This is a genomic window from Bradyrhizobium diversitatis, assembly GCF_016031635.1.
Taxonomy (GTDB): domain Bacteria; phylum Pseudomonadota; class Alphaproteobacteria; order Rhizobiales; family Xanthobacteraceae; genus Bradyrhizobium; species Bradyrhizobium diversitatis.
On sequence record NZ_JACEGD010000019.1, the window covers coordinates 170452 to 226907 of the forward strand.

General features: G+C 65.4%; 49 protein-coding genes, 1 tRNA gene and 3 pseudogenes (2 of these 53 only partly in view). 22 read left to right on the forward strand and 31 right to left on the reverse strand.

Annotated features, from left to right (window positions below):
• Nucleotides 1-1263, forward strand: the 3' portion of a protein-coding gene (gene pncB / locus H1B27_RS21700; protein WP_028178239.1) for a nicotinate phosphoribosyltransferase. It extends 42 nt beyond the left edge of the window; only the last 1263 of its 1305 coding nucleotides appear in the window; the start codon falls outside the window, past its left edge; the stop codon is at nt 1261-1263.
• A gap of 238 nt (nt 1264-1501) precedes the next feature.
• Nucleotides 1502-2806 (forward strand): GGDEF domain-containing protein, encoded by a 1305-nt coding sequence (locus H1B27_RS21705; RefSeq protein ID WP_197967459.1) that lies wholly within the window; start codon nt 1502-1504, stop codon nt 2804-2806.
• A gap of 15 nt (nt 2807-2821) precedes the next feature.
• Here H1B27_RS21705 and H1B27_RS21710 read toward each other — a convergent pair whose 3' ends face one another.
• Nucleotides 2822-3442 carry a TetR/AcrR family transcriptional regulator gene (locus H1B27_RS21710; protein WP_197967527.1) on the reverse strand — a complete coding sequence of 207 codons (621 nt, stop codon included), beginning with the start codon at nt 3440-3442 and terminating at the stop codon, nt 2822-2824.
• A gap of 380 nt (nt 3443-3822) precedes the next feature.
• Between H1B27_RS21710 and H1B27_RS21715 the strand changes: the two genes are divergently transcribed.
• On the forward strand, nt 3823-3963 hold the full coding sequence (locus tag H1B27_RS21715) for a hypothetical protein (protein ID WP_156504924.1): 141 nt from the start codon (nt 3823-3825) through the stop codon (nt 3961-3963).
• A 157-nt stretch (nt 3964-4120) separates the two neighbouring features.
• Nucleotides 4121-7348, forward strand: a complete 3228-nt coding sequence (locus H1B27_RS21720; protein WP_197967460.1) for an acyl-[ACP]--phospholipid O-acyltransferase — start codon at nt 4121-4123, stop codon at nt 7346-7348.
• Nucleotides 7349-7375: 27 nt separating this feature from the next.
• On the opposite strand, the gene tcuB is transcribed toward H1B27_RS21720, so the two are convergent.
• Nucleotides 7376-8476 carry a tricarballylate utilization 4Fe-4S protein TcuB gene (gene tcuB, locus H1B27_RS21725; RefSeq protein ID WP_197967461.1) on the reverse strand — a complete coding sequence of 367 codons (1101 nt, stop codon included), beginning with the start codon at nt 8474-8476 and terminating at the stop codon, nt 7376-7378.
• Entirely contained in the window at nt 8463-9854 is a 1392-nt protein-coding gene (gene tcuA / locus H1B27_RS21730; protein WP_197967462.1) for an FAD-dependent tricarballylate dehydrogenase TcuA, read from the reverse strand. Before tcuA ends, tcuB begins: the two co-directional genes overlap by 14 nt.
• A gap of 151 nt (nt 9855-10005) precedes the next feature.
• Here tcuA and H1B27_RS21735 point away from each other — a divergent pair, with 151 nt between their 5' ends.
• Nucleotides 10006-10689 (forward strand): GntR family transcriptional regulator, encoded by a 684-nt coding sequence (locus H1B27_RS21735; RefSeq protein WP_197967463.1) that lies wholly within the window; start codon nt 10006-10008, stop codon nt 10687-10689.
• Nucleotides 10690-10697: 8 nt separating this feature from the next.
• On the opposite strand, the gene H1B27_RS21740 is transcribed toward H1B27_RS21735, so the two are convergent.
• From H1B27_RS21740 to mobB, 10 genes and pseudogenes are all read right to left on the reverse strand, one after another.
• On the reverse strand, nt 10698-11783 hold the full coding sequence (locus tag H1B27_RS21740) for a HupE/UreJ family protein (protein WP_197967464.1): 1086 nt from the start codon (nt 11781-11783) through the stop codon (nt 10698-10700).
• A gap of 18 nt (nt 11784-11801) precedes the next feature.
• On the reverse strand, nt 11802-12275 hold the full coding sequence (gene ybaK / locus H1B27_RS21745) for a Cys-tRNA(Pro) deacylase (RefSeq protein WP_061878745.1): 474 nt from the start codon (nt 12273-12275) through the stop codon (nt 11802-11804).
• Between the two features lie 251 nt (nt 12276-12526).
• Nucleotides 12527-15295: a formate dehydrogenase subunit alpha gene (fdhF, locus tag H1B27_RS21750; RefSeq protein WP_197967465.1), complete on the reverse strand. Its 2769-nt coding sequence runs from the start codon at nt 15293-15295 to the stop codon at nt 12527-12529.
• Entirely contained in the window at nt 15292-16995 is a 1704-nt protein-coding gene (locus H1B27_RS21755; protein ID WP_197967466.1) for an NADH-ubiquinone oxidoreductase-F iron-sulfur binding region domain-containing protein, read from the reverse strand. Before H1B27_RS21755 ends, fdhF begins: the two co-directional genes overlap by 4 nt.
• A 309-nt stretch (nt 16996-17304) precedes the next feature.
• Nucleotides 17305-18946 (reverse strand): annotated as a pseudogene (locus H1B27_RS21760) (OFA family MFS transporter).
• Between the two features lie 340 nt (nt 18947-19286).
• Nucleotides 19287-21300, reverse strand: a pseudogene (locus H1B27_RS21765) (sensor histidine kinase).
• Complete coding sequence (locus H1B27_RS21770; RefSeq protein WP_197967467.1) at nt 21293-22726, reverse strand: sigma-54-dependent transcriptional regulator; 1434 nt, start codon at nt 22724-22726, stop codon at nt 21293-21295. Before H1B27_RS21770 ends, H1B27_RS21765 begins: the two are co-directional and overlap by 8 nt.
• A 142-nt stretch (nt 22727-22868) precedes the next feature.
• Nucleotides 22869-23102 carry a sulfurtransferase TusA family protein gene (locus H1B27_RS21775; protein ID WP_061024365.1) on the reverse strand — a complete coding sequence of 78 codons (234 nt, stop codon included), beginning with the start codon at nt 23100-23102 and terminating at the stop codon, nt 22869-22871.
• Between the two features lie 46 nt (nt 23103-23148).
• Entirely contained in the window at nt 23149-24405 is a 1257-nt protein-coding gene (locus H1B27_RS21780; protein WP_197967468.1) for a molybdopterin molybdotransferase MoeA, read from the reverse strand.
• 9 nt (nt 24406-24414) lie between these two features.
• Nucleotides 24415-24942: a molybdopterin-guanine dinucleotide biosynthesis protein B gene (gene mobB, locus H1B27_RS21785; RefSeq protein WP_061878737.1), complete on the reverse strand. Its 528-nt coding sequence runs from the start codon at nt 24940-24942 to the stop codon at nt 24415-24417.
• A 209-nt stretch (nt 24943-25151) separates the two neighbouring features.
• Here mobB and H1B27_RS21790 point away from each other — a divergent pair, with 209 nt between their 5' ends.
• Complete coding sequence (locus H1B27_RS21790) at nt 25152-26042, forward strand: formate dehydrogenase accessory sulfurtransferase FdhD (RefSeq protein ID WP_061878736.1); 891 nt, start codon at nt 25152-25154, stop codon at nt 26040-26042.
• 1 nt (nt 26043) lies between these two features.
• On the forward strand, nt 26044-26679 hold the full coding sequence (gene mobA, locus H1B27_RS21795; RefSeq protein WP_197967528.1) for a molybdenum cofactor guanylyltransferase MobA: 636 nt from the start codon (nt 26044-26046) through the stop codon (nt 26677-26679).
• 10 nt (nt 26680-26689) lie between these two features.
• Here mobA and H1B27_RS21800 read toward each other — a convergent pair whose 3' ends face one another.
• From H1B27_RS21800 to H1B27_RS21815, 4 genes are all read right to left on the reverse strand, one after another.
• Nucleotides 26690-26989: a hypothetical protein gene (locus H1B27_RS21800; protein ID WP_131873677.1), complete on the reverse strand. Its 300-nt coding sequence runs from the start codon at nt 26987-26989 to the stop codon at nt 26690-26692.
• A gap of 184 nt (nt 26990-27173) precedes the next feature.
• Nucleotides 27174-29123 (reverse strand): molybdopterin biosynthesis protein, encoded by a 1950-nt coding sequence (locus H1B27_RS21805; RefSeq protein ID WP_197967469.1) that lies wholly within the window; start codon nt 29121-29123, stop codon nt 27174-27176.
• Nucleotides 29124-29135: 12 nt separating this feature from the next.
• Complete coding sequence (locus H1B27_RS21810; protein WP_197967470.1) at nt 29136-30242, reverse strand: molybdopterin-binding protein; 1107 nt, start codon at nt 30240-30242, stop codon at nt 29136-29138.
• A gap of 54 nt (nt 30243-30296) precedes the next feature.
• Complete coding sequence (locus H1B27_RS21815; RefSeq protein ID WP_061878734.1) at nt 30297-31124, reverse strand: ABC transporter substrate-binding protein; 828 nt, start codon at nt 31122-31124, stop codon at nt 30297-30299.
• Between the two features lie 30 nt (nt 31125-31154).
• Between H1B27_RS21815 and H1B27_RS21820 the strand changes: the two genes are divergently transcribed.
• The 3 genes from H1B27_RS21820 to H1B27_RS21830 all read left to right on the forward strand — a co-directional run bounded on the left by H1B27_RS21820 (nt 31155) and on the right by H1B27_RS21830 (nt 33618).
• Nucleotides 31155-31391 (forward strand): hypothetical protein, encoded by a 237-nt coding sequence (locus tag H1B27_RS21820; protein WP_197967471.1) that lies wholly within the window; start codon nt 31155-31157, stop codon nt 31389-31391.
• An 18-nt stretch (nt 31392-31409) separates the two neighbouring features.
• A complete protein-coding gene (locus tag H1B27_RS21825) occupies nt 31410-32303 on the forward strand; it encodes a substrate-binding domain-containing protein (RefSeq protein ID WP_197967472.1) in 894 nt (297 codons plus the stop codon).
• 100 nt (nt 32304-32403) lie between these two features.
• Entirely contained in the window at nt 32404-33618 is a 1215-nt protein-coding gene (locus tag H1B27_RS21830) for an ABC transporter substrate-binding protein (RefSeq protein WP_197967473.1), read from the forward strand.
• A 107-nt stretch (nt 33619-33725) separates the two neighbouring features.
• Here H1B27_RS21830 and H1B27_RS21835 read toward each other — a convergent pair whose 3' ends face one another.
• Nucleotides 33726-34700 carry a TAXI family TRAP transporter solute-binding subunit gene (locus H1B27_RS21835; RefSeq protein WP_197967474.1) on the reverse strand — a complete coding sequence of 325 codons (975 nt, stop codon included), beginning with the start codon at nt 34698-34700 and terminating at the stop codon, nt 33726-33728.
• A gap of 106 nt (nt 34701-34806) precedes the next feature.
• On the opposite strand from H1B27_RS21835, the gene H1B27_RS21840 reads away from it, so the two are divergent.
• Nucleotides 34807-35781, forward strand: coding sequence for a Bug family tripartite tricarboxylate transporter substrate binding protein (locus H1B27_RS21840; RefSeq protein ID WP_197967475.1), 975 nt, complete (start codon nt 34807-34809; stop codon nt 35779-35781).
• A 328-nt stretch (nt 35782-36109) separates the two neighbouring features.
• Nucleotides 36110-36185: transfer RNA gene (locus H1B27_RS21845), tRNA-Ile, on the forward strand.
• Nucleotides 36186-36398: 213 nt separating this feature from the next.
• On the opposite strand, the gene tenA is transcribed toward H1B27_RS21845, so the two are convergent.
• Complete coding sequence (tenA, locus tag H1B27_RS21850) at nt 36399-37073, reverse strand: thiaminase II (RefSeq protein ID WP_197967476.1); 675 nt, start codon at nt 37071-37073, stop codon at nt 36399-36401.
• 994 nt (nt 37074-38067) lie between these two features.
• Between tenA and H1B27_RS21855 the strand changes: the two genes are divergently transcribed.
• Nucleotides 38068-38418 carry a hypothetical protein gene (locus tag H1B27_RS21855; protein ID WP_197967477.1) on the forward strand — a complete coding sequence of 117 codons (351 nt, stop codon included), beginning with the start codon at nt 38068-38070 and terminating at the stop codon, nt 38416-38418.
• Between the two features lie 502 nt (nt 38419-38920).
• On the opposite strand, the gene H1B27_RS21860 is transcribed toward H1B27_RS21855, so the two are convergent.
• Nucleotides 38921-39397 carry a DUF3833 family protein gene (locus tag H1B27_RS21860; protein WP_197967478.1) on the reverse strand — a complete coding sequence of 159 codons (477 nt, stop codon included), beginning with the start codon at nt 39395-39397 and terminating at the stop codon, nt 38921-38923.
• Between the two features lie 248 nt (nt 39398-39645).
• On the opposite strand from H1B27_RS21860, the gene H1B27_RS21865 reads away from it, so the two are divergent.
• Complete coding sequence (locus tag H1B27_RS21865; RefSeq protein ID WP_061879348.1) at nt 39646-39915, forward strand: hypothetical protein; 270 nt, start codon at nt 39646-39648, stop codon at nt 39913-39915.
• On the opposite strand, the gene H1B27_RS21870 is transcribed toward H1B27_RS21865, so the two are convergent.
• The 3 genes from H1B27_RS21870 to H1B27_RS21880 all read right to left on the reverse strand — a co-directional run bounded on the left by H1B27_RS21870 (nt 39854) and on the right by H1B27_RS21880 (nt 42234).
• Complete coding sequence (locus H1B27_RS21870) at nt 39854-40177, reverse strand: hypothetical protein (protein WP_246515595.1); 324 nt, start codon at nt 40175-40177, stop codon at nt 39854-39856. The genes H1B27_RS21865 and H1B27_RS21870 overlap by 62 nt on opposite strands.
• A 56-nt stretch (nt 40178-40233) precedes the next feature.
• Nucleotides 40234-41175 carry a non-homologous end joining protein Ku gene (ku, locus tag H1B27_RS21875; protein ID WP_197967479.1) on the reverse strand — a complete coding sequence of 314 codons (942 nt, stop codon included), beginning with the start codon at nt 41173-41175 and terminating at the stop codon, nt 40234-40236.
• A gap of 120 nt (nt 41176-41295) precedes the next feature.
• Nucleotides 41296-42234 carry a LysR family transcriptional regulator gene (locus H1B27_RS21880; protein ID WP_197967480.1) on the reverse strand — a complete coding sequence of 313 codons (939 nt, stop codon included), beginning with the start codon at nt 42232-42234 and terminating at the stop codon, nt 41296-41298.
• A gap of 84 nt (nt 42235-42318) precedes the next feature.
• Between H1B27_RS21880 and H1B27_RS21885 the strand changes: the two genes are divergently transcribed.
• Nucleotides 42319-43305, forward strand: a complete 987-nt coding sequence (locus H1B27_RS21885) for an MBL fold metallo-hydrolase (RefSeq protein WP_197967481.1) — start codon at nt 42319-42321, stop codon at nt 43303-43305.
• A 69-nt stretch (nt 43306-43374) separates the two neighbouring features.
• On the opposite strand, the gene H1B27_RS21890 is transcribed toward H1B27_RS21885, so the two are convergent.
• The 3 genes from H1B27_RS21890 to H1B27_RS21900 all read right to left on the reverse strand — a co-directional run bounded on the left by H1B27_RS21890 (nt 43375) and on the right by H1B27_RS21900 (nt 44883).
• A complete protein-coding gene (locus H1B27_RS21890) occupies nt 43375-44172 on the reverse strand; it encodes an adenylate/guanylate cyclase domain-containing protein (RefSeq protein ID WP_197967482.1) in 798 nt (265 codons plus the stop codon).
• 272 nt (nt 44173-44444) lie between these two features.
• Entirely contained in the window at nt 44445-44657 is a 213-nt protein-coding gene (locus H1B27_RS21895; RefSeq protein ID WP_197967483.1) for a hypothetical protein, read from the reverse strand.
• Between the two features lies 1 nt (nt 44658).
• Nucleotides 44659-44883 (reverse strand): hypothetical protein, encoded by a 225-nt coding sequence (locus H1B27_RS21900; protein WP_061879354.1) that lies wholly within the window; start codon nt 44881-44883, stop codon nt 44659-44661.
• A gap of 518 nt (nt 44884-45401) precedes the next feature.
• Between H1B27_RS21900 and H1B27_RS21905 the strand changes: the two genes are divergently transcribed.
• Both H1B27_RS21905 and H1B27_RS21910 read left to right on the forward strand, forming a co-directional pair.
• Nucleotides 45402-45770, forward strand: a complete 369-nt coding sequence (locus H1B27_RS21905; protein WP_197967484.1) for a rhodanese-like domain-containing protein — start codon at nt 45402-45404, stop codon at nt 45768-45770.
• A 201-nt stretch (nt 45771-45971) separates the two neighbouring features.
• Nucleotides 45972-46151, forward strand: a complete 180-nt coding sequence (locus H1B27_RS21910) for a hypothetical protein (protein ID WP_197967485.1) — start codon at nt 45972-45974, stop codon at nt 46149-46151.
• Nucleotides 46152-46618: 467 nt separating this feature from the next.
• Here the strand turns inward: H1B27_RS21910 and H1B27_RS21915 are convergent, their stop codons facing one another.
• The 3 genes from H1B27_RS21915 to H1B27_RS21925 all read right to left on the reverse strand — a co-directional run bounded on the left by H1B27_RS21915 (nt 46619) and on the right by H1B27_RS21925 (nt 50688).
• Nucleotides 46619-47809 carry an adenylate/guanylate cyclase domain-containing protein gene (locus H1B27_RS21915; protein ID WP_197967486.1) on the reverse strand — a complete coding sequence of 397 codons (1191 nt, stop codon included), beginning with the start codon at nt 47807-47809 and terminating at the stop codon, nt 46619-46621.
• Nucleotides 47810-47926: 117 nt separating this feature from the next.
• Nucleotides 47927-48511, reverse strand: coding sequence for a HutD/Ves family protein (locus tag H1B27_RS21920; RefSeq protein ID WP_197967487.1), 585 nt, complete (start codon nt 48509-48511; stop codon nt 47927-47929).
• Between the two features lie 80 nt (nt 48512-48591).
• Nucleotides 48592-50688 (reverse strand): adenylate/guanylate cyclase domain-containing protein, encoded by a 2097-nt coding sequence (locus H1B27_RS21925; RefSeq protein WP_197967488.1) that lies wholly within the window; start codon nt 50686-50688, stop codon nt 48592-48594.
• 305 nt (nt 50689-50993) lie between these two features.
• On the opposite strand from H1B27_RS21925, the gene H1B27_RS21930 reads away from it, so the two are divergent.
• From H1B27_RS21930 to H1B27_RS21945, 4 genes are read left to right on the forward strand one after another with little or no spacing between them, the layout of a single operon-like run.
• The gene (locus H1B27_RS21930) at nt 50994-51299 is read left to right on the forward strand and encodes a BufA1 family periplasmic bufferin-type metallophore (protein WP_061879360.1); all 306 of its coding nucleotides are present in this window, start codon (nt 50994-50996) and stop codon (nt 51297-51299) included.
• A 43-nt stretch (nt 51300-51342) separates the two neighbouring features.
• Entirely contained in the window at nt 51343-52260 is a 918-nt protein-coding gene (gene bufB / locus H1B27_RS21935) for an MNIO family bufferin maturase (RefSeq protein ID WP_197967489.1), read from the forward strand.
• Nucleotides 52250-53029 (forward strand): HvfC/BufC N-terminal domain-containing protein, encoded by a 780-nt coding sequence (locus tag H1B27_RS21940; protein ID WP_197967490.1) that lies wholly within the window; start codon nt 52250-52252, stop codon nt 53027-53029. The genes bufB and H1B27_RS21940 overlap by 11 nt, the downstream gene beginning before the upstream one ends.
• Nucleotides 53029-53538 carry a DoxX family protein gene (locus H1B27_RS21945; protein WP_197967529.1) on the forward strand — a complete coding sequence of 170 codons (510 nt, stop codon included), beginning with the start codon at nt 53029-53031 and terminating at the stop codon, nt 53536-53538. The genes H1B27_RS21940 and H1B27_RS21945 overlap by 1 nt, the downstream gene beginning before the upstream one ends.
• Nucleotides 53539-53722: 184 nt before the next feature.
• Here H1B27_RS21945 and H1B27_RS21950 read toward each other — a convergent pair.
• Nucleotides 53723-54085, reverse strand: a pseudogene (locus H1B27_RS21950) (SDR family NAD(P)-dependent oxidoreductase); the annotation flags it as partial.
• 149 nt (nt 54086-54234) lie between these two features.
• On the opposite strand from H1B27_RS21950, the gene H1B27_RS21955 reads away from it, so the two are divergent.
• On the forward strand, nt 54235-55047 hold the full coding sequence (locus tag H1B27_RS21955; protein ID WP_197967491.1) for a class I SAM-dependent methyltransferase: 813 nt from the start codon (nt 54235-54237) through the stop codon (nt 55045-55047).
• Between the two features lie 28 nt (nt 55048-55075).
• Here the strand turns inward: H1B27_RS21955 and H1B27_RS21960 are convergent, their stop codons facing one another.
• On the reverse strand, nt 55076-56456 hold the 3' portion of the coding sequence (locus H1B27_RS21960) for a L,D-transpeptidase (RefSeq protein ID WP_197967492.1). The gene runs 170 nt beyond the window's last position; the window shows 1381 of its 1551 coding nt (coding positions 171-1551); the start codon falls outside the window, past its right edge; the stop codon is at nt 55076-55078.

Below are 56456 nucleotides of genomic sequence, written 5' to 3' on the forward strand. Positions count from 1 at the left end.
TGGCGGCTGGACCCCATCATCCGCAGCCTGCTCGATACCGACTTCTACAAACTATTGATGTTGCAGATGATTCGGGAAGACTATCCGGATCAGCAGGTGACCTTCTCGGTCATCAACCGCTCGCGCCATGTGCGGCTCGCCGAGATCATCGACGAGGGCGAGCTGCGCGCCCAGCTCGACCACGCCCGCACCATCCGCTTCAGCAAGAAAGAGCTGATCTGGCTGGCCGGCAACACCTTCTACGGCAAGACCCACATGTTCTCGGCGGACTTCATCCGCTGGCTGGCGGAATTCCGCCTGCCCGAATACGAGCTGCGGAAGGTCGACGGCCAGTACGAACTGCATTTCCATGGCCCTTGGACCCACACCACGATGTGGGAGATTCCGGCGCTGGCCATCCTCAACGAGCTGCGCTCGCGCGCGGCAATGAAGGGCCGCGGCCGCTTCGAGCTCGACGTGCTCTACGCCCGCGCCAAGGCCAAGCTTTGGACCAAGGTGGAACGGCTGCGCAAGCTCGAGAACTTGCGGCTGTCCGACTTCGGCACCCGCCGCCGCCACGGCTTCCTCTGGCAGCGCTGGTGCGTCGAGGCGGTGAAGGAAGGCTTGGGCTCGTCCTTCATCGGCACGTCCAACGTGCTGCTCGCGATGGACAACGATCTCGAAGCCATCGGCACCAATGCGCATGAGCTGCCGATGGTCGCGGCCGCGCTCGCCAGGGACGACGAGGAATTGCGCTGGGCGCCCTACCGCATTCTCGATCAGTGGCGCCAGACCTATGGCGGCAACCTCCTGATCGCGCTGCCCGACGCCTTCGGCACCAAGGCCTTCCTGCGCGATGCGCCGGAATGGGTCGCCGACTGGACCGGCTTCCGGCCCGACAGCGCGCCGCCGATCCAGGCCGGCGAGGAGATCATCGCCTGGTGGGACAAGAAGGGCCGCAACCCCAGGGACAAGCTTCTCGTCTTTTCCGACGCGATGGACGTCGGCTCGATCGAGGAGACTTACCACCACTTCACCGGGCGCGTGCGGCTCTCCTTTGGCTGGGGCACCAACCTCACCAACGACTTCGTCGGCTGCACGCCGGACGGCTCGTTCAACCTCGATCCGATCTCGCTGGTCTGCAAGGTCTCGTCCGTCGACGGCCATCCGGCCGTCAAGCTCTCCGACAATCCGGAGAAGGCGACCGGCCTTCCCTCGGAGATCGAGCGTTACCTGCGCGTGTTCGGTGACGCGGGCCGCGTCCGCAAGCCGGTGCTGGTCTAGCCGATCTCCCCTTGATCAGGTGAATCGCGCACCACGAGTGCGCTGCATTGGCTCGCCGGTGCCGCGCCGGTCCCGGTTCGCCGGCATTTGAAGCAATTTGCGGGCACCTGCTTCACGACGGCTTCACCCTGCGACGGAGTCCTCCGCACCATTCAGGTCGAGTTAAGCAACCATCCCGTCTACTTGGCGTTGCAGGCGCAACGTTCCGTTGGGATCGTTGATCGACTTGGGGAATAAGGTGTTTCGCAGAACAGCGACGTCGGTGGAGGGACGCTGCTTCCTTCACGTCATCAAGCTCGTCTCGCCTTTCGTGATGGTCGTCGTGCTCCAGGCGACGATCGCGGGATTCAGCCTCGAGGTGATGTCGTCGGTCCGCGCCTATGTCGCGGGCGAAGCGCTATGGTCGCGCTCGCAGAAGAATGCCGTCTACTTCCTCAATCGCTACCTGCATTCGGGCGAGGCCAGCCAGTTCGCGCAGTACCAGGCCGCGCTCGCCGTTCCCATCGGGGACGAGTTCGCGCGCTGGGCGCTCGAACGCGATCCGGTCGACGTCGAGGCCGCCCGTACCGGCTTTCTCCAGGGCGGCAACCATCCCGATGACGTACCGGGACTGATCTGGCTGTTTCGCTACTTCAACCGCGTCAGCTTCCTCCAGGACGCGATCCGCGAATGGGCGGCCACAGATCCCATGCTGCTGGAGCTGAGTGTGTTCGGCGAGTTGATCCGCTCCGAGCTGGAGAACGGTCCCATTCAAGACGGCCGGCTGCAATTCCTGTCGTCGCGGCTCTCGGAGCTCAATACCCAGTTCACGGTACATGCCCAGCGTTTCTCCGCCGTCCTCGGCGAAGGCTCCCGCACCATCAAGGTGACGCTGACTTGCGTCAACATCGTCACCGCCGCGGCGCTGATCCTGCTTCTGATCTGGCATACGCGGCGGCTGGTGCTGCAACGGCAGGCGTTCGAAAACGCCCTGCATGCCGAGACACAACGCCTGGCCTGGCAGGCATCGCACGACTGGCTGACCGGCCTGTCGAACCGTCGCGCCTTCGAGGCGCGCCTGCAAAGCGAGCTGGACAATGCCGGGGCGGGTGCGCTCGGCCTGATCCTGCTCGACCTCGACCAGTTCAAGAGCGTCAACGATAGCTGCGGCCACCTTGCCGGCGACCGCCTGCTCCGCGAGGTCTCGCGCCTCCTGCAACAGAACCGGCATGCGCATGATCTGGTGGCCCGGCTCGGCGGCGACGAATTCGCCCTGATCCTACCGCAATGCTCGCCCTTCGATGCCGTCGACATTGCCGAGCAACTGCGCAGATCGCTCGAGCTGCTCAGTTTCGCCTGGGACGATCGTTGCTTTGCGGTGACCGCCAGCATCGGCGTGACCTGCATCGTCGACCGCAACATCACGCTCGAGGATGCGATGCGGCGCGCGGATGCTGCCTGCTATCGCGCCAAGGAAAAGGGACGCAACCGCGTTCAGGTCGAGAGCGGAAGCCTTGGCGCCGTCGCCGTCGCAACCCGCCCGCGCGAAGCTGCGCGTGCCTGACGCGGCTCGCCGCTGTCAGCGCAGGGGCAGAATCCCGAGCCCTTTGAGATGCACGTCGAGGAATTGTTCGATCTGCTGGCGCAGCATCTGCGGCGGCACGGCGACCATGCGCTCTTCGAGGCCGAGCGAGATGATGCCATGCACGGCGGAAAACAGCGTGCGCGACAACAGCGCGATCTTCACGTCGTCCGCATCCGGCAATAGCCGCACCAGGGGTGGATGCATCAGCGCAAAGGCATCCATCACCATCTGAAGGATGTCGTCCGGATAAGGTCGATCGTCCTCCATCCGATGCTCGAACAAGGAGCGCAGCAGATTGGCGTGTCCTGCAAAGAAATCGAGATAGGTCTCGGCAAGCCCATAGAGCTGGCGAACCGGATCCTCGGCGGGAACGCCCCGCAGCCGCGCCGTGAGCGCCTGAACCGTCTCCCGATTGACGGTCAGGATGACCCCGTCGAAGTCGCCGAACTCGTTATAGACGCTGCCAACCGAACAGCCGACAGCCTCGGCAACGTCCCGAACCTTCAGTGATCTCAGTCCTTTAGCTGCGATAATGCCGCGGGCGATCTCCAGGATCTGGCGCCGCCGCCGATTTTTTTTCTGGTCGCGCAGCGATTCTTCTTGAACATTGTTCATTTTCAGGTTACTCATATGAACATTGTTCAATTTAACTCGGAGACCTGCAAAATGCAAACTCTCGCTGTTGATATCGCCGCCACCTTCGTCGATGACGCCACGGCTCTCGTGACCGGCCTCGGCCGGGCCGCCCTCAAGATCGTGATGGCGCCGATCGATCGCATCGCCAATGCCTGCGACATTGCCGGCGTGCTCGCCGAGCGCCGCGCGACCTTCCGGATGTGGCGGACGAACCGTGCCCGAGCCCGCCACGAGCGGCGCCGGTTCAGCCTGCTCGGTCGCTTCTCGCCGTTTCGGCACCTCTCCCATCTCACCTGAGACGCAGCCGGCACGTTCCGATCAGTTCGAATGCAAGAGCCGCTTACAATGTTGGACTCACCATGCCCCCGACATTCGCGCCTGATAGCGCGGCCCTCGGCGATGCGGTTCAGCTTTTCCTCATCGCCCGGCGCGATATCCGGGCGAGCGCGGCCGCTCCGCCCGAGCTCGACGCGGCCTCGACCAGATATTTGCGAACCTGACGAGACCACTTGGAGACCAACAGGATCAGAGGACTGAGGGGACAGAGCAGGCGGCGATGTCGTTATCCTGCACGCGTTCGTCCCAAATGCCTTCCGGTCTGACCGTCTCACCGGCAATTCAACAATCTCAAGCTGTATTTCCAAAGCAGGACTAGTCATGATCAGGGAATTGATGTCGTCACGCCGCTTCGCGCCGCTGTTCTGGGCGCAATTCTTCTCGGCGCTCAATGACAATGTGCTCAAGAACGCAGTCGTCATCATCCTGCTCTACACCGCGGCGACGAGCCACGGCGATGCCCTGGTGACGGTCGCTGGCGCCGTCTTCATCTTCCCCTATTTCATCCTGTCCGGGCTCGGCGGCCAGCTCGCCGACAAATACGTCAAATCCGTCGTCGCAAGGCGGCTCAAATTCGTGGAGATCTTTGCAGCCTGCTTCGCCGCTGCCGGCTTCTTCCTGCATTCGGTGCCGCTGCTGTTCGCGGCGCTCGCGCTGTTCGGCACCATCGCCGCCCTGTTCGGCCCGGTGAAATACGCCATGCTGCCGGACCAGCTCGAGCTCGGCGAGCTCGCGACCGGCAACGCGCTGGTCGAAGGCGCGACCTTCATGGCCATCCTGCTCGGCACCGTCGCCGGCGGCCAGTTCGTCGCCGGCTCGGCGCATATGGGCTGGGTCGCCTCGGCCGTGGTCGCGCTGGCGCTGTTGTCCTGGGCTTTCGCCGCCCGCATTCCGCAGACGACCCCCTCCGCGCCCGACCTGCGCGTCGATGCCAATCCCTGGACTTCGACGCTCGGCCTGCTCAGGACGTTACACGCCGACCACCGGCTGTGGGACGGTACCGTCATCGTCTCCTGGTTCTGGCTGGTCGGCGCCATCGTGCTGTCGCTGCTGCCGGCGCTGATCAAGGAGGTCGTCGGCGGCACCGAGGGCGTGGTGACGCTGTGCCTTGCGATCTTCGCGATCGGCATCGCCATTGGCTCGTTGTTCGCCGCAAGCCTCAGCCACGTTCGTCCCAATCTCGCGCTGGTGCCGATCGGCGCCATCATCATGGGATGTGCCGGCCTCGATCTCGCCTGGGCCATCGGTGTGACTGCCAAGGCTCAAGACCTCACCGCGGCCGGTTTCGCGACCTCGTTCGCGGGCCTGCGCATGCTGGCCGACTTCGTCGCCTTCGCCTTCGGCGGCGGCCTGTTCGTCGTGCCGTCGTTCGCCGCGGTCCAGGCCTGGTCGGCGCCGTCCGAGCGCGCCCGCATCATCGCCGCCGGCAACGTGCTGCAGGCTGCCTTCATGGTGATCGGCTCGCTGTTCGTCGCGCTGTTGCAGGCGGCCGGTCTTCATATCGGCTGGATCTTCTTCGGCCTCGGTCTCGCCAGCTTCGGCACGGTCTGGTTCGTCCTGACCAAATGGGGCAAGGAAGGCGTGCGCGACTTCGGCGGGCTTCTGTTCCGCGCCCTATTCCGCACCGAGATCCGCGGGCTCGAAAACCTGCCGCCTCCGGGCACGCGCATGCTGATCGCGCCCAACCATGTCAGCCTGGTCGACGGCCCGCTGCTCCACGCCGTGTTGCCGATCGACGCCAGCTTCGCAGTCGATACCGGCATTGCCAAGGCCTGGTGGGCCAAGCCGTTCCTGCGCGCAGTCAAGCATTACACCATGGACCCGACCAAGCCGCTGGCCGCGCGCGACCTGATCAAGCTCGTTGCCGCCGGCGAACCGGTTGTGATCTTCCCCGAGGGACGCATCACCGTCTCGGGATCGCTGATGAAGGTGTATGACGGCACCGCGATGATCGCGGACAAGGCCGACGCCGTGGTCGTGCCGGTCCGCATCGAAGGCGCACAACGCTCCTATCTCAGCTATCTCAACTCCAGCCAGATCAAGCGGTCCTGGTTTCCGCGCGTGACGGTGACGATCCTGCCGCCGGTCAAGCTTCCGGTCGACGAAACGCTCAAGGGCAAGGCACGCCGCAACGCCGCCGGCGCCGCGCTGCAGGACGTGATGATCGACGCCCTCGTCAAGAACGCCATGCTCGATCACACGCTGTTCGAAGCGCTCGGACACGCCTATCGCGACCGCGACACCGGCAAGGTCATCATCGAGGACGCGCTCGGCACCAAGCTGACCTATCGCAAGCTGATCCTCGGCGCGCAGGTTTTGAGCCGCAAGCTCGAAACCGGCACCGCAATCGGCGAGAATGTCGGCGTGCTGCTGCCGAATTCCGCGGGCGTCGCCGTGGTCTTCATGGCCCTGCAGAACATCGGACGCGTGCCGGCGATGCTCAACTTCTCGGCCGGTCCGGTCAACGTGCTCGCCGCCATGAAGGCTGCGCAGGTCAAGACCGTGCTGACCTCGAAAGCCTTCATCGAGAAGGGTAAGCTCGACAAGCTGATGACGGCGATCTCCGCCGAGGCGCGAGTCGTCTATCTCGAGGACGTCCGCGCCTCGATCGGTGCCGTCGACAAGATCAAGGGCCTGCTCGCCGGCACCGCGCCGCGCGTCGCGCGCCAGGCGAACGATCCGGCCGTCGTGCTGTTCACGTCGGGCTCGGAAGGCACGCCGAAGGGCGTCGTGCTGTCCCACCGCAACATCCTCGCCAACGCGGCGCAGGCGCTGGCGCGGGTCGATGCCAATGCCAACGATAAGGTGTTCAACGTGCTGCCGGTGTTCCACTCCTTCGGGCTGACCGGCGGCATGATGATGCCGATGCTGGCGGGCATTCCGATCTACATGTATCCCTCGCCGCTGCACTATCGCATCGTGCCCGAGCTGATCTACCAGACCGGCGCAACCATCCTGTTTGGCACCGACACGTTCCTGACCGGCTATGCCCGCTCGGCGCATCCTTATGACTTCCGCACCCTGCGCCTCGTCATCGCCGGCGCCGCCGGCATCGAGGAAGGCGGTCGCCTGTCGGTGCGCGGCCCGAACGTGATGCTCGGCTACCTCAGGGCCGAAAATCCTGGCGTGCTCGAAGTGCTCGCCGAGGGCTGGCACGACACCGGCGACATCGTTTCGATCGACCCGGCCGGCTTCATCACCATCAAGGGCCGCGCCAAGCGCTTTGCCAAGATCGCGGGCGAAATGGTCTCGCTGTCGGCGGTCGAAGCCATCGCGGCGGCGTTGTGGCCGCAGGCCGGCTCAGTCGCGGTCTCGATCCCCGACCAGCGCAAGGGCGAGCGCATCGTGCTGCTGACGACGGAGAAGAATGCCGAGCGCAGCGCGATGCAGGCCCAGGCCAAGGCGATCGGCGCCTCCGAGCTGACCGTGCCCGCAGCGATCATGGTGGTCGACAAGGTGCCGCTGCTCGGCACCGGCAAGACCGACTACGTCACGGCGACGACGATGGCCCGCGAGCAGGCATCCCCGCCCGAGCGCGAGGTGGCGTAATAGGTTCCGAGACGGGCGGCGCGCGGCTCACGCTGCCGTCCGCCGCTCCTGCGCATAGCGCACCAAGGCGGCGAAGCGATAGATGCCGTGCACGAATTTGCCATAGGGCATGGTGATGAACAGCGCGAACACGGCGCCGAGATGCAGCGCGAGCAGCGGCCCCATCGCGGCGGTCTCGCGCAGCACCAGCAGCAGCATTCCGGTAAGGCCGGTCAGGAACAGCATTGCGATGAAGCCGACGTCCATGCCGTAGCTGAACTCGTCGAGCAATGCCGGATCGCGGCGCATCCTGGCCGCGAACAGGCCGATCGGCCCGACGATCAGGCCGATGCCGCCGAGCGAGCCCAGCACCACGGGCAGGTCCCACCACGGATACGGCGCCTCGCGCCCGAGCAGATAATGATAAAGCGTCGCGACAGAGGTCGCTGCGAAGCAGAGCAGGAAGCCGTAGAAGGTCAAATGGTGGTAGAGCTTGCGCCGGTCGGAGGGCCTGTCGTCCTCATTGTAGCAACCGACGCCGCCGCCATGGAGATAGCGCAGCTCGCCGGCATCGCGGATGGCCTGAAAGATCGAGCCGCCGTCCGCGCGCCCGCCAATGGGTGCGCCGATGTCACGCCAGAAGGCACGCACGCTCATGGCGAGGGCCAGGATGGCATAGAGGAATGCGGCGCTGAACAATGCCGCCATCACATTGTGCGGCATCAGCCTGTAGAACGCGCCCGGCCCTGTATGGACACCGAACAGCACACCGCTGTCGTTCAAGGCGGCGAAGCCGAGGATGAAGGCGGCCATGCTGAGCGCGGCGATGACGCTGATGACGAGGCCGTTGCGCGCGAACGCACCGGACAGGGCCTGCGGCCAGGCATAGGCCGCATAGGATTCCGCGCGCGCAACCGCCAGCGTCTTGGGGACGTTGACGTTGAACTCGTGCGGCGGCGAGAATTGGCAGTCGACATAGCAGGCGCCGCAGGAATGGCAGAGATTGGCGAGGTAATTGAGATCGCCGTCGGAGAAGGCGCGGCGCATCTCCATGGCCGGAAACACCGCGCACAGGCCCTCGCAATAGCGGCAGGAATTGCAGACCGTCATCAGACGGTCGGCTTCGTCGAGAATCCTAGTTCCGTGCATGTTTCGCCGCTTCCCGTCCCGCGATCCGCCCGAACACGCTGCCGATGGTCATGCCCATGCCGGCCGCATAGCCCTTGCCGAGCACATTGCCGGCCATGATCTCGCCGGCCGCGAACATGTTGGCCGAGGGCTTGCCGTCCTTCATCAGCATCCGCGCCTCCTTGTTCACACGCGTGCCGAGATAGGTGAAGGTGATGCCGGGCCGCACCGGATAGGCGAGATAGGGCGGCGTCTCGATCTTGCGCGCCCAGTGCGTCTTGGGCGGGGTGATGCCTTCCGTACGGCAATCGTCCAGGATGGTATGGTCGAAGGTGCCTGATAGCACCGCGGCGTTGAACTCGCTGATGGTCTTTTCCAGCGCGACCGGATCGAGCTCGAGCTTGCCGGCGAGCTCCGCGATCGTCTGCCCGGCGATCGGCGGAAACAACGTCGGCATGAAGCTGGTGACCACGGTGGAATCGAAGATGATGTAGGCGATCTGGTCGGGCTGCGCCGCGACCAGCCGGCCCCAGATCGCATAACGCTTCGGCCAGATGTCCTCGCCCTCGTCGTAAAAGCGCTGCGCGTGCTTGTTGACGACGATGCCGAACACGACGGAATCGTGTCGCGTGATGATGCCGCCGTCGAATTTCGGCGCACGGGCGTCAATCGCGACCGCGTGGCACTGCGTGGGATCGCCGACCTCCTGCACGCCCTTGTCGAGCAGCATCTTCAGGATCGAGCCGCGGTTATAGGGCGTGCCGCGAATGAGGAAGTTGTCCGCGGCCTCGCCCCAATATTGCTTCAACCATTCGATGTTGGCCTCGAATCCGCCGGCGGCGGCCACCAGCGAGGTGGCGCGGATCTCGGTCTCGCCCTTGATCGGCCGCTTGAGGCGGGCGGCCAGGAACATGCCGTCCTCGATCACGAGATCGGTGACCTCGGCATCGTATTCGACGTCGACGCCGAGCCGTTCCGCGGTGAGGTAAAGCGCGTTCAGCATCGCGCGGCCGCCGCCGAGGAAGAAGGAATTGGTGCGGCCGAGGCTGAGCGTTCCGCCCAGCGAAGGCTGCCAGCGTACGCCCTGCTCCACGATCCAGTTCAGGATGTCCTTGGATTCGCGGATCATGTGGCGCGCCAGCACCTCGTCGGTTTGCCCGCCGGTGACGCGCAGCAGGTCCTCCCAGAACTCATCTTCCGTATAGGGACCAGTCAGGATTTCGGTCGCCGCGTCATGGGCGCAGCGCATGTTGCGGGTGTGACGGGTATTGCCGCCGCGATAGAACTTTGGCGCGCCTTCGAGCACGAGCACGGATGCGCCGCCGCGCCGCGCGCTGATCGCGGCGCACAGAGCCGCATTGCCGCCGCCGATCACCAGCACGTCGTATTTGCTGCTCATACCGTCTGCCCGATGGCACCCGAGATTAGAGACTTTCTGTGTCCGTCAGCGGCATGCTCGACCATTTCCGCCATTGCGCACGTTTGTATACAAAGATATACATAGGTCGTGCAAGCGGCGTCTCTGCATGGGCAGGATGCATCGAGGGACAATGGCCAGACGCCCGGCAAGGACAGGCGGGTCGATTTCGCGCAGCGCCGGCGTTGCGCTGGGCGAAGCCGTGTTCCGCTCGCTGTGCGAGGCGCTCCAGGCCGGCAGCTACCGCGCGGGCGACCGCCTGCGCGAGGAAGAAGTCGCCCAGCGGCTGAAGGTCAGCCGCACCCCGGTTCGCGAAGCGCTGGGCCGCCTTGCGGCACGCGGCTTCGTCGAGCCCGCCGCTGGCCGCGGGCTGATCGTTCGCAATCTCGACATCTCCGAGGTGCTCGAGCTCTACGCCATGCGCGAAATCATGGAAGGCGCCGCCGCGCGCCTCGCCGCCGAGCACGCCTCAACGACGGAGATCGAGGCGCTCCGAGACATCGAGCAGGCTTTTGTCGAGGCGTCCGGAACCGACACCGCGGAGATGGCGCGGCTCAACCGCGCCTTCCACGAGGCCATCTGCCGCGCCGCGCGCAACCGCTATCTCGACAACGCTTCGCGCGAGTTGCAGGACTGGATCGCCCTGCTCGGCCCGACCACCTTCACCGTATCGGGGCGCCCCTCGACCAGTCACGGTGAGCACCAAGGCATCATCGAGGCCATCTCCGCGCGCGACGGCGACAAGGCGGAAAAGCTGGCACGCGCGCATATCCGGGAAGCGCTGCGCTGCCGGCTCAAGCTGTTGCAGAAGCAGTAGCCGCCGGCTCAAGCCTCGAACACGCGCGTCAGCAGCCAATAGCCACCGAGCAGGCCGATCACCGCGGACATGGCGTAGACCAGCCTCGCCGCGCGCGCCGGCTCATCCCGACCGACCACAGTCACACGATCCAACAGGCCAAGCACCGGCAGGATCAGCGCGACGATTGCGATCTGCCCGATCTCGACTCCGAGGTTGAAGGCGGCCAGCGCCGGGACGATCGCACCCGGCGGCAAGCCGATCTCCCGAAGCACGCCAGCGAAGCCGAAGCCGTGAATCAAACCAAACAGGAAAGCCAGGCGCCAGCGCTTGTCGACGTCACGCGAGAAGAAGTTCTCGATCGCCACGAACACGATCGAGGCCGCGATCGCCGGTTCCACGATGCGGCTCGGGACGACCAGGACATTTAGCGCCGCGAGCGACAATGTCAGGGAATGAGCGACGGTGAAGGCGGTGACGATCTTGACGACTGGCATCAGCCGGCGCGCCCATAGAACGATTGCTGCCAGGAATGCGACGTGATCGTAACCGAGGAAGATATGCTCGATGCCGGTCAGGAGATAGCGCCACATGGTCGAGGACAGCGACGGCGGCTCCGTCGAGAGCGTGACCGTGATATTGTCGGCATCGAGCAAGGCCTGCGTCTCGGACCTGCCCTGCGCAACCAGCACGACCTGTCGCGCAGCCTTGTCCTTTTCCGTCAGCACGGTGGAGCGATAGACGATATCGCCGGCCGTGTTCGCGCAAGCAAAGCTGTTGCGATAGATGATGCCGTCGCCATCAGGCAAAATCGCAGCATTGCCCGGCACGCAGGCCGCGCCGCCCCCTGTCACGGCCATATGCGTATCGAGGTAGGCAAGGATTGCGGCGCCGGCCGCTTCGACCGCCACGGGATCGACCGCGTCCTGCTTTGCGTCATACGTCCTCGTGCCGATCAGGCGATCGACATCGCTGCCCTTCAATCCGATCTCGACGCTCACCGTGCGATCGGCGGTCAGCGCCACGCGCGCCGTGACGAGGTTGACCTGATGCGCCTCGGCCGGACGGCCGATGCCGAGCAGAACCGCAAGCCACAGCAGAAGCGGCCACTTCACGATCCCGCTCCGTCGCCGTCACGCCAGCACATCCGCCACGACCGCCTTCAAGACATCCCGCACATCGGCCGGCTTCAGCCGCACCTGCAAGCCGCGCTGGCCGCCATTGAGATAGACGAGCTCATGCGCAAGCGCGCTCTGCTCGATCACGGTACGTACCGGCTTGCGCTGGCCGAACGGGCTGATGCCGCCGACCTTGTAGCCGGTGACGCGCTCCGCCTCGGGCGGCTTCATCATCTGCGCCGACTTGCCGCCCGCGGCCGCGGCGAGCTTCTTCATCGAGACCTCCTGGTCGGACGGCACGACCACGCAGACCGGCTTGCCGTCAACCTGCGCCATCAGCGTCTTCAGGACGCGCGCCGGGTCCTCACCAAGCGCGGCGGCGGCCTGCAGCCCGATGCTCTCGGCATCGGGATCGTACTCGTAGCCGTGGACCGTGAAGGCGACACCGGCGGCGTCAAGCGCGCGCGTGGCTGGGGTGACTTTGGACATGCGTCACATGTAGCACCGTCATTGCGAAGAGCGAAGCGGTGGGGGATGGGGGTACAATGCCCGCCACAAATTCAGCTGTCGTCCCCGCGCAACGCGGGGACCCATAACCCCAAGGAGGAGTTTGGCGAAGGCTCCTAGTCGGGACTGCAACCGTCCGCAATCGCGAGATCACGCGGGATGGGTCCCCGCGCGTGCGCGGGGACGACAGTCGGATTTGGCGGCGCTAGGCTGCCAAACCCGACAAGAACGTCCTACTCCGCCGCGTCCCGCATCTCCGCGCGTTCGGCACGCACTGCGCAGAACTTGAACTCCGGGATCTTGCCGAACGGATCCAGCGCCGGGTTGGTGAGCAGGTTCGCCGCTGCTTCCGCATAGCAGAACGGCATGAACACCATATTCTCCGGCACGTCGCGGTCGGATCGGACCTTGACCTCGACGGCGCCGCGGCGGGTCTCCAGGCGAATGAAATCGCCGGGCACCAGCTTCTTCTTGCGCATGTCCTTTGGCGACATGAACGCGACCGCCTCCGGCTCGATCTGGTCGAGCACCTGCGCACGACGCGTCATCGAGCCGGTGTGCCAGTGCTCCAGCACGCGGCCGGTCGACAGCACCATCGGATATTCGTCGTCGGGAATCTCGTCCGGTGGGATCACCTTGGCCGGCACGATCTTGCCGCGGCCGCTCGCGGTCGGGAAGCCGGTCGTGAAGATGATCTCGTTGCCGGGCTGGTCAGGAGCGTCGGCCGGATAGGTCACCGCGCCTTCGCGCACCAGCCGCTCCCAGCTGATGTTCTTCAGCGACGGCATCAGCTCCGCCATCTCGGTGTAGACGTCGCCGGGACCGGAATAATTCCACGGCAGGCCCATGCGCTTGCCGATCTCCTGGATGATCCAGAGATCCTGTCGCGCATCGCCGGGCGGCTTGATCACCTGGCGCGCGAGCTGGACGCGGCGGTCGGTGTTGGTGAACGAGCCCTCTTTCTCGGCGAAGGCCGAGGCCGGCAGGATGACGTCGGCGTGGAACGCGGTCTCGGTGACGAAGAGGTCCTGGACCACGAGATGATCGAGCATCGCGAGCGCCTGGCGGGCATGCTGGAGATCGGGATCGGACATCGCCGGGTTTTCGCCCTCGATATACATGCCCCTGATCTCGCCGGCATGGATCGCGTTCATGATCTCGACCACGGTCAGGCCGCGGACGGGATCGAGATCCTGCTGCCAGAGCTTTTCGAAGCTGCCGCGCAAGTCGTCGCGGCCGACCGGCTGGTAGTCCGGCAGGAACATCGGGATCAGCCCGGCGTCGGAGGCGCCCTGCACGTTGTTCTGGCCGCGCAGCGGATGCAGGCCGGTGCCGGGACGACCGACCTGGCCGGTGATCAGCGCCAGCGCAATCAGGCAGCGCGCGTTGTCGGTGCCGTGGACGTGCTGGCTGATGCCCATGCCCCAGAAGATGATCGACGATTTTGCCCGCGCATAGGTGCGGGCGACCTCGCGCAAGGTCTGAGCCGGGATGCCGCAGATCGGCTCCATCTTCTCCGGCGTGAACTCCTTGATCTTCTCCTTGAGGTCCTCAAAACCCTCGGTGTAGCCGGCGATGTACTGATCGTCGGTGAGGCCCTCGGTGATGATCGTGTTGATCATCGCGTTCAGCATGGCGACGTCGGAGCCCGGCTTGAACTGCAGATGCCTGGTCGCATGACGCGACAGCGACTGCCGGCGCGGATCCATCACGAACAGCTTGGCGCCGTTCTGCTTCACCGCATTCTTGATGAAGGTCGCGGCGACCGGATGGTTCACGGTCGGATTGGCGCCGATCACCCAGATCACTTCGGCATCCATCGCGGCGGAGAACGGCGCAGACACCGCGCCCGAACTCAAGCCTTCGAACAGCGCCGCCACCGACGAGGCGTGGCAGAGCCGGGTGCAATGGTCGACATTGTTCGAACCGAAGCCGGTGCGCACCAGCTTTTGGAACAGATAGGCCTCTTCGTTCGAGCCCTTGGCCGAGCCGAAGCCGGCCAGCGCCTTCACGCCCTTCTCGTCGCGGATCTTGACGAGGCCCCTGGCCGCGATGTCGAGCGCTTCCTCCCAGCTCGCCTCGCGGAAATGGGTGAACGGATTGGCCGGGTCGACCTGGTCGTTGGCGTCCTTCTTCGCATTCGGCAGCCGCACCAGCGGCTTGGTCAGGCGATGCGGATGGTGAATGTAGTCGAAGCCGAAGCGGCCCTTCACACAGAGACGGTTGTGGTTGGCCGGGCCGTCGCGGCCCTCCGCATAGATCACCTTTTCGTCCTTGACCTCGTAGGTCACCTGACAGCCGACGCCACAGAACGGGCAAAGCGAATCGACCTTCCTGTCGGCATAGGTGACGCGCGTCTGCTTGTCGTCGAGCATCACGGCCGGCATCAAGGCGCCGGTCGGGCAGGCCTGCACACACTCGCCGCAAGCGACGCAGGTGGATTCGCCCATGGGATCGTCGAAGTCGAACACGATTTTCGAGCCGTGACTACGATAAGCCATGCCGATGACGTCGTTGACCTGGACCTCGCGGCAGGCGCGCACACACAGACCGCACTGGATGCAGGCATCGAGATTGACACGCATCGCCGGATGGCTGGCGTCGGTCGCCCAGCGCTCGGCGGCAGGGAAGCGGCTCTCGGTGACGCCCGTCGTCTCGGCCCAGTGCCAGAACTTCGAATCCGGATCGTGCGAGGTCTCGCGCGCCGGCTGGTCGGCGACGAGCAGCTCCATCACCATCTTTTGCGCCGACACCGCGCGCGGGGACTCGGTCTTCACCTTCATGCCGACCGACGGGGTGCGCTTGCAGGATGCCGCCAGCACGCGCTCGCCCTCGATCTCGACCATGCAGGCGCGGCAGTTGCCGTCAGGGCGATAGTCCGGTGCCGGCGAATAGCACAGATGCGGAATCTCTCGTCCCTGGCGCTTTGCGACTTGCCAGATCGTCTCGCCGGGCTTGGCCTCGACCTGCTTGCCGTCGAGCTCGAACGTAATCTTGGTCATTCGGCCGCTTCCTTGAACTCGTCAGGGAAATATTTGATCACGGAGGACAGCGGATTCGATGCCGCCTGTCCGAGCCCGCAGATCGAGGCATCGCGCATCGCCTGGCTCAATTCTTCCAGCAAAGCGCGGTTCCAGACCGGCTTCTGCATCAGCAGCGCCGCCTTCTGGGTTCCGACGCGGCAAGGCGTGCACTGACCGCAGCTCTCGTCCTCGAAGAACTTCATCAGGTTCAGTGCCGCCGCGCGCACGCTGTCCTTGTGCGACAGGATCACGATCGCGGCCGAGCCGATGAAGCAGCCGTATTTCTCCAGCGTACCGAAATCGAGCGGAATATCGTCCATCGACGCCGGTAGAATGCCGCCCGACGCACCGCCCGGCAGGTAAGCGTAGAACTGGTGGCCGTCGGCCATGCCGCCGCAATATTCCTCGATCAGCTCACGCACGGTGATGCCCGCGGGCGCGAGCTTCATGCCTGGATTCTTCACGCGCCCGGAGACCGAGAAGCTGCGCAGACCGTGACGCTCGTGGCGGCCATGGCCCTTCCACCAGTCGGCGCCCTTCTCGACGATGTCGCGCACCCACCACAGCGTCTCGATGTTGTTGATCAGCGTCGGCAGGCCGAACAGGCCGACCTGGAACGGGTAAGGCGGCTTGTGCCGGGGCAGGCCGCGCTTGCCTTCGATGCTTTCGAGCAGCGAGGATTCCTCGCCGCAGATGTAGGCGCCGGCGCCGCGCCGCATGTGCAGCGTCGGGCCGCCCGGCGGCAGCTTTGCGATCTCGCGCTGGAGGATCTCGCGTGCGGCCGGATACTCGTCGCGCAGATAGATGTAGACGTCGGAGGCCTGCACCACATGCGCGCCGATCAGCATGCCCTCGATGAAGCGGTGCGGATCGGTTTCGAGGTAATAGCGGTCCTTGAACGTGCCGGGCTCGCCCTCGTCGCCATTGATCGCCATCAGCCGCGGCCCAGGCTCTCCCAGCACCGCGCGCCATTTGCGCCCCGTGGGGAAGCCGGCGCCGCCGAGGCCGCGCAGCGAGGCATCGTCGAGCGCTTTCAGGAGATCGTCCTTCGACAACTCGCCGGAGCGCAGGCGGCCCAGCAGCTTGTAACCGCCGCCGGCGACATAGGCGTCGTAGTCGACATATTCGGGCAGATGCGCGTGAATGTCGTCGGCCTTGGCCGCCGCCATCACATTGGCGACGGTGGCGTGATCGACGAAGTTGTGACCGACTTCCGCGGCGGGCGCACTATCACAACGACCGACGCAGGGCGCGCGCACGACGCGGATGCCGGGACCTGACGCGCTCTGCAGATCTTCGAGCAGCTTCTCGCCACCAAGCATCGCGCAAGTCAGCGAATCGCAGACGCGGATCGTCAGCGGCGCGATATCGGGCTCGCCTTCCTTCACCACATCGAAATGCGCGTAGAAGGTCGCCGTCTCGAACACCTCGGCGAAGGCGAGCTTCATCTCGTCGGCGAGCGCGGCCAGATGCGCAGCCGAGATCTGGTGATATCTGTCCTGGACCAGGTGCAGATATTCGATCAGCAGATCGCGCCGCCGCGGCCTGTCGCCGAGCAATAGCTCGATCTCGTGCGCGGCCGTGGGGTCGACCTGCCGCCCCTTGGGCGTCGCCTTGGCGCGTCGGCGTCCCTCACCGGGATGCTCGAAGGAGCGGACCTCATGCACGTCGTGGCTCATCGATTCGTCTCGACCTCGTCTTAGAACGGCTCCAGTTCTAGCTTCTGGCATGCCAAATGCCAATCAAGTTATCATGTTCAAGGAAGCAGTTGAGTGCAGCCCACGAGCAGCCCCAAGGACAACCGTGGATCGCTGCCCGGACACAGCCTTGCGTTCGTCCAACGCGCCAACTGACAGAACGAAGCCTGAATTGGTCTGGAGAATCAATAAAGGCTTCCTATGCTGCGATAGCGAAATCGCATCGAAGTCCCGCTCCGACGCTACGGCGGGAGCGCGCATCGCGCGCTCCTGCTCGCGATGAATGTGCGATCAGAAGATCTTGACTGCGCTCTCCACCGTCTTCCACACGCCCCAAGCCAAGGGAACGCCGACGAAGGCCCAGAACAGCGCCGCCCTGGCGTCGAGCCCGCCAAAGCCGATGCCGTAGGAGCCATGCGGCCCCGCAGCTGCAGCGCTGGCGCTCGCCGCCTGCAACTTGGCGACATCGGCGTCCTTCATGTGCCACTTCGAATCGACCGGCTTGATCAGATAGTTGCAGATCAGGCCCGCGATCAACATCGCGCACAGGATGTACATGGTGGTGTTGTAGAGCTGGTCGCGCGGCACGCCGGCCGCGAGCTGGAACTCGCGGATGTAGTTGACCACGACGGGGCCGATGATGCCCGCGGTCGACCATGCCGTCAGCAACCGGCCGTGGATGGCGCCGACGAACTGGGTGCCGAACATGTCCGCGAGATAGGCCGGCACGGTCGCGAAGCCGCCGCCATACATCGACAGGATGATGCCGAAGCCGAGCACGAACAGCAGCTTCGAGCCCATCGCCGCGAAGGTCGGCGCCAGCGCATAGAGCACGATGCCGAGGACGAAGAACGTGTAGTAGGTGTTCTTGCGCCCCATGAGGTCCGACATCGAGGCCCAGAAGAAGCGACCGCCGATGTTGAACAATGACAAGAGACCGGCGAAGCCCGCAGCGATCGCCGCGATCGCAGCTTTCTGCTCGACCGAAAGCTGGCTGAAGGTCAGCTCCGGATGCCCGATCAGCTTGCCTGCGAAGATCTCCTGGAGCATGGGCGAGGCCATGCCGATCACGCCGATACCCGCCGACACGTTGAGGCAGAGCACCCACCATATCAGCCAGAATTGCGGCGTCTTGTGTGCGTTGTCGAGGTGCACATGGTGCTCGGTGATCATCGACTTCTTCTCACTCGGCGGCGTCCAGCCCTCGGGCTTCCAGCCGGCCGGCGTCACGCGATAGGCGAAGGCGCCGATCATCATGAAGACGAAATAGACCACCCCCATCGTGACGAAGGTCTCCCAGACACCGACGGAGGTGGGCGTCTTGAAGTAGTTAATCAAGAGATTGGCCAGGGGTGCTCCGATCATGGCACCGCCGCCAAATCCCATGATGGCCATGCCGGTCGCCATGCCGCGGCGATCCGGAAACCATTTGATCAAAGTCGACACCGGAGAGATGTAGCCGAGCCCGAGTCCGACGCCGCCGATCACGCCACATGATCCAGAGCTGGTGGACGTAGACGCCGAAGGCACCGATCAGAAGCCCGCCGCCCCAGCAGCAGGCGGCGACGACGCCCGCCTTGCGCGGACCGGCGCGCTCGAGCCAGCCGCCCCAGATCGCGGCGGAGACGCCGAGCAGGACAAAGAACAGCGTGTACATCCACCCGAGGCTCGCAACCTTCCAGTCGCAGCTCGTTGTGAACAGCTCCTGCCACAGCGACATGTCCGGGCATGACTTCGGCGCCGCGATGCCGATCGCACGCGACAGCGGCAGCCAGAACACCGAGAAGCCGTAGGCCATGCCTATGCACAGATGGATGCACAGCGCTGCCGGCGGCACCAGCCAGCGATTGAAACCGGCCGTCGCGATCGTGCGTTCACGATCGAGGAAGCCGGAGGCACCAACCGGTGCAAGAACGGTATCGGCAGTCGTCATAAGCATTCCCTCCCAGGCGCGGCCTTGCCGGCACATCGGTTTGAGACCGGTCGTGTGCGCGCTTGGCAGCCGCGCAGGACAGGTCGGACTTCATGTCGAAGGAGAATCGTCTGATGCGCATCGCCTCATATGCGCCGAGCAAGCAGCCGATCGCGGGTTGTCCTTCGCCTCGCAAGCAGCGTTGCCGTGACGGCTATCGCCCCCTCATCCCCCTCAACACCCTGTCATGAGATGAGCAACGCACGTGCCAGAAGCCGCATCGTGACGATTCAATGACTTCCCGCAACGCAATATATTGCAGGGGACAGAATGTCCTGAATCCCTCGGACAAAATGTCCAATCAGGCCGCTTCCGGTAGCCACACCGTGAATGTACTTCCGGAGCCGACGCGGCTTTCGGCCGTGATCTGTCCGCCCTGGCGCTTGATCAGCGTCTGGCTGATGGAGAGGCCGAGCCCGGTGCCTTGCCGCTGTTTCGTGGTGAAGAAGGGATCGAATATCTTTTCGATCACCTCGGTGCTCATGCCGATGCCGGTATCAGTGACTTCGATGGCGACGCCTCGATGGCCGTCGCGCTCGGCATCGAAGGAGCGAAGCGTCAGGGTTCCGCCGTCCGGCATGGCGTGGATCGCGTTGACGATGAGATTGACCAGGACCTGCTGCAGCTCGTTGCGGTTCATCAGCACGAGCCGGTTGGCGCGGTCGTCCCTGACCACGCCGATCTCGGTCTTGTTCAGAAGATGCTGCACCAGCGGCAGACAGTCGGAGATGACGCTGGCCGGCGCATGGCGCTCGACATAGCCGGCATATTCCTCCGGCCTTGCGAACTGCAGCAGCTTGGTCACGATCTGGCTGATGCGGTGAATCTGCTCGTCGAGCAGGCGGAACTCGACCTTCGCCTTGTCGGCATCGGCGCCGAACACGCTGCGGATGACGTCGAGATTGCCCTGCATCACCGCGATCGGATTGTTGATCTCATGGGCCACGCCGGCGGTGATCTCGCCGATTGCAGCCAGCTTCTCGGACATGATGAGCTGCTTGGTGGTCGCCTCGAGCTTGAGATTGGCGTGCTCGAGGTCGCGCGTGCGCTCGCGCACGCGGATGTTCAGCTCCTCATTCCACTCCCGGAGCTGTCGGTCGCGTTCCTGGATCTGGTCGAGCAGGCTGTCGAGATGAACCGCGACGCGGCCGATCTCGTCACCCAGCACCGGCATCTTGGTGCGGGCGGAGAGATTCCCGCGCTCCACCTCGCTGATCGTCGCCGTGACGCGCTCCAGCGGCATGAAGATGGAGCTCGCCCAGCGCAGGAAGATCGGCACGGTCGCAGCGGTGATGGCGATGAACGCTGCAACGATGATCACCAATGTCTGGTATTTGGCTTCGCTGAACGGCTTCTCCAGGAAGCCGACATAGAGCATGCCGACGCGCTTGCCGTAACTGTCGACCAGCGGCTCGTAGGCGGAGATGTACCAATCATTGACCACGAAGGCGCTGTCGAGCCAGGTGCGCCCCTCGCCCAGCACGGCCGAGCGCACCGCCGCCGACACGCGCGTGCCGAGCGCGCGCCGCCCCTCGAACAGGCGGACGTTGGTCGATATCCGCACGTCGTCCAGGAACAGCGTCGCGGTCCCCTGGCTGCCCTCCGGCAGGCTCGCCGCGCGATAAACGAGATCGTTGATCGTGTCGATGAATTCCAGGTTCTGGTTGAGCAGCGTGCCGCCGACCAGCGCAGCGGCGCCACCGTCAGGCAGCATCGCCCGGCTCGCCGCATGCACGACCATGCCGCGCGTCTCCGTGCTGCGGTCGGTCGGCACTGCGTTCGGGGTCGGCACGAGGTCCAATCGCGCGCGCTCGGCGAGGGCCGGCGAGCTCGTCATTGCCGAAGATGTCGACGCCTGTTGCAGGGACCTGGCCCGACAGCGCCGAGGTGATGATCGGCCAGTCGCTCCTCGGTCGACGCTGCAACGGCGGCGACGAGGCCAGGACATCCCCGCGATCGTTGGTCAGATACAGGAAATCGAGACCGATCTCCTTGCGGGTCTCCTCGAGCAGATCCTGCAGGGAGCTGCGCGCATCCGGCGCCAGCACCTCGTGGAAGCGGGCCGACAGGCTGAGCGCCCGCAGCTGGACGCCGGTCTTTTCCAGGATGCGGGCGAGATATTGGTGGGCGATGGTGAGATCGCCGTTCACCTTGGAGATCAGGGTCGCGTCGAATTTCGCGTTCCAGCGATAGATCGCAACGCCGAGCAGGAGCGGCAGGATGACCAGCATCGGCAGCAGCGCGATCGCGAGCAGCCGGAAGCGGACGGAGCGTCCCCGCACGGGCTCGCCGCTGCGGCCGACAGCATCAGACATCCCACAACGCGCATTTGCGGTCGATGGTCTTGCGCGAGATGCCGAGACGCCGAGCCGCCTCCTCGCGGTTGCCATTGACCTCCTTCAGCACGCCGAGAATGTGACGGCGCTCGAGCTCCGCGAGACTGTCGGCTGGCGCCGACTGACCGTTGTTGCGGGGACCGGCGAAATCGTCGGGGAAGGCGCCGAGGATCAGCGTGCGCTCGATCAAATTGCGCAGCTCACGCACATTGCCCGGCCAGTCATAGCTTGCCAGCGCCGCCCGCACCGAGGCGTCGATCGGCACCGGCGGCATGGCGAGCTGCACCGACAGCTTGCTCATGAAGATGGTGGCGAGCTCCTGCACGTCGTCGCCGCGATCCTTCAGGAGCGGCAGGCGGATCTGCATCACGTTGAGCCGGTAGAACAGATCGGCGCGGAAACGGCCCTTCTCGACCTCCTTCTGCAGCTCGGCATTGGTCGCGAAGATGAAGCGCAGGTCGACCGGAACCTCACGCTCGGAGCCGACCGGGCGAACGCGGCGGTCTTCGAGCACGCGGAGCAGCTTGCTCTGCATCGGCAGCGGCAGCTCCCCGATCTCGTCGAGGAACAGCGTGCCGCCATGCGCGTACAGGAACAGGCCCTCGCGGCCCGAATCGGCGCCGGTGAAGGCGCCCTTGATGTGTCCGAACAGCTCGGCCTCGATCATGTCGGGCGGGATCGCCGCGCAATTCACCGGCACGAAGGGCTTGTCGGCGCGGTCCGACAGCGAGTGGATCGAGCGCGCTGCCACTTCCTTGCCGGTGCCGGATTCGCCGGTGAGGAGAATCGAGGTCGGCAGGCGCGCGACGCGCGCGATGGTCTCACGCACGCGCAGCGTCGCTGCCGACTGTCCGATCAGATTGTCGCGCAGAAAGGTGCGGTCGGACGAGGCACGCAGAGCATAGCGCAGGACATAATTCTCGCGCTGGAGACGGACGCGGTCGAGGCATCGTGCCACCGCGTTGAGGATCTGGTTGGAGCGGAACGGCTTGAGCACGAAATCGGCCGCACCGGCGCGCAGGGCCTGGATCGCGGTGTCGAGGTCGGCATAGGCGGTGATCAGGATGGCATCGGCGAAGAAGCCGACGGCGCGCTGCTCGGCGAGCCAGTCGACGCCATTCTTGCCGGGCATGATGTTGTCGAGAATGACGACGTCGTAGCGGTTGGAATCGAGCTTGCGCGACGCCTGGTCGGTATCGGCCGCCTCGTCCACCAGCTTGCAGCGCGGCGCAAGCGTGCGCACCAGGAAATTGCGCATGCCCGGCTCGTCGTCGACGATCAGGATGGAGGCCTGCGCCAGCGCGCTGAACTCCGGTCCTGCAGCCGCCTTGCCGAGCTTGGCGTCAGGCTCGCGTCCCACCGCGGGATTTGCGGCTGCGCTTGCTCTCGATGTTGAGAAGGTCATTCCCGATGTCTTAGGTTTGAGAATCTTGGGTTCGAGATCATCCCACCGCAATAATCGGCGTCTTTCGCATTGCAGCGAAGCGACGGCCGTTTCCCCGCAGGCGCAGCATAGTCAAAGGTCGCCGCCGTGAACATTCGCCTTTCTACGGGGCGCCGCTCTTTTCGACCAGAAACACGATGCGCGCCTCGTTGCGCTCGGTGATCTCGACCTTGTCGCCGGTCTCGCGGATCAGGTTCGGAATGTCAATCACCGACAATGGATCGGTGCAGTGAACCTCGAGCTGATCACCCGGCTGCAAAGGCTTGAGCGCCTTGCGCGTCTTCAGGGCAGGCAGCGGGCATTTCAGTCCGGTGAGATCGAGCATGGTTCTGGTCATGGCTGCAACATGGCGGGACCGGTCGATCGCGTCAACGCAAGGGCGCCTAGAGCAGACCCGCGTAGGACAGGAAGCCGACGTCCTGCCCCGGCTCGACATTCGTGATGTCCTCGTCGAGTTCGACGAGGCCATCGGTCTCGACCAGCGACGACAGCAGCCCGGCCCCCTCGCGCGGAAACTTGATCGCCTCGAGCGCACCGTCCTGCGCGCGCCGCAGGGAGGCGCGCACATATTCCCGCCGGCCGGCCTTCTTCCTGTAAGTGAACGCCGCGCGCAGCGGGATGGGCGTCAACGGTTCCGGCAAGCCACCCGCGAGCGCCAACACCGTCGGTCGCACCACATGGACGAACGTCACGAAGCTCGCGACGGGATTGCCGGGCAATCCGATCAGCGGCGTGCCGCCGATGATGCCCATCGCCACGGGACGGCCGGGCTTGATCGCCATCCGCCACAGCACCAGCGAGCCGATGCTCTCGACCGCCGCCTTGACGTGATCCTCCTCGCCGGTCGAGACGCCGCCGGTGGTGAGGATCAGGTCATGGTGACCCGCGACCTGCTTCAAGCCGTTCGCGAGCGACGTCCGCTCGTCGCGCAGAATGCCGAGGTCGCTGACCTCGCAGCCGAGCCGGCGCAGCATCGCCATCAGCATGAAACGGTTGGAATCGAACAACTGCGAGGCGGCGCGCGGCTCGCCGGGCGACGCCAATTCGTCGCCGGTCGAGAACACGGCGACACGGATGCGCCTGACGACCTCGAGCCCCGTCAGGCCGAACGCGGCGGCAAGGGCGACATGCTGCGGTCGCAAGCGTTGGCCGGCGCGGAGCGCGACGTGACCCTGCGGAATGTCCTCGCCTGCGGGACGGACATTGGCCCCACGCTTCAGCCCCGGCGGCAGCACGATCCTGCCTGAAGCATCGATGCGGACGTCCTCCTGCATGAAGACGGTTTCAGCCTCCGGCGGCATCGGCGCGCCCGTGAAGATGCGTGCGGTGTAGCCGGGCCTGATCGGCGCTTGCGCAAGACCGCCGGCCTGGATGCGGCCGTCGAGCGGGAACGCCCGTTCGGCGCCTGCCGGAAGGTCGGCGTTGCGCAGGGCGTACCCGTCGACGGCGGAGTTGGTGAACGGCGGCAGCGGCAAAGGTGCGGCCACATCGCGCGCGAGCACGCGCCCGTCGGCGTCGACCAGCGCCACGGTTTCGAGATCGACAATCGCGTTGACGCGCGCCGTGATGAGGCCAACGGCTTCGTCGACCGACATCATCGGGCCGCCGAAGGCAAAGCAATCGTCCGATAGTTGCGCCATGGTGCCTCGTCAGCCTATCGCGGCGCTCTTTGCCACCGCTTCCTCGACCGGCATCGCCGCGCGCAGCAACAGTTCCGCGGCAGCCGCGATATCGTCGAGATGGACAGTCGGCAGCCTTGTGTCAATCGCGACGTCGCTCGCAATCCCGGCAATGCCGGGATCATCGGGAAACAGCAACGGCTTGCCGTTGCCGGCGCGGTGCACCTCGATCTTGCGATGCGGCTCACGCTTGAAACCCTCGACCACGACGAGATCGACGGCGGAGAGCTTGCCGAGCAGCTCCGGCAGCCGCGGCTCCGCCGCCCCGCGCAGCTCATGCATCAGCGCCCAGCGGTTGGACGAGGCGACCAGCACCTCCGCCGCGCCGGCCTCGCGATGGCGCCAGGAATCCTTGCCCGGCACGTCGACGTCGAACTGGTGATGCGCATGCTTGATCACGGAGACGCGCAGGCCCTGCGCGTTGAAATGCGGGATCAGCCGCGTCAATAGCGTTGTCTTGCCCGCACCGCTCCAGCCTGCAAGGCCGATGACTTTCATTCCAGCTCCGTCGCTGCGCACGACTCAGTCCTTGGGTGGAACCGCCGGTCCAACCCCGTCATTGCGAGCGCAGCGAAGCAATCCAGACTGCCGCCGCGGAAAGATCCTGGATTGCTTCGCTCCGCTCGCAATGACGCCGAGGCGGCATTTCGCTCTTTCCCGCCATGCTTATATCGGCTTGACCCGAATGTCATGCTAACCTCGCCGCCATGATGAAGATCGACAAAGCCCCGGTGCCCCTGATCATCCCCAATCCCGACGACCCGCGCCTGACCCAGAGCGTGACCGGGACCGACCAGACCGGCGCCAAGGTCGAGATCAAGGTCCCGATGGAGCGGCCACTGACGCTCTACCTGAATGCCCAGGAGATCGTCACCATGATGACGATCGGCGACTATCCCGAATATCTGGCGCTCGGCTATCTGCTGAACCAGAACATGCTGAAATTCAACGACGTGGTCACCGAGGTCGAATACGACGACGACCTCCAGGTGGTCGTGGTGCGCACCGCACATCACACCAATTTCGAGGCCAAGCTGAAGAAGCGCACTCAGACCTCAGGCTGCGCGCAGGGAACCGCCTTCGGTGATCTGCTGGAGGCCGTCGAGAGCGTCGCGCTGCCGAAGGCCGAGCTGCGCACCTCCTGGCTCTACCAGATGACGCAGACCATCAACACCATGCCTTCGCTCTATCTCGAAGCCGGCGCGATCCACGGCTGTGTGCTGTGCAAGGCGGGAGAACCACTCTGCTACACCGAGGACGTCGGCCGCCACAACGCCGTCGACAAGATCGCGGGCTGGATGTACCGCCACGGCGTCGAGCCTGGCGACAAGATCCTCTACACCACCGGGCGTCTCACCTCGGAGATGGTGATCAAGACTGTCCGCATGGGCATTCCGATTCTGGTGTCGCGCTCCGGCTTCACCGCCTGGGGCGTCGATCTCGCAAGGCAGGTCGGGCTGACGCTGGTGGGACGCACCCGCGGAAAGCGCTTCATTGCGCTCGCAGGCGAGGAGCGCATCGTCTACGACCAGAACCTTGCTTACGTCGAGGAGGAGTCGGCCAGACACAAGCGCAAGGGTGAAGGTGGTGACGACTAGGATTCCGACAACGGGCGTTCCATCGACTCTCGGCGTGCTGCTCGCCGGCGGCCTCGCACGGCGCATGGGCGGCGGCGACAAGCCGATGCGCACCATTGGCGGGCGTACCATCCTGGAGCGCGTGATCGCGCGCCTTTCGCCCCAGTGCAGCGGGCTGATCCTCAACGCGAACGGCGATCCCGCCCGCTTTGCTGAGTTCGGCCTGCAAGTCGTCGCCGACGACGTGCCCGGCTTTCCCGGCCCCCTCGCCGGCATCCTCGCTGCGCTCGACTGGGCCGCGGCGAACCGGCCGGAGATCGAATGGGTGCTCAGCGCCGCCGGCGACTGCCCGTTCCTGCCGCGCGATCTCGTCGCACGGCTGCATGACGCACGCGCGCGCGAGAACGCGCAGCTTGCAGTCGCCGCGTCGGGTCAGCAGTCGCATCCGGTGATCGGCCTGTGGCGCGTCGCCTTGCGCAACGAGCTGCGTCACGCGCTGGTCGTCGAGGACCTCCGCAAGATCGACCGCTGGACCGCGCGCTATCCGCTCGCAACGGTGACGTGGCCGGCGGAGCCGCTCGATCCGTTCTTCAATGCCAACACGGTCGAGGACATCTCCGAGGCCGAGCGCCTGGCGGCGCTGGATGAGGCATCCTAGTCTAGCGACCTCAGGATTTCGGAAACTCGTTGAGCAGTTGCGACCAGATGATCGCGAACGCGACCAGGCCGCAGAGGCCGACGACAATGGTGAACCGCGGCAAGCGGCCGATGGCGATCAATAGCCAGGCCGGCACGAAGAACAGCATGAAGATCATGCCCAGCGGAAACACCGCGAGCCATTGAAAGCCGGTGCCGTCCCCGGGCGGGACATGAGCGATGAAGTAGAAGGTGTAGAGCCAGAACAGCGTGCCGGCCGCTGCGACGAGTGCAGCAATCTTGCGGAAATTTGCGGATGTTGACGCGGTCATGATCTGGCTCACGTCCCTTGGTCGCAGCGGCGGCCGTCTAAGTTCATCGCCCTCGACCGGACCGAGCACGGGAGCGCTCCGCTAAGGCCGCCAGCGGCACCACCAGCCCCGTCACCATAGACCCTGCTCGCGTCGGTCCTTTCCTCCAGCCAGACGTTGGCGCGCGAGGTCTCCTGCAAGGTTGCTACGCAGGCCGAAATCCGGCTCGCTCGAGTGCCGCGCGCGCCTCGTCCGAGCCGAGTGCGTCGAGAAAGGCCCGCACGGCCGGCCGGTCTTTGCGCGCCGTCACCAGTGCGAAGTCATAGTGTTCTTCCGCCAGCGGAATGAAGCCGAGGCCGACCGCATGGGCGACCGGCGCGATGGTCATGCCCCAGTCGGCGCGGTGCTGGGCGACGGCCGCCGCAACCGCGTTGTGCGACCGCGGCTGGTTCCAATAGCCCTCCGGCCGCACGCCGCCGAGCAGCCGGTCGATCAGGATGCGTGTGCCGGCGCCCTGGTTGCGGTTGACCATGATGCAGGTGGAGTCAGCGAGCGCGGCAGCGACCGCATCCTTCGCGTTCAGGCCCTCGAAGCGCGCGTCGCCCTTGCGGAACACAATGCCCTGCATCCGCCGCCAGCCGGGGACGAGCTCGAGCCCCTCGACGAGATAGGGTGTGTTGTAGGTCTCGCTTCTGTCGTCGAAGAGGTGGATCGGCGCGAGGTCGCATTCGCCGCGCCTGGCCGCCGCAAGCCCGCCGAGGCTGCCGACCGCGATTGAGCGCACCGTCAGGCCGGCATGCGCGAGCGGTGCGGTGACGAGATCGAGGCCGGTGCAATGGCTGCCGACGATGACGAGATCGGGCACGCGCACATGCGGCGTGAACAGCGTCACTTCGGCTTCAGTCCCGGCCGGCATCTGGTCCACCAGCGCATCGATGCGCAAGAAACCGTCCGCTTGCGCAAATGACGTGATCGCGCCGGACCCCTTGCCGGAGGGATAGGCGATCAGGCCGTCCCTGCCCTGGACCAGCGAGACCATGATGAATTCGGTGCGGCCGAGCTCGGAGGCGATGCGCACCGGCACGGTCGCGTTCACCTTGGCATCGGAGCGCGGCGGCAGGCCGGCCATCTTGCGCAGCACCGGCACGATCATGTCGTGGAAGGTGAACATCGCCGAGGTCGGAAAGCCCGGCAGGATCACGATAGGCTTGCCGTCGCAAACCGCAAGGCACAGCGGCTTGCCGGGCTTGAGCGCAACGCCATGCGCGATGATGCCGGGTGCGCCGAGCCGGCCGATGATGCGATGGGAGAGATCGCCCGCGCCCTTCGACGTACCGCCCGACAGCACCAGCATGTCGGAGTCTGCAAGCGCGCGGCGCATGGCCGCTTCGAGCCTGGCTTCATCGTCGGGAATGGCACCGAGGAAGACGGCCTCGCCACCATTCTCGTCGACCGCGGCCGCGACGATGGCGCCGTTGGTATCGTAGATTTCGGCAGGCGCGAGCGGCAGGCCGGGCTGCACCAGTTCGTCGCCAGTGGAGATCACGGCAACCCGCGGCTTGCGCACGACGCTCACCTCGGCAATGCCGCAGGCCGCCAGCATGCCGATCTCGCGCGAGCCGATGAGAGTGCCGGCGCGCAGCAGCGCCTCGCCGCGCGCGATGTCGGATCCCGCGTATGAGACGAACTGCCCCGGCGAGACGGCGCGACGGACGTCGATCGCATCGAAGCCCGCCGGCTGGGTGTGCTCGACCATAACTACGGCATCGGCGCCGCGCGGCAGCGGACCGCCGGTGGCAATCGGCGTCGCGGTACCCGCCGCCACCTGCAGCGTCGGCGCGGTGCCGCAATGAATGGTCTCGCCATTCAGCGCGAGGCGCACGGGCGCGCCCTCGCCGGCCGGCGCAAGATCCGCGGCGCGCACGGCAAAGCCGTCGACATTGGACCGGTCGAACGGCGGCACGTCGATCGGTGCGGTGACGTCTTCGGCGAGTGCCGCACCGAGTGCGGCAGCGAGCTTGCGCGACTCGCTCGGAAGCGCGCGCGGGAACAAGGACGCCTCGAAGCGCGCCAGGGCCTCCTCGCGCGAGAGGATATCGAGGAACTGCTCCTGATCGAGCGCGCTGCGGTCCGGTGATTTCGGGATCATCGTCATGCCAGGGCCATATCACTCCCGCAACAGATGGGCATCGACGGGCATACCTGCCGCAGATCCCTCGTGACTGGCGGGAATGAGCAGCCACGCGTCCGCACGGGCGATGGCCTGAAGCGGCCATTCGCCCACGGCAAGCGGCATCCAGGCGCGATGTTCCCCGGCCAGCAAAGCGATCTCGGCGATGCCGACATCGGATGCGACTTTTCGCGCGAGCGGCAAGGTCACTCGTCGGCGCGGCCGACGCGCCGACAGACGATCGGCCAGCGGCAGCACGAGCGCGAGCCAGGCCGCAAGCGCATGATCGGGCGAGCCGGGCAAGGCGACGACGGGAACCTGTCCGAGCCGACCAACCGCGGCAGTGCGTCCGGGCTGGAGCGCAAGGCCGTGCGCCAGCACCGCGCCACGCCGGGCCAGGGCCGTGATGGCGGCGTCCTGGCGGCCCACCCCGCTGCCGCCAATCATCAGTAGAAGATCGCAGGAGGACGCATCGAGCACATCGGCAATCGATGCTTCGTCGCGTGCCCGAGCTTGACGCGTCTCGACGTCGAGTCCCGCCGCCCGCGTGAGCCCGGCGACCATATGCATCGTTGCCGTCGCGCCCGGAACATTGACAATGTGCAGCCGGGGCCGCCGCACGCCGAGCTTTTCCAGACCCGTAACGCGCGCCATCAAGAGATCGGCCGCACCGACCGGATGGCCTTCGGCGCCGGCAGGCGTGCCGTTCGCAATGTCGCTGCCGGCGCGCCGGACCCCCTGTCCGGGCACGCCCTCCGCCAGCACCTGCGCCAGCGGCCCCGACACCTCCACGGCATCGGCATCGAGCACACAGTCGGATCCTGCCGGCATCGTGTCGCCGGCCTCGACCCACACCGGCACGCCTGTCAAAGGCAGCGGCGAATAGGAGGACGCGCCGACGAGATCGTTGGCGCTTAGCGCCCAGCCGTCCGCGGCGGCAATGTCGCGCGAAGGATAGGCGGCAAGCAGCGGAGGACCCGCCGCGATGCAGCCGATCGCTTCTGCGCACGGCACCTCCACCGGCGCGACGGGATCAACGCCTCGCAGCAACGCGGCGAGGGCGGTCTCGAGCGGCGTCAGCGAGGGCGGCAGGTGCTGGGTCATGCGCCATGATGGACCATGCATCGCCCGCTTTGGCAACCGCCCGCGATGCGAGTCTCAACCGCCCGACCTGTCGGAGTTGGGGAAGAACAGCTGCTGCCCGTCGACCTTGTAGCCGGCGATCGCCGTCTGCCCCTCCGGCGATGTCAGCCAGTCGATGAAGGTCTGGCCGAGGTCTTTCTTCACGTTCGGAAACTTCTCAGGGTTGACCAGCATCACGCCGTACTGGTTGAGCAGACGCCTGTCGCCTTCGACGACGATGTCGAGATCGCCGCGATCCTTGAAGGCGATCCAGCTGCCGCGATCCGACAGCACATAGGCATTCGCGGCGCGCGCTGCGTGGAGCGCCGAGGCCATGCCCTGCCCGGCCTCGCGATACCAGGCGCCCTTGGCGGCGGCGATGTCGATGCCGGCGACGATCCAGAGCGCAAGTTCCGCGGCGTGGGTGCCTGACCGATCGCCCCGCGTCACGAACGGCGCGCCCTTGGCTTCGATCGCCTTCAGCGCCGTTGCAATGTCCTTGCCCTTCACGCCCGCGGGATCGCTCTTCGGCCCTATCAGCACATAATCGTTGTACATCACGTCGTAGCGCTTCACGCCAAAACCGTCGGCGACGAATTTCTCCTCCTGAGGCCGCGCGTGCATCAGCACGACGTCGACCTCGCCCCGTCGCGCCCCGTCGAGCACTTCGTCGGCGCGCCGCGCGATCACGGTGACCTCGATGCCGGTCTTGTCGCGGAAGATCGGCAGCAGATGATCGAGCAGGCCGGACTCCTGCGTCGCCGTGGTCGTGGCGAGGACGAGGCCGCGGTCCTCCGCGGATGACGCCGCAATGCCCGCGGCAAGCCCGCAGAGAAGCGCAAATACAACGGACAGGCGGCCCATGATCGGGGTTCCCTTGGCTATGACGCGATCATGATGATGAGCGATTGCGCCGCACTCGTGACGCATTTTCGCGCGGTCCGGCCGGGAAGTTTCGGCAACGCCGCCGAGCGCACCGCGCGAGCAATTGATTCAGGATCGTTCACCAAAGCAGAAAACGCGCGTGCGGGATGTATTGCAAAGCGGCGAGATGATCGGGCATGGTTCCTGCCGACAAAAAATCTGAAATGCAGAATTCCACCTGCGTCGGGCGTCAAAAAGAAGCAATAATTTGCATAGGAATGCAGGATGGAATTCCTGACGACCAGCGAAGCCGCCGAATATCTTCGGCTCGGCGAACGCAAGCTTTACGAACTTGTCACGACCGGTGCGATCCCCTGCACCAAAGTGACGGGGAAATGGCTCTTCCCGCGGCACGAGCTCGACCTCTGGGTCCTGTCGGGACTGGCACGTCCGGCCGGCATGTTGATCGCGGAGCCGCCGCCGGTCGTCGGCGGCAGCCAGGACGAACTATTGGATTGGAGCCTGCGCGAATCCGGCTCTGGTCTGGGATCGATGAGCGAGGGCAGCGCGCGCGGGCTGGAGCGCCTGCAGCGCAACGAGGTGATGGCTGCGGCGGTGCACTTCCACTCCCTGACCCCCTCGGACGATCTCGCCAGCGATGCCAATATCGAAGCCCTGCGGGCGACGCCGGACCTGCATGATGTGGTGCTGGTCGCGTTCGTGCGCCGCGAAGAGGGTCTGGTGCTGCCGCACGGCAATCCCAAGCACCTGCACGGCCTGACCGACGTGCTCGCACTCGGCGCCCGGATGGCGATGCGGCAACAGGGCACGGGCGCGCAGATGCTGCTCGACGTGCTCCTGAAGCGCGCGGGCGCCTCGACGCGCGATCTGCGCCGCATCGAAACGTCGGCCCTGACCGGGCCGGATCTCGCCGAACTGGTCCGCGCCGGCCAGGCCGATTGCGGCATCGCGACGCGCGCCGCGGCGCGCTCGGCCGGTCTCGATTTCGTGCCGCTGGTCTGGGAGAATCTCGACCTCGCGATGCGGCAGCGCAGCTATTTCCGCCCGGCGATGCAGGCCGTGATCCGCTTCCTGAACGAGCGGCGGCTGCGCCAGCGCGCCGAGGAACTGACCGGCTACGATCCCTCGCCCGCAGGACAGATCCGCTTCGCGGCCTGACGTTGACGCCCACCCCCGAATAGTTGCAAAAGAAACCAATTCAGCCGGGCCATACCCGGATGCAACAGCGGCCAACGAGCCGGCTCAGGGGAGGACAAGCGTGAATCCAACCAGATTTGGACTGCCGGTCGCGGCTGCCTTGGTGACGGCATTGCTGCCGGGTGCCGCAATGGCGCAGGTCTCCGACGACGTCGTCAAGATCGGCGTGCTCACCGACATGAACGGTCCCGCCTCCGCGCCGACCGGCCAGGGCTCGGTGACCGCGGCGCAGATGGCGATCGACGATTTCGGCGGCACCGTACTCGGCAAGCCGATCAGCGTCGTGATCGGCGACCACCAGCTCAAGGCCGATATCGGCGGCACGATCGCGCGGCGCTGGTACGACGTCGATCAGGTCGATCTGATCGTCGACGTGCCAGTCTCCGCCGTCGGCCTCGCGGTACAGAACGTCGCCAATGAGAAGAAACGGCTGTTCATCACCCATTCCACCGGCACCGCGGATTTCCACGGCAAGTTCTGCTCGCCTTACGCGATCCAATGGGTGTTCGACACCCGCGCGCTCGCGGTCGGCACCGCGGATGCGGTGGTCAAGCGCGGCGGCGACAGCTGGTTCTTCATCACCGACGACTACGCCTTCGGCCACTCGCTGGAGCGCGATGCATCCGCCGTCGTCACCGCCAATGGCGGCAAGGTGCTGGGCTCGGTGCGGCCGCCGCTGGCAACGCCCGACCTCTCCTCCTTCGTGCTGCAGGCCCAGGCCTCCAAGGCCAAGATCATCGGCATTGCCGCAGGTCCCCCCAACAACATGAACGAGATCAAGACCGGTTCGGAATTCGGCGTGTTCAAGGGCGGCCAGCAGATGGCGGCGCTGCTCGCGCTGATCACCGACATCCACGGCCTCGGGCTGCAGGCCGCGCAAGGCCTGCTGCTGACCACCTCGTTCTACTGGGACATGGACGACAAGACCCGCGAATGGTCGAAGCGCTATTTCGCCAAGATGAACAAGATGCCGTCGATGTGGCAGGCCGGCGTCTATTCCAGCGTGATGCACTATCTCAACGCCATCAAGGCGGACGGCACCGACGATCCGCTCAAGGTCGCCGCCAAGATGCGCGAGAAGCCGATCGAGGATTTCTTCGCCCGCAACGGCAAACTGCGCGAGGACAATCTGATGGTGCACGACCTCTGGCTGGTGCAGGTGAAGACGCCGGAGGAAAGCAAATATCCGTGGGACTATTACAAGATCCTCACCACGATCTCCGGCGACAAGGCGTTCGGCCCGCCGGACCCGGCCTGCGCGCTGGTGAAGAAGTGACCGCGTAGCGGTCATCCCGGGATGGTCCGAAGGACCAGACCCGGGATCTCGAGATTCCGGGTTCGGTGCTCTGCACCGCCCCGGAATGACGGTCGCTTACGCGACCGTCACTTCACCACCCCGATCTCTCGATAATACTTCATCACGCCGGGATGGATCAGCTCCGCCTTCGGCGCGGCGGCGATCGTGTTTGACGCGGTGGTTTCGCAGGCTTGCGCGAGCTTCTTGCAGAATGCGGCCTCGATGCCGTGCAGTGTCCTGGCGAGCCGATAGGCGACGTCATCGGGGAGATCCTCGCGCGTGAGGATGAAGCTCCACGACCCCAGCGAGGCGATCGGCGCGGTCTGGTTCGGATAGCTGTTCGCCGGCACCAGCAGCGGCTTGAGGAAGGCGTGCCTGGCGCGGATGCGCGTCATCTCCTCAGTGCTCGGCGCGATGAAGCGCGCGCCTGAGGCGCTCGATGCCACCGCGGCAAAGCCGGGCCAGCCGATGCCGGCGCCCCACAGCGCGGCGACGCGGCCGTCCTCCACCATCGCCGGACCGTCGCCGGCGCGGTCGAGATAGACCGCCCTGAAGTCCTCGTCCTGCTTCAGGCCGAGCCCATCCAGCACGTAGCGCGCCAGGATCGGCAGACCTGAGCCTTTCGCGCCGAACGCGACGGGCTGGCCGACGAGATCGCGGATCGTCCTGTAGGGACTATCCGCGCGCACCACGAACATGCCCGGGTTGGAATAGATCGCGGTGAGGATCTTCAAGCGAACCGGCGCGCGGCCGATGCCCGCGAAGGCCTCATAAGCCGGCTCGCCCGCGACCAGCGCGAGATCGAGCTCGCCCTTCTCCAAAAGCGGGATGTTCTCGTTGCTGCCCTTGGTGTTGCGGGGAGCGATGGACATTTGCGGATCGGCCGCGTTCATCACCTCCGCAAAGGCGTTGCCGTAGAGCGGGAAGCCGCCGCCGGGCGTCGCGGTGCCGAGGCTGACTGTCTGGCTGATCGTCGTGGTCGGAATGGCCGCGCCTCCGGTTTGGCCGGCAGCGGGACTTGCGAGCAGCGCCGCACCGAGAAGGGTCATCGCGAATCTCATGGTCGCTCCTGGCGGACCTGCGTCAACACCGACTTGCGACGATATAGGCAGCGACCCGATTTTGTGAAAGCATGCAGCCAACGACAATAAAGCAATGGGAGGTGTCATGTTGCGAATCTTGCGTCACGGTTTCTTCGGACTCGCAGTTCTCTTAGGTCTTTTCAGCACCACCCCTCCCGCCTCCGCCGCCTATCCCGACCGCCCCGTGCACTGGCTGATCGGCTTTTCCGCCGGCGGCCCGGTCGATATCGTGGCGCGGATCATGGCGCAGTGGCTGTCGGAGCGGCTCGGCCAGCAGGTCATCGTCGAGAACCGCACCGGCTCCGGCGGCAACATCGCCGCCGCCGCCGCGATCAATTCGCCGCCGGACGGCTACACGCTGCTGTTCGTCGCGCCCAACAACGCGATCTCGACCTCGCTCTACAAGAAGCTGCCGTTCGACTTCCTGCGCGACACCGTGCCGGTGGCCAGCATCATGCAGCTCACCAACATGCTGGTCGTCTCGAACGCGTTCCCGCCGAAGACGGTGAAGGAGTTCATCGACTACTGCCTCGCCAACCCCGGCAAGATCTCCTATGCCTCCTCCGGGAACGGCACCTCGGTGCACATGTCGGCCGAGCTGTTCAAGGTGATGACGAAGTGCGACATGGTGCACGTGCCCTATCGCGGCTCGGCCATCGCCTTCCCCGACATCATCTCCAACAAGGTGCAGCTGATCTTCGACAATCTGCCCTCGGCCATGGAGCAGGTGAAGGGCGGCACCGTCCGCGCGCTGGGCGTGACCTCGCCGCAACGCTGGCCGAGCGTGCCCGACGTGCCCGCGATCGCCGAGACCGTGCCGGGATTCGAATCGGTCGGCTTCTACGGCATCTCCGCGCCGAAGGGCACCCCGCCCGAAGTGATCGAGATCCTCAACAAGGCCGTCGGCGAAGCGCTGAAGGATCCGAAGCTGGTGGCAAAGCTCGCCGAGACCGGCGGCATCCCCAAGCCGATGACGCCGGCCGAGTTCGGCAAGCTGGTCGCGAGCGAGACCGAGAAGTGGCGCAAGGTGGTGGAATTCGCCGGGGTCTCGGTGGACTAGGCAGCCGCCGTGCTCGGCCGCACCACGTTCGAGGGGGCCGACAGGCCCTCTCGAACAAAGTTGCGAAAACAACCCCATGCACAGTAGACGAGGCCAGTTATTTCAATGGGTTACCGCCCACGTCGAAAAATCCTTCGAAAAGCGGTTTGCTTCGTCGGGCAAAACAGGGTTATACAGGCATCATCGAGAATTTCGGTTATTCGAAAATGACCTATGCTGCCCTAACGGCGTTCCCATCCGCCACAGCCAGCATTGCACCCCCGCCTCAGGCCCTGTAAACGAACCGCGCACCGTTGCCGGCCGCCCCTGACGCGACCGCCTCGCGGCGGGGCCTGTAGCTCAATGGTTAGAGCCGGCCGCTCATAACGGTCTGGTTGCAGGTTCGAGTCCTGCCGGGCCCACCAAGAATATCAGTATCTTGCTTTGTCTTCGTTGCCCTCAGCGCGACCACCGCACCAGATACGTCCACTTTTCGTTCGTGCGCAAGTTCGCGCACCGCAAATCCGCTCGATGGCGCTAGACCGACTTGGGTGGTGGTGAATGTAATCGTCGCCCACCCATCGGTTGGAGATGCTCCGATAGAGCCGCCGATTAAGAGCCTGACAAATTGCCGAGGGTTATTCAACAGACTGGCCCGCGCGCCAGCCCATCTCCCAGAAGTCTGCCTCGAGCCGGGTGGCTTCCTTGAAGATCGCAATCAGCTCTGCCTCGCGGGCCGGCGTGGCGTAGAGATCGGCGAGATGCTCCAGGTGCGCCCGTGCTTTCGTCGCGACCTCCTGGTATGGCACGTCGGCGTACTCGGCGATCCAAACGCGATAGGGGTTCGTCGCAGCGTTCGCGTCGGGGTGCGAGGCGAGCCGCGTTGCGATCTCGGCGTAGCCGATCACGCAGGGGGCAAGTGCCACCTTGAGTGCCAGCAGATCACCGCGCATTCCCGCGTCGAGCACGTAGCGTGTGTAGGCCAGCATCTCGACTGCGGGAGAGGTTTGTTCAAGGTCGCTCGCGGAAAGACCCCAACCGGCACAGAGCTTCACATGCAGGTTCATCTCGACGTCAAGAATAGCCGAGAGGCCGGCCGCCGCTTCACGCATGTCGGCAAGTTTGGGCGACTTGTAGACCAAGAGCGCGTAAGCGCGAGCAAACTCGACAAGGAATAGGTAGTCCTGAGCGAGGTAGTGACGAAACGCCGCTTCGGGAAGCGAGCCGTCCGCCAGCCCCTTCGTGAAGGGATGCTCTGTATAGGCCCGCCACTCGCCGGACGCTTCTATCTTTAGACGCTCGAAGAAACTCACGATTTTTTTGCCTGGCTTGTTTTCCCATGAACGTCTTTGGCTCGCTGCCGATAGTGCTGCGAACCGGGTGGAGGTTGATCACGACACATCGCCGCGATCAGCCGGCCCCGAAATCGCTTGCCGTTGCTCGCTAGGATTGTCGAGGCCGACTTGCGTTCTCACGTTATCACCAACAGAAAGTACCTGCCCTATCCCGATCCCCCAGCGTGGGGTCCGCCCTGACAACGTACTGCGTTGTGGGCTTATGGTGCGCTCGGAGGTTCTCAAATCCGCGAGCAATATCATAATCTTACGTGCACTCACCGCGATTTCGTGGTCATTGATTTGTAAGCGTTATTTTGGGGCATGCACCCACCCTCGCCGCCCATGTTCAGCGGTCCGCAAGGGCTACTGCATTGGCTACCCGTTCGACATTGGCAAGCCGGCGACCGAGATGGGCTTCAATCTGGGATGCCGTCCGGGCAACGAGGAGATCGCCGCAATGTGCGACGGCTCCACACCGCTTAGGGCAGTCAGGACGAACCCGATAGGCTAGGCGTCAAAACCTGAGCGAGGTGAAGTCGGGGCCATTGTACACCCACCCACTTCCATCTGGCACGGCTGTACCGTGGACGCGGCACCAGTTGTCCGGGCATGTTCTTGTGCGGAGAAGTACAGTTTGGCCGGCCTGCAGGCGGCCAAAGGGCGTGCCAACGCCGCCGGGAGCCTTGTATACGTCGACATCTTGAAGCACGGTTGCTGAATAGACCCTGCCAAGCCCCTTGAGCGGCGGCCCCTTAGGCCCAGATGGAGGTGAAGGCGGAGTCGCACTGGCCAGCTTCTCACAGCTCAACCCAAGCTGGTCGATAAGGTTTCCGGATCGTCCGTAAATTCCAGTTCCCCACTCATCCTGACCACAGGAGAAGCGCACGTCGCCTATTGCCTCACCGCCGATGTGCTGCGGCACACTATCGTGCGAACCACCTGTAGCCAGGTGCTGGCATGTCATACGGACATGATTCACTATCTTATGCTCGTCCATAAAGACATGGAGGTGTCTTATCGCGTGATCCTGCTTGCATACCAATTGCTGAGCCCAGCGTCCGCCGGAGCCGCCGGGCATCGTCGAGTAGTAGCGATCGGCGGGGCCTCCTCCCCACCCTTTTTTTTGCCCGTCGAGACCGATGCAGATGAGCTGGATAGCATCGAGCGCACTGCCGCTGTTCGTCTTGAGACCGATGGCGACGTCATTAGGACGACATGCCGCTCGGAAGGGCGCTCCACCGCCGCCCCCGAGTGCGCCGATATCGCGAGCATGACTTTCCTCTACCATTCCGAAGAACGTAAGACACATCGCGACCGATAGACGTGCGGTGATGCGATCCCACCCTCTAGGTATTGCGTTGCGAACCATGCCTGCCCCCTTAGACTACCTACATCGCTGAGTGTGCCTTCTCCCGGCGTTGCTTAGATCGTAATGCACAACTTATGGATGTCGAGACGCACTCTCTTTCTGCCAGCCGCGATGAATAGCCGCAGCAGTGGCACGGTTAACGATCGACCGTAGCAGGAGCCACCCGCGGAGGCGTTCAAGGTCGTCACTCCGGGCTCATCGAAAGCCTTGAAGTGCAATCTCCACCTATGCCGCGCTTATGAATCGCGACGGCAATTCGTCTCGTTTTCCGCGCGGCGATGGACGATCCCGTCGGCGCACCACCGACGGCAACCCACCAAACAGCATCAGAAAGGATAGTTCGATGCGAGCTAACAGCAAACTTTACGATCTCAAAACCCGCGGAATTACGGTGACAGTGCACTAAATTGCCGCTTCGCACCGACTGAGTGTACTGTCACCGCCGAGCCCAAATCTATAGCTTCCGATAAGTCACATGCGCCGTCGCGAAAGGGATGCCTGCACGCCCGGCGCTTCCGCGAACGATGCACGCGCGATCATCGATCCCATAGAACCAGTCATCGAAGTTCAGCTTGAACGACTTGCCATCGCTCTGGGGCGTGTCGCGCGTGTACTTCCAATGGAATGCACAACCGGCCTGCTCGCCGGTGGCTTCGCCTTCCAGGCGATTTTCATGGCCGGTGTACTGACCGTCGCCCAGCTTGTGGATCGTCCAGCGCAGCGTGTCGCTGTGGCCGTCATCGAAGGTGTAGGTTTCGGTCAGGACGACAGTATCGGTGTCCGCGTCGAGCTCGCCATGAGCCGTGATCGTCGCCCGCTTCAAAAGCCCGCCGACGAGGCTTTCGACCACCGCCCATCCTTCCAAGCGGCCAACGAAGAACTGCTCAGGGAGAAACACCGGCGTGGTGCCAGCGAACGCATCAATGGCCATGGCTTTTCCTCCGAAACCGATGCCGACATAAGTCGCCTCTCAGCACCAGGTTCCTCAGGAGGAAACCTGCTTGGCTCTGCTGAGTACTTGCAACGCATGCAGAGTCAGCCGCAACACCTCGCATTCTCCACAGGCCCTCCGGAACACGTGGACAAACCTAGCCCTGCCGTTTGGGAATCCCTGACCCGTGTTAACCGCCGGGAACGAGCGAGCGGGCGCATGGATTCGCCCCGCAGGAGAAATCTCGCATGCTGATGACGAGGGAAAGACGGCCGGCGATCCGCACCCTGCGCGGATGGGCCATCCACGTGCTGCACGAGGCTGGCGCCATCAACGAATGTGAAGAGCACGGCTGGACCAGGGATCGAGCCGACCCGCACGCTCGGAAACGCGCGGTCGCGCTTGCGCGGCAGGATCCGCCGGACGGCGTCTCTGCCGATCAGGCCGTCGCGGAGATCAACGATGTCCTCGATTCGATCGGCGATACCTGTCCGGAGTGCCCCGACGAGGGCCTTTGAGGCCTGCGGCAAGGACCTTCGCGTACCAGGCGGCATAGGGCGTGTTCTTTGCCATGTGGCGATTGAAGTCCGGCGCGCCGTCTGTCCACCAGACCGGGCCGCGCTCCCCCAGCGCGCGCTTGACCTCGTCTACCGCACGATGCGCGGCCACTGCCGCGTCCGGGTCTTCGTCCGCCTTGGCGTCGCGCACGGCGCGCCTGGCCGCCATCAGTCGCTTCACCAGGCTTCCGCGCTCATCCTCCGCGAGATCGGGGTTGGCCATTCGCCACAGGCGACCGCGGACGACGAAGTAGCGTCCATCCGGTGTCACCGGATGCTTCACGCCGATTTTCGCCGTGCCCCTGCGGCCGGCTTCTTCGCGGACGTCTCCTTGGCGGCCGCCTTCTTGCCTGCGATCGGCATCAGCATCTCCTTCTGGCCGGCCGCCGCCTTCCTCGGCTTCTTCGCCGGCTTGCCTGCCTTCGCAGCCGCGGCCTCCTTCCCGGCTTCCTTGCCGACGCTGCGCCGCAGCGCCTCCATGAGGTCGACGACGTTCTCGCCCTTCGGCCGCTCCTTCGGCCGGATGACCTTGCCGGCGCGCTTTTCGTTGATCAGCTCGATCAGCGCAGTCTCGTACTGATCCTCGAACTTTTCGGGCTCGAATCGCCCGGCCTTCTGGTTGACGATGTGCATGGCGAGATCGAGCATGTCCTTGGTGACCTTCACGTCCTGGATGTCGTCGAAATAGTCCTGCTCGCTGCGCACCTCGTACGGGTAGCGCAGGAGGGTGCCGACGAGGCCCTTGTCCATCGGCTCCAGCGCGATGATGTGCTCGCGGTTGGTCAGCACGACGCGCCCGATCGCGACCTTGTCCATCTCGCGGATGGTCTCGCGGATCACCGCGAAGGCGTCGTGGCCGACCTTCCCGTCAGGCCGGATGTAATAGGGGCGGATCAGATAGCGTGCGTCGATGTCCGACCTGGCGACGAACTCGTCGATCTCGATGGTGCGCGTGGACTCCAGCGCTATCTCCTCGAGCTCTTCTTTCGATACCTCGATGTACTGGCCCTTCTCGAACTCGTAGCCCTTGACGATGTCCTCGTTCGGCACCTCGTCGCCGGTGTCCGCATCGACTTTCACGTATTTGATGCGGTGGCCGGTCTGCCGGTTGAGCTGGTTGAACGAGATCTTCTCGCTCTCGGACGTGGCCGGATAGAGCGCCACAGGACAGGTGACGAGGGACAGTCTCAGGAAGCCTTTCCAATTGGCGCGCGGGGCCATGTACGCAGAACTCCGGTTCGAGGCGGCTCGGATTCAAGACGAACGGCCGGCCTGGGTTCCGACATCAGGAGCAACATTCATGACGAGCACGCCTTGCGGCGTCTTGCTCCATTTTTGGGGTCAGGCCCGCGCTCCCCCCGATTTGACGCCATCAATCACGAGCCGGCGCAGCCAGATCGCGCCAGGATCGTCGTGGCTTCGCTCGTGCCAGAGCAGGCGATAGCCGTAGGGCGTCACCTGCGCCGGCGGTTTCAGCATCGCGAGGCCGAGCCGCGGCGCGAGCTGCCGGGCCGCCCGCGAGGGCATGGTCACCAGGTAGTCCGACGCGGCCGTGATCACCGCGGCCGTTGCGAAATAGGGAACACGCAGCGCGACGTGCCGCTTGTAGCCGCGCTCGGCCAATGCGGTATCGATCGGCCCGCCCTGCCCGCCGAAAATGCTGACCACGATGTGCGGCCAGGACGTGAACAGCTTGATCGGCAGCACGTCCTTCGCCCCGCGCATCTCCTTGAGCAAAGGGTGGTCTTGCCGGACCAGCGTCACGAAGCTTTCGCGAAACAGCTCGCGCGCCCGAAACGACCCGGCCACCGGATTATCGGCATACAGCACGAAATCGACCTGACCGTCGGCGAGCATCCGAAACACATCACGCGAGAAGCTGACGATTTCGATCGCCGCATTGGGCGCCTCGCGCGCAAAGCGGGCGGCGACATTGGGCAGGATGGCGAGCGCGCCATAATCGGTCGTCGCGATGCGAAAGACGCGGTCGGTGGCGGACGGATCGAACTTCGGCTTGTGGAGAAATGTCTCGACGCCGCCGAGCAGGGTCGCCAGCGGCTCGCGCATCGCCTCGGCACGGAGCGTCGGCATCATGCCGCTTGCCGCCTTCACCATCAGCCGGTCCCCGAACAGGCGCCGCAGCTTGGCCAGCGCACGGCTGATCGCCGGTTGGCTGCTGCCGAGACGCTCGGCGGCGCGCGTGACACTGCCGGTCTCGAGCAGCGCATGCAACACCACGAGCAGATTGAGATCGACCTTCGCCAAATCCATTGAACGCATAATGCAATTTCTATCATGATATTTGTGGATGACGCCAGGTGGGCGTACACAGCCTGCCATCGCCGCCAGGCCGGAGGAGTCGTCATGCCATTCCATCTGAACATCAGTCGCCGCCTCCTGCTCGCCGGCAGCACGGCCGGAGCGATGACGCCGCTGCTGGGCATGCCGGCCGCGATCGCGCAAACGCCGGCGCCTAAGACCAATTCCGACCACTACAGCTTCCGGGTCGGCGAGATCAAGGCAACCGTCGTCAGCGACGGCACGCTGAGCGGCAATCCGCGCATCTACGCCTCTACCGCGCAGGCGGAGGAACTCGGCAGGACGTTGAGCGATGCGTTCCTGCCGACCGACACTTTCAGGCTCAACCTCAACACGCTTCTGCTGGAAACCGGCGGCAGGAAAATCCTGATCGAGGCCGGTGCAGCGCAAACCCTCGGCCCCGACGGCGGACATCTGTTCCGCAATCTTGCGGGGATCGGCGTAGAGCCCGAACACATCGACGCCATCGTGATCACGCATACCCATCCCGATCACGTCGGCAATCTCAGCCGCCCCGATGGATCGAGTGCCTTTCCGAAGGCGGCCGTTTATATTCCCGAGGACGATTTCGCCTTCTTCATCCGGGGCGAGCCGGATCTGTCGCGGCTGCCGATGCCGGAAGACTTCCGGCGCACCTTCATCGCCAACATCAAGCGCAGCGTGGCGCCGGTGGCCAAGTCTGCCGTGCTGTACCGGCCGGGCAGCGAAGTGTTGCCGGGCCTCACGACGATCGCCGCCGGCGGCCACACGCCGGGCATGTCGGCGATCCTGGTGCATTCCGGTGCGCAGCAATTGCTGATCACGTCCGATGCCGCGTATAGCCCCCTGCTCAACATCGACAATGCCTGGCGGCCCGGCCCCGATCTCGATCCTGATACCGCCTTGCAATCGCGCAGGCGCCTGTTCGACCGCGCCGCGGCGGACCGCATCCCGGTGCTCGGGTTCCATTTTCCGTTTCCGGGCATCGGCAACATCAGGAAAACGGACGGCGGCTATCGCTGGGTGACGGCGAACTGGCGGTTCGAAGGCTGAGCAAGCGCAAAGATGCCAAGGCCGTCATCCGGGGTGACACGCGCATCACGCGCCGTGCTCCTTTGCACCTCACCCCTCCACCCGCCACAACCTCCACCTCTCCGGCACGCCCTTGAGCCGGTGCACGCCGTGATCCCTCAGGCTGATCGCCGCCTGCGTCGTCATCAGTTCCTTCACCGCGCTCGACACCAGCACCTCGCCGGCGCGCGCCTTTGCGGCGACGCGGGTGCCGATGTGGAAGGCGAGGCCGACCATTTCGCCGCCGCTGATGGTGTATTCGCCGGCGTGCAGGCCGACCCGGATCTCGAGGCCGAGCGTGCGCATGGCCTGCTGGATCGCGGTCGCGCAGGCGATGCCGGCGGCGGGCTTTTTGAACGTCGCGAGCACGCCGTCGCCGGTGGTCACGACCTCCTTGCCGCCGCACGTCTTCAGCTCCTTGCGGACGGCGGCGTAATAGTGACCCATCACCTTGGTCCAGCGCACATCGCCGAGCTTGGCGGCTTTCGCGGTGGAGCCGACGATGTCGACGATCAGGATGGTGGCGAGCGCCTGCTTGAGCCCGGCGCTGCGTGCGGCCGAGGGGCGCCGGTTCGCGATGGGTCCGGTCAGCGGCTCATAGCGATGATTGCGGCGCCGCGCGATCGCTGCCTTCGTGTAGTCCTGCGCGCGCTGCGCGGTGCCGCAACGGACCGTCTTCTCCTGCGGCAGACGCGACCAATAGACCTTGCGGCCGGCACCGGCGCCATGCACCTCCACCGCGCCCCATTTCAGGAAGACCGCCGAGCCAACGCGCCGGACGCACCACGCCTTCGACGTGTACCCGGAGACGTTGGACTGATGGACACCGATGCGAAGGAATTTCGGCATGAATGTGCGGCCAAAGACCGTTTGCGTAGCTTGTCGCAAAAGCTAGCCGCACGACCCGGCGTTGGCAACCGGACTCCCCGTCCCGCCCCCGCCCTGCAGAGCAATCGCATGTGGAAGGGACGTCGCTTTGGCCATCCTTCGAGACGCCCGCCGTTGGCGGGCCCTCAGGATGAGGATGGAGTGCGCGGCAGCAGTTTCAGCGGGCACCGATGCCGCTCGGCCTCCCCCTGAGGAGATGCCATTGCGATTGCCCTGCGCCCCCAGGCTGGCAGCTAAATTCCCCTGCCGCCGCCCTGTTTGCCGATCGTGCAGCGCCACCCGGCCAGACGTTCGGCCGGATGCTGCGCCATCCATTCGGCGAGCTGCGGCGCGCCGATCAGGCAGGACTGCATCGTGACGTCGGCGAAGTCCGAGGTCGTGACGATCTGTTCATGACAGTCGGTCGGAGACGAGAGGCTGCAGAGCACGGCGATGATCCTGATCATCTCACGCGAGCTCCTTCGACCAATCGTATTCGGGCCTGGCCGCCGAGCGCGTCACCGATTTGGCGGCATCGACGCTCGAGGCCTTTTCGGCGCGGCGCTGATAGTCATCGGCGAGCAGCTTCAGCCGCGTCGCGACCACCTCGTCGGTCATGCTCATCGCAGCGCGCAGCAGGCTCTGCGCCGTTTCCATGTATTGCTTGCCTCGTCGTGACATCTGCAGGGTCATAGCATCCTCGCGCGGTTCTCTGGAGACAGGTCGACGGCGATCGGGACACGGCCGAACCAGTCGCGGTCGTCGCGGCGGCGGGTCGCGAGACGTTCGACGCACTTCTTCGAGCAGAGCGGCTTGCGCCACACGTAATACCTGACAAGACCGAACCGGCCGTCGCAGACGGCACAGCTTCCGGTTCGACCATGAAGACTTGCGGAGCAGGTTGGCATTGACGTCTCCTCTCGTCGTCGCGCCTGATGTCGCCGATCACCTCTTCTGTTGCACCGGGGCTTGCCTCGCCTCCCGATGACGCGGGCGGCATTCGTCGTCTGAGCCGCCAACGAAGCCAGTCTACGAGTCCTGCGCGGCGATCTCTTTCACCAAGGCGCCCTCAATTGCGCATCTGCACGACGCGCGGCCCGGCACTTGACGGGCCGGCTAACGCCGGTCTGCCCGGCGCGGCGTCGATCGACTGGAGGCGCAGCGAAAAGCGTTGTGCTATCCTCCCGCGGGGGCGGCAGGAGAGAGAAGCCATGGCAACGAGTGTCAAGCAAATGCTGGAAGCTGCGAACGCGGCGGTCCCGAAGATCACCTCCGATCAGGCGGCCGAGATGATCAGAAGCGGCGACACGCTGGTCGTCGACGTTCGCGATGCGCCGGAAGTCGCCGCCAGCGGCAAGATCGCGGGCGCCGTGAACGTCTCGCGCGGCATGCTGGAGTTTCGCGCCGATCCGGAGTCGCCCTATCACGACAAGGCGTTCGACAAGACCAAGACCGTCATCCTCTATTGCGCATCCGGCGGCAGATCGGCACTGGCCGGGAAGGTGCTGAAGGATATGGGCTATGAGAAGGTCTACAACGTCGGCGGCTTCAAGGATTGGTCGGGGGCGGTCGAGAAATAGGCGGAACAGGCAGCGCGGTTCCCGTTTCCTGGCGCTTGCACATCACGGCCATGAACGATCGATCTGGGGCGCGGACCTTGGTGCTGCGCCCCGGGCGATCGGCGGCGCCTGACTTGCTCGGTCGATCGAAGCTTCATCTTTGACGCAACGATCCGCCTTCACGCGCGTTTTCCCTCTGCCGAGAACCGCGTGAGGCGCGCCATGAGCAGGGATAACGAACTGAAGCCCGACGATTTCCCGATCGAAGCCGACAAGGACAAGCTGAAGACGCACAAGGGCGAGCCCGTCGCCGAGGCCGAATCGGAGCAGATTGCGAATGAGATCGCCGACCGGCTGAACGAGCACGCGCACCGGGAAGAGCAGGATCGCTGGTCGGCCTAGCGCCAGCCGCCGCCCCGCAGGATTTGGAACGACCAGGCGTTCCCGCGCATTGGCCCGCGCCGGATCCCACTTGTTCCGGCAATGGCGGCCCCGGCATGAACCGCTCCCGGACGGCCGGGGCCGCCTGACCGCGAGCGAAAGGAGCGAACATGAAAGCGCTTGTTCTTGCGGGGCTCGTTGCAGCTCTCGCGTCTCAACCTTCCGCGTTCGCCCAAGGCGGCGCGGGTGCTTCCAGAACCGGATCGAGCATCGATGCAACCGGAACAGGCGGCGCGACGGGCGCGGGCGCATCGAGCCTCAACACGTCATCGGACGCCAACAGCGGCGGCTCGAGCGCACCGGCGAAATCAAAGACAGAGCGTCCCGGCGACAACGACACAAGGCAAAGCCAGGGCGGCCAGATGAACGCACCGGGCGCCGGCACGATGGGAACGAACCGCAAATAGGCGCGGGCGCACGTCGCGCCCTCACTCCGGATACGCGAACAGATCGATCGGCTCGTTGAAGCCGCGCACCTCGTGCCGGCCGACATGCTCCAGCGCGAACTCTTTCTCCACCAGCTCGGCGAAGGCACGCGACAGCAGCACCTTCTTGCCGATCGTCTTGGTCAGCGCCTCGAGGCGGGAGGCCATGTTGACAGCCGGGCCGATCACGGTGAAGTCGAGCCGGCTGGTCGATCCGATATTGCCGTACATGACGTCGCCGACATGGACCCCGATGCCGTAGTTCAGCGGCGCACGGCCGGTGCCGCTGTTCCGTTCGTTCAGCGCGGCCATGGCCTGCCGGGCCTCGGTCACGGCATGCAGCAGGTTCGCGCAGGCGTCGGGCGAGCTGAGCGGAAAAATCGCGAGCAGTCCATCGCCGATGAACTTCAGGATCTCGCCGCCGTGCCGCGCGATCGGCTCCGACATCGCGTCGAAATAGTCGTTGAGCAGGTCGATGACGTCGTCGCGCGGCCAGTTGTCGGAGATCTTGGTGAAATCGCGCAAATCGCAGATCATGATAGCGGCGCGCACCGTGGTGCCGGTGCCGCGCCTGGTGGCGCCGGCCAGGATCAGCTCGCCGGCATGGGAGCCGACATAGGTCTCCAGCAGCGTGCGGGCCAGGCGGTTCTTGATGCGGATCTCGCTGACCAGCGCCAGCACCGGCAGCAACTTCTTCAGACCGGCGATATGCGCATCGTCGAACCCGCCGGGCCGGTCGGTCGCGAAGGTGACGATGTGCCGCTTGCCGAGCGTATGGTAGAGCGGCCAGGCGACGTAATCGGTGAGGCCCTTGGCGCGCATCTCGTCATAGAGGGCGTGCTTGCGGCCGAGCGAGGAATCCTGCTCGAGCCTCTCGCGCAGCTCGGTGGCGCCGTCATGGATCTCGTGGGCGGCGCTGCCGATATATTCGGGCCGCTCGCGCACTTCATAGTCGACCAGCGCAATCTCGGCCTCGCGGCTCCCGTCGGACCACATCATGCGGGCCCCCAGCCATTGCGGGTGATTGATCAACACGTGGAGCGTCGCCCGCTTCACGGGAATGCCGGCCTGCTGCAGGCGGATGCACATCTGCGCGAAGATGTCGTCGATGAAGCGCTCGTCGCGCGTACCGTTGGTCAGCCAGTCGATGACGCCGTCGGCAGGCGTGGGGGCAAGATTGTCTGGCGCGGTCATATTCTGCCCCTACGAGCTGCGGTCTGCTACCGAAGCAGATATCATGCTCCGGCCCGGCGGCGTCAACCTGGCCAGTTGCATGGATTGTGCGCAGCAGGCGACAGGCACAGCGGCCGCCTAAGCGAGCAGCCGGATCGATCCCAGCACCATCAGGCCCGACACGAGCGCAAGCATCGCCGGCTCCGTCAGCTCGACCTTCAGCGTGCCTTGGCTGGGAACCGTAAAATTCTCGCCGTCGAGACGGATGCGGCATTCACCGCGCGCGGCGTAGACGAGATGGGTGCCCACCGCGAGCGGCCGCTCGCCGGGCTCCCTGAGCGCGACGAGATCAATCTCGGCCGCACCGCGCCGCGCCATCAGGTTCACGACCTCGACAGGACCGGCCTCCAGCTCGGTGACGATCTCGATCTCGCCGGTGAAGCGCACGGTCGTAAAAGGTTCACGTTCGTCGAATGCCTGCGTGGGCGACTTCAGCACCAGCCCGCGCCCATCGACGACCATCTGCAAGCGGTCGATACCGGGCATGTAGGAGAAGGGACCGGGCGCCACGATCGGCGTCGAAGCAAAGCGCCACAGGAGGCTGTCCCAGCCCTTCTGCGTCGCATCGTCCCGATGAGCGTCCGCAATGTCGGTGAAGATGCCGCCGCCGTTCTTCCAGGGCGAGCGGGTGTAGTCGTCAGGCTTGAGCAGTGTGGTTTTCATGTCCACATCATGCGCGGGATGGAGCGGCTTTGCCACCGGTTTTCACGTCAGCCGCTGAAGCTCGAATTGGGTTCACGTTGTTATTTCGACGTCAATGCCGCCACGGGTCGCCAGGCGTCATCAGGCGACCTCGCGGCGAACTGCCGGCAGCGGTCGCGCATCAAGGCGGCCGGACGATCGTGGCTGCGCCGTTTCAGCACCGCTTCGAAATCGGCGAGCGCATCAGCAAACCGGCGCGCACGATAGGCGGCGAGGCCGCGCTCGTAGTCCGCGATCCAGCCGATCGCGGCACTATCATCGGCCGTCTCGCCCGCAATCCCGATCAGTTCGTGGACGGAGATCCCCTCCTCGCGTCCGTAGACCGCGATGCTGTCGACCTCGCGCGTGATGACGACGCCGCGCGCCAGACGTTCGGTCGCCGCACCGATCAGGATCTGCGTCCCGTAGGATTTGTTGGCGCCTTCGAGCCGGCTGGCGACGTTCACGGCATCGCCGATCACGGTGTAGTTCAGCCGCAGCTCCGAGCCGATATTGCCGACCAGCATCCGGCCGGAATTGATGCCGATGCGGATCTGGAGCGGCTGGCCGAGGTCGTCGACGAGGCCCGACTGTTCGATCGCGCTCCGGCAGGCGAGCGCGGCACGGCAACATCGCGCGGCGTGATCGTCTTGCGGCTGCGGCGCGCCCCAGAACGCCATCACGGCATCGCCGATGAACTTGTCGATGGTCCCGCCATTGGCGACGATGATCTCCGAAGTGATGTCGAGATAACGCGACAGCAGCGGCACCACGCGGTCGCCCAGCCGCTCGGACAGCCCGGTGAAGCCGGCAATGTCGATGAACATCACGCTGAGCTCCTGGACGCTGCCGCCGGGCCTCGCCTCGACGCCCTGGCGCAGCAGGCCGCGGACGAGATCCGCCGGGATGAACTTGCGGAAGGCGGACAATCCGGCCGCCATCTCGGCGATCGCGCCCGACAGGCTCGCGATCTCCCTGAGCCGCGACGGATGGCGGCGGACCTGCTCCAGCGCAAAGGCCTCGACATGGCGCAGCTCGCCGACGACGCGTGACAGCGGCGCGGCGATGACGGAGCGCGCCAGCATCGCCGAGGCCAGCGCCGCGAGCACGGCGCCGATGGCAAGGCCAAGGATCAGGCGCCGCAGCGTCGTCTCGACCGGCCCGAGAAACTCGGCCTCGGGGATCACGGTCGCGAGCGACCAGCCGGGAAACGGCAGCGGCGTCAGCGCGACTTCATAGGCGGCGCCGCCCGACGTGAGCCGGCTCCGCCAGGCCTCCCTGCCGCCTGCCTCACCCGCCTTGCCGAGCGCCAGGCGCGCGAGCGGCAGCAGCGCAGTGTCGCCACGCGCCGGATGGAGCTCGTCGGCCTCCTTGTCCGGCGCCGCGACGAGTTCGCCGCTGCCATCGACGATGAAGGCGGTTCCCGTGCGTCCGACCTCGAGCTGCGACAGGAAGCGCGCGAGCCTGGTGTATTCGATGACGACGGCCAGTACGCCTTGCCGCTCCTGATAGACATCGATCGGCCCCGCAAAGGCGATCGACGGCCGCACGCCGGTCGCATGGTCCAGCACCCTGAACCATTGCGGATCATCCGCGGTCAGCCCGGCCTTGAACCAGGCCTGGTCGGCGACGTGAAACGAGGTCGGCTCGAAGCGGCGGTTGGCGAACTCGATGTCGCCGGGCACCACGTCATACTCATCGACGCGGCGCTGGCCGGCATGGTCGGTCAGCGAAATCTCCATCATCTCTAACCGGCGATCGCCGAGCTTGTGCGCGGCGAAGAAGGAGCCGTCGGGCCAGCCGAACGCGACCCAGGAAATCGTCGCCTGCGACTGCAATTGCGAGAGAAAGACGAACTCGCGCTTGTCGGCCTCGCGGGTGTCGAGCACGTTCTGGAGGAAGAGCGTGCGGATCGCAGTATGGGCGGCGCGCGCCTCGTCGACGATGGCCGACACCTCCTTGCGCACGGCCGCCACGATCTGCTCGTTGATGGTCGAGGCGAGCTGCCGGCTGGTCGCTTCCGCCGTGCGCCACCACAACAGGCTCGACAGCGCGGCCGTCAACAGGATTGCCGCCAGGACCAGCGCGGAGACCGCAAGGCGGATGCTGACCGTCAGCCCTGCGATCGCACGAAGCCGTCGTTCGGGATCGACATTCATCGCTGCTTTCGCGCCTCGTTGCGAGTCACTGACATGTCTTACGCCGCCGGCGCTCGTTCGTTACGTCTGGCAGGAGCGAGCGCGCGCAGCCAATGCCCGCTGGCTACCATCTCGATAGAAGCTGGGCATTGGCTTCGAGCCGACGCTTGCCCGCTAATCCCCGCTCGAGCGCACTGCCCGTGCGCCCGATCCAATCGGTCTCACGCATTCGTGAGCGGCCTGCGGGTAACGCAGGTGGCGAGCGGAGCGAAAGAGATCATGCGCAGCCGCCTATCAGGCGATGCCATCTCGAACAGGAGAACTCGATGTCTGCCAAACATGCTGTCACCTCTCTCGTCCTCGCCGGCGCGATGTCGACCGCGCTTGCGACCCTTGCCGCCGCCGGGCCACTGACGAAGGCCGAGGGCGATGCGGCTGTCGCCGCCAAGAAGGAAAAGTGCTTCGGCGTCGCACTGAAGGGCCAGAACGATTGCGCGGCGGGCCCGGGCACGACCTGCCAGGGCACCTCGACTGTCGACTTCCAGGGCAACGCCTGGAAATTCGTGCAGGGCGGCACCTGCACCAGTATCGAGCTGCCGAACGGCAAGAAAGGTTCGCTCAAGCCGGTGTAACGGCCGGCGCGACGTCGCCGGCAAGCACGAACGGAGCAGCACGATGAGCACGGTGACCAAGTCGACCGGACCTGCGGCCGTGCCGCTCCGCTTCGCAACGCCCATCGGCGGCGTTGCCGGGACGAGCTTCAAGCCCGAGCATCTCCCCGCAATCCTCGAGGGCGGACCTCGGCGTGGCTTCTTCGAGGTCCACGCCGAGAACTACATGGGTGCCGGCGGCCCACCGCATCGTGCGCTGGAGGCGATCCGGCGCGACCATCCGCTCTCGCTGCACGGCGTCTGCATGTCGATCGGCGGGCCCCGGCCGCTCGACAAGACGCATCTGGCGCGCTTCCGCGGCCTGGTCGCACGCTACCAGCCGGCGCTGGTCTCCGAACATCTCGCCTGGTCGACGCATGAGACCAGCTTCTTCAACGATCTGTTGCCCCTGCCCTATACCGAGGCGACGCTGGCTTGCGTTTGCGATCACATCGACCAGGTGCAGGAGGCGATCCGCCGCCCACTGCTGCTGGAAAACCCCTCGACCTATGTCGCGTTTCGCGAGTCCTCGATGAGCGAGACCGATTTCATCCGCGCCGTTGCCGAGCGCACCGGCTGCGGCCTGCTGCTCGACGTCAACAACGTGTTCGTCTCCGCGACAAATCATGGCTTCTCGGCGCTTGAATATCTCGCGAACTTCCCGCTATCGCAGGTCCGGGAAATTCATCTCGCCGGCCATGCCGAGCAGGCCGACGACGAAGGCGACCTGCTGTTGATCGACAGCCAAGACGGTCCGGTCGCGGACGCCGTCTGGAAGCTCTACGAGATCGTGATCCGGCTCCGCGGCGCGGTGCCGACGCTGATCGAGTGGGACAGCAAGATACCGGACTGGCCGGTGCTGCAGGCGGAAGCCATCGCGGCCCAGGCGATCCTCGACCGTCATCAGTCCGCCGTGCCGGCAGGAGAGCGTCATGCCGCATGAAGCCGGCCTGTCATTCGCCGCTTCGTTCGCGCCGGCGCTGCTGGATCCGGCGCGCAGCACGCCCGACGGCGTGACCGGCCCGAACGGCAAGGCCGCCGGCCGGCGCTACGACGTCTACCGCAACAACGTCACGGTCAGCCTGATCGACGCACTGGCCGCGATCTATCCGGCAGTGCAGCGCATCACCGGCGCCGACTTCTTCCGCGCCATGGCGCGTTCCCACGTCCGGAGCAATCCGCCGGCCTCGCCGCTGCTGTTCGAATACGGCCGCGACTTCCCGGACTTCATGGCGCGGTATGAGCATGCGCAGGCCATGCCCTGGCTCCCCGACGTCGCCCGCATCGAACGCGCCTGGCTCGATGCCTATCACGCTGCCGACGCGCTTCCGCTGTCGCCGGCCCGGCTGTCGGCGGTGACGCCCAACCGTTTGGCCGATCTGGTGTTCGTTCCACACCCGGCCGCACGATGCCTTCGCTCGCAATACGCGGCCGTGACGATCTTTGCCGCCAACCGCGACGATGCGCCGGTCGCGCGCATCGATGCCTCCACGCCGGAGGATGCCCTGATCACGCGCCCCGAATTCGACGTTACCGTGCGCCGCCTTCCGCCGGGCGGTGCAGTGTTCGCAGACCGCCTGATCTCGGGGCGGCCGCTCGGCGAGGCCGCGTCGTCGGCGCTGGAAGCCTCAAGCGAATTCGACATCGCCGCGAACATCGCCGGACTGATCGAGGCCGGCGCCTTCACCTCGCTCGCTTGCGGAGACCAATGATGATCACGGACCAGCACATGAGCACCGACAGCGGCTCGCTCTCGCCAGGACTGCTCGTCGACAGGGCCAATCATCTGGTGCAAATGATTGCCGTTCCTTCGCTGGTCCAGCTTGTGCTGCGGGTCGCGCTGGCCGTGCCGTTCTGGCGCTCGGGCATGCTCAAATGGGACGGCTTCCTCAGGCTCAACGACACCGCCGTGACGCTGTTCAGTGACGAGTTCATGCTGCATCTGCCGGGCGGGCCCTATCACTTTCCGGCACCGACGGTGATGGCCTTCATGTCGGGCTCCGGCGAGATCATGCTCCCGATCCTGCTGGTGCTGGGACTGGGCACGCGGTTCGCGGCGCTCGGGCTATTGTTCATGACGCTGATCGTGGAGCTCACGGTGCCGGATGGCTGGCCCATCCATCTCACCTGGGCCGCCATGGCGCTGGGCATCATGGCTCACGGGCCGGGGCACATCTCGCTCGACCATCTCGTTTGTCGCGCGCGGTCGCGCGGGCGATGAGCGCGCGCGATGTCGTGCATCCACACGCACGACCGTCATCCTGAGGTGCGCGCCCTTGCGCGCCTCGAACGATGGGCCGCGGGCGCTTGTGGCCCATCCTTCGAGGCTCACCTTGCGATGCGATGCATCGCAAGGTGAGCACCTCAGGATCACGTCAGCGCGTGCGGTTGGCCGTTTAGGCCTCTCACATCCCGATCAGACCGCTATCGACCGCGAGGGTCTGTGCAGTGACGTAGACACTTTCGTCCGAGAGGAAGAACAGCACGGCATAGGCGATCTCCCAAGCGGTCGCCTGGCGGCCGAAGGGAACATGGCCCTTGCCGCGGTTGGGGCGGCCGGCGCCGGCCTCACGGCCGTTGCGAGTGTCGACGAGGCCGGGATAGACGAGGTTGGCGCGGATTCCGCGCCGCGATCCGAGATGGGCGATGTTGCGCATGAGGCCGCCGAGCGCGGCCTTGGAGGAATCGTACACCGCCATCTGCGAGCCGGCTTTCAGCGCGGCAATCGAGGAGATGAAGACGACGGCGCCGTCATCGTCGAATCGAGGTCGGCGGCGGAAGATCGTAAGGCGCGATGTCCGGCTTTGCCGATGTTCGCTGAGAGCGCGCCGCCGTGCTGGGCCGGTCTATTTCACATCCTTGCCGGCATATCCGTGGTAAGGTTTGGCCTCACGTCCGAACCTTCAGCGAGGCAGGCATGTCCGACACTGACAAGGTTTTCGCCGGCTCGATCCCAAAACTCTACGATGAGCATCTCGTCCCGATGATCTTCGCCGGTTACGCCGACGACATCGCAAGACGCGTCGCCGCGCTCTCGCCCTCCGTGCTGCTCGAGATCGCGTCCGGCACCGGCGCCGTGACGCGCGCCGTGGCGGCGGCTTTGCCGGGCCGCGTCCGCTACGTTGCGACCGACCTCAACGAGCCGATGCTCGCGGTCGCGGCGCAGCGTCAGGCTGGCGATGACCGCATCTCCTGGCGCCAGGCGGACGCGTTGGCGCTTCCGTTCGGCGACGCCGAGTTCGACGTGGTCTGCTGCCAGTTCGGCGTCATGTTCTTTCCGGACCGCGTCAAGGGCTATTCGGAAGCAAAGCGCGTCCTGAAGCCCGGCGGCACGTTTCTCTTCAATGTCTGGGACCGCATCGAGGAGAACGTGTTCGCCGATGACGCAACGACCGCGCTGGGCAAGCTGTTTCCCGACGATCCGCCCCGCTTCATGGCGCGGACGCCGCACGGCTATTTCGACCAGGCGATCATACGGGCCGATCTCGCACGCGCAGGTTTCGGCAATGTCTCGATCGAAACACTGGCAGCCACCAGCCGCGCACCGACGCCCGACCTCGTGGCGTTCGCCTATTGCCAGGGTACGCCGCTGCGCGGCGAAATCGAGGCGAGAAGCGGCGGCGATCTTCAGGCCGCGACGGACGCTGTCGCCGCTGCGATCCGCGCGCGCCATGGGTCCGGACCGGTCGAAGCCAAGATCCAGGCCCTGGTGATCACGGCACGGCCATAAGCCTGCGCCGCAGGCAAGTTCGGCTTCCCTACCAAAAGCCGCGCTGCATCGGCTGCGCCGGCTGATAGTACTGATATTGGCTGCGCCGGCGCGGATTGGCCGGCTGGACGTAGGGATCTCGCTGCTGGAAGAAGAAGAAGCCGTTACCGCCGTTGTCCCAGCCGTCATCGCTCGCGATCATGGCAGGCGCGGTCGGCTTGCGCGTGATGAAACCGCCCTGCGGTTCGTTGCTCAGCACTGCGACGAACTCGGTGCGGTAATTGGTCTCGCTGCTGAGGGGCTCATCCGAGACGACGATCGACGAGCGCGGCAACGCGGTCGGTCCGATGCGATCCCACACGTCCTGCGGGATGGTGATGCGGTCGAGCGCGTTCCTCGCCTCGTCGCCGTTCTCGATCGTGACCACGTTCCAGCGCAGGCCGGTATCGGTCTTCGCCATCGCCGTGAAGATATGCGTGCCGAGCGGCTGGTCGGGATTACGGATCGTGACGGGAACCTCGATGCTGGTGTCGAACACCTCGCCGCCGCCGTCGGGCGCCGGCTTGTGCGTATTCCGCCGCACGTAGAGCTTCTGCGTCGCGCGGCTGATGTAGACCGAGACCGGCTCGCCTGCGAGCTTCGCGTCGGTCGCCGCCTTGACGGCGTCGGCTTTCCGGGTCGCGGCCGCCTTCGCGGCGTCCTTGGTGGCGGCCACCGCATCGCGCTTCGGCTGCGCGGCGGCCCTGGCGGCGTCGAGCTGCGTTGCCGCGTCGGCAGCCTTGGCCGCCGCCTTTTGCTGCAGCTCCTCGGCCTTGGCGCGGGCCTGATCGGTTTTGGCGTTCGCTAGCGTCCTGTCGGCAAAGGCGAGCTCGGCATCCGCGCGGGCCTTCTGCTGTTCCAGCTTGCGCAGCGCGGCGGGAAGCGAGGCAGCTTCCTTCGCGGCGGCGGAAGCAGCCTTCTTGGCCGCATCGGCGGCCCTCGTGGCTTCCTCGGCCTCGGCGGAGAGCTTGTCGGCCAGGCCGGGCGCTGCCGCGATGGCGTCCGGCTTCGGCACGAACAGCGAGGGGTGGGAGAAATCGGCCGGGACCGCGTCGTGCGGCGAGATGATCACGCGCATCCCGATATTCGTCTTGTCGAACAGATTCTCGGCAAAGCCGAACGGCATGCGCACGCAGCCGTGCGAGGCGGCATAGCCGGGCAGCGGTCCGCCATGCAGCGCGATACCGTTCCAGGTGATGCGCAGCATGTTCGGCATCCAGGCATCGTCATACATGGTCGAGCGGTGGTCCTTGTCCTTCTCGACGATGGCGAACACGCCGGCCGGCGTTTCGCGGCCCGTGGTGCCGGTCGACACCGGCGCGCGCATGATCCAGCCGTCGGCGTCGTAGAAAGTGACCTGCTGGCTCTTGATCGACACGATCGCCATGATC

What these genes read in the sequence shown, in the direction of transcription:
- H1B27_RS21710 (WP_197967527.1), bottom strand. Translation starts at nt 3,442, where the DNA reads ATGAACAATGTTCAAGAAGAATCGCTGCGCGACCAGAAAAAAAATCGG.
- H1B27_RS21715 (WP_156504924.1), top strand. Translation starts at nt 3,823, where the DNA reads ATGCCCCCGACATTCGCGCCTGATAGCGCGGCCCTCGGCGATGCGGTT.
- H1B27_RS21720 (WP_197967460.1), top strand. Translation starts at nt 4,121, where the DNA reads ATGATCAGGGAATTGATGTCGTCACGCCGCTTCGCGCCGCTGTTCTGG.
- tcuB (WP_197967461.1), bottom strand. Translation starts at nt 8,476, where the DNA reads ATGCACGGAACTAGGATTCTCGACGAAGCCGACCGTCTGATGACGGTC.
- tcuA (WP_197967462.1), bottom strand. Translation starts at nt 9,854, where the DNA reads ATGAGCAGCAAATACGACGTGCTGGTGATCGGCGGCGGCAATGCGGCT.
- H1B27_RS21735 (WP_197967463.1), top strand. Translation starts at nt 10,006, where the DNA reads ATGGCCAGACGCCCGGCAAGGACAGGCGGGTCGATTTCGCGCAGCGCC.
- ybaK (WP_061878745.1), bottom strand. Translation starts at nt 12,275, where the DNA reads ATGTCCAAAGTCACCCCAGCCACGCGCGCGCTTGACGCCGCCGGTGTC.
- fdhF (WP_197967465.1), bottom strand. Translation starts at nt 15,295, where the DNA reads ATGACCAAGATTACGTTCGAGCTCGACGGCAAGCAGGTCGAGGCCAAG.
- H1B27_RS21755 (WP_197967466.1), bottom strand. Translation starts at nt 16,995, where the DNA reads ATGAGCCACGACGTGCATGAGGTCCGCTCCTTCGAGCATCCCGGTGAG.
- H1B27_RS21770 (WP_197967467.1), bottom strand. Translation starts at nt 22,726, where the DNA reads ATGACCTTCTCAACATCGAGAGCAAGCGCAGCCGCAAATCCCGCGGTG.
- H1B27_RS21775 (WP_061024365.1), bottom strand. Translation starts at nt 23,102, where the DNA reads ATGACCAGAACCATGCTCGATCTCACCGGACTGAAATGCCCGCTGCCT.
- H1B27_RS21780 (WP_197967468.1), bottom strand. Translation starts at nt 24,405, where the DNA reads ATGGCGCAACTATCGGACGATTGCTTTGCCTTCGGCGGCCCGATGATG.
- mobB (WP_061878737.1), bottom strand. Translation starts at nt 24,942, where the DNA reads ATGAAAGTCATCGGCCTTGCAGGCTGGAGCGGTGCGGGCAAGACAACG.
- H1B27_RS21790 (WP_061878736.1), top strand. Translation starts at nt 25,152, where the DNA reads ATGATGAAGATCGACAAAGCCCCGGTGCCCCTGATCATCCCCAATCCC.
- H1B27_RS21800 (WP_131873677.1), bottom strand. Translation starts at nt 26,989, where the DNA reads ATGACCGCGTCAACATCCGCAAATTTCCGCAAGATTGCTGCACTCGTC.
- H1B27_RS21805 (WP_197967469.1), bottom strand. Translation starts at nt 29,123, where the DNA reads ATGACGATGATCCCGAAATCACCGGACCGCAGCGCGCTCGATCAGGAG.
- H1B27_RS21810 (WP_197967470.1), bottom strand. Translation starts at nt 30,242, where the DNA reads ATGACCCAGCACCTGCCGCCCTCGCTGACGCCGCTCGAGACCGCCCTC.
- H1B27_RS21815 (WP_061878734.1), bottom strand. Translation starts at nt 31,124, where the DNA reads ATGGGCCGCCTGTCCGTTGTATTTGCGCTTCTCTGCGGGCTTGCCGCG.
- H1B27_RS21820 (WP_197967471.1), top strand. Translation starts at nt 31,155, where the DNA reads ATGATGATGAGCGATTGCGCCGCACTCGTGACGCATTTTCGCGCGGTC.
- H1B27_RS21825 (WP_197967472.1), top strand. Translation starts at nt 31,410, where the DNA reads ATGGAATTCCTGACGACCAGCGAAGCCGCCGAATATCTTCGGCTCGGC.
- H1B27_RS21835 (WP_197967474.1), bottom strand. Translation starts at nt 34,700, where the DNA reads ATGAGATTCGCGATGACCCTTCTCGGTGCGGCGCTGCTCGCAAGTCCC.
- H1B27_RS21840 (WP_197967475.1), top strand. Translation starts at nt 34,807, where the DNA reads ATGTTGCGAATCTTGCGTCACGGTTTCTTCGGACTCGCAGTTCTCTTA.
- H1B27_RS21855 (WP_197967477.1), top strand. Translation starts at nt 38,068, where the DNA reads ATGATTCACTATCTTATGCTCGTCCATAAAGACATGGAGGTGTCTTAT.
- H1B27_RS21860 (WP_197967478.1), bottom strand. Translation starts at nt 39,397, where the DNA reads ATGGCCATTGATGCGTTCGCTGGCACCACGCCGGTGTTTCTCCCTGAG.
- H1B27_RS21865 (WP_061879348.1), top strand. Translation starts at nt 39,646, where the DNA reads ATGCTGATGACGAGGGAAAGACGGCCGGCGATCCGCACCCTGCGCGGA.
- H1B27_RS21870 (WP_246515595.1), bottom strand. Translation starts at nt 40,177, where the DNA reads ATGGCCAACCCCGATCTCGCGGAGGATGAGCGCGGAAGCCTGGTGAAG.
- ku (WP_197967479.1), bottom strand. Translation starts at nt 41,175, where the DNA reads ATGGCCCCGCGCGCCAATTGGAAAGGCTTCCTGAGACTGTCCCTCGTC.
- H1B27_RS21880 (WP_197967480.1), bottom strand. Translation starts at nt 42,234, where the DNA reads ATGCGTTCAATGGATTTGGCGAAGGTCGATCTCAATCTGCTCGTGGTG.
- H1B27_RS21885 (WP_197967481.1), top strand. Translation starts at nt 42,319, where the DNA reads ATGCCATTCCATCTGAACATCAGTCGCCGCCTCCTGCTCGCCGGCAGC.
- H1B27_RS21890 (WP_197967482.1), bottom strand. Translation starts at nt 44,172, where the DNA reads ATGCCGAAATTCCTTCGCATCGGTGTCCATCAGTCCAACGTCTCCGGG.
- H1B27_RS21895 (WP_197967483.1), bottom strand. Translation starts at nt 44,657, where the DNA reads ATGATCAGGATCATCGCCGTGCTCTGCAGCCTCTCGTCTCCGACCGAC.
- H1B27_RS21900 (WP_061879354.1), bottom strand. Translation starts at nt 44,883, where the DNA reads ATGACCCTGCAGATGTCACGACGAGGCAAGCAATACATGGAAACGGCG.
- H1B27_RS21905 (WP_197967484.1), top strand. Translation starts at nt 45,402, where the DNA reads ATGGCAACGAGTGTCAAGCAAATGCTGGAAGCTGCGAACGCGGCGGTC.
- H1B27_RS21910 (WP_197967485.1), top strand. Translation starts at nt 45,972, where the DNA reads ATGAGCAGGGATAACGAACTGAAGCCCGACGATTTCCCGATCGAAGCC.
- H1B27_RS21915 (WP_197967486.1), bottom strand. Translation starts at nt 47,809, where the DNA reads ATGACCGCGCCAGACAATCTTGCCCCCACGCCTGCCGACGGCGTCATC.
- H1B27_RS21920 (WP_197967487.1), bottom strand. Translation starts at nt 48,511, where the DNA reads ATGAAAACCACACTGCTCAAGCCTGACGACTACACCCGCTCGCCCTGG.
- H1B27_RS21925 (WP_197967488.1), bottom strand. Translation starts at nt 50,688, where the DNA reads ATGAATGTCGATCCCGAACGACGGCTTCGTGCGATCGCAGGGCTGACG.
- H1B27_RS21930 (WP_061879360.1), top strand. Translation starts at nt 50,994, where the DNA reads ATGTCTGCCAAACATGCTGTCACCTCTCTCGTCCTCGCCGGCGCGATG.
- bufB (WP_197967489.1), top strand. Translation starts at nt 51,343, where the DNA reads ATGAGCACGGTGACCAAGTCGACCGGACCTGCGGCCGTGCCGCTCCGC.
- H1B27_RS21940 (WP_197967490.1), top strand. Translation starts at nt 52,250, where the DNA reads ATGCCGCATGAAGCCGGCCTGTCATTCGCCGCTTCGTTCGCGCCGGCG.
- H1B27_RS21945 (WP_197967529.1), top strand. Translation starts at nt 53,029, where the DNA reads ATGATCACGGACCAGCACATGAGCACCGACAGCGGCTCGCTCTCGCCA.
- H1B27_RS21955 (WP_197967491.1), top strand. Translation starts at nt 54,235, where the DNA reads ATGTCCGACACTGACAAGGTTTTCGCCGGCTCGATCCCAAAACTCTAC.